Source organism: Mucilaginibacter sp. Mucisp73 (genome assembly GCF_059491465.1).
In genome coordinates this window covers 2076173-2133843 of record NZ_CP168507.1, presented here as the reverse complement: position 1 = coordinate 2133843, position 57671 = coordinate 2076173, and the positions used below count along the sequence as shown (strand labels likewise).

The window sequence follows — 57671 nt, the reverse complement described above, 5'->3', positions numbered from 1 at the left end:
AAAGTATTTAAATTTGGTGTTAGCCTTGCACCGCGTATGGAGCGATATGGCGACGGTGGCGGCACAAGCCTGTTCAACATCATGTCTATTGCACCCAACGTAGCGGCAACCAGATCTGCTGCCGAGACGCAAACGGCTGTTAACGCTTATGCAGCAACCAATCCGAGCTGGAGCTTCACTGCCTATAACCCGGTTTACAGCCAGTTTACGCGTTCCAATTTTAATAATATCAATAATCCATTGGCTGCCATGGCCCGTGATTTTAACCAATCACGATTATTCGGCACACAGGGTTCCTCCTATCTTGAAATCAAACCAATTAAAGGACTGACGTTAAGAAGCAGTATTTCCGGCTTTTATAACTCGATAAACCAGACTAATTACCAACCTAAATACTACATCGATCCGCAAGACCGCAGTGATATATCAGGAGCATCCCAAAACTCGGTGATCAACTACCGCTGGCAATTGGATAATACGATCAATTATATCGGTAGTATCAACAAGCATCATTACAATGTTTTGATAGGCCAGTCTGCCGACAATTACACGTATAATAACACTTACGTATACCGCCAGGATATTCCTTATGATGCGGAGCCTTATCACTACATTTCTGCCGGCGCAACGCTTGCCGACGGATCCGGCTCTCATCAACCCGGCGCGGGCCCCTTCGGTAAAATGAGCTCTTACTTTGCCCGCGTATCTTATGATTTTAATGAAACCTATTTCATTGCCGGCTCTTTCCGGGCAGATGGTTCATCAATGTTATCACCCGCCAATCGCTGGGGTTATTTTCCAACCGTTTCGGGTGCTTATGTGATTTCAAACGAGTCATTTATGAAGAACGTCAAATGGCTGAACTACCTCAAATTGCGCGGATCATTTGGCCGTGTGGGAGGCAATTTACCAGGCTCGCCGGGCGCATACGAAAGTACTCTGGGCTTATCAGATTATATCAATGGCGCAAACAGCCGGGTTTATGGTTATGTTCCCTCTAATGTACCAGACCCAAATATCAAATGGGAAACAACACAGGACGTGACCATCGGCTTTGATGCGGACTTCTTCAATAATAAATTATCCATAACTGCTGATAAATACTGGCGCTCGCCTAAAGATATGTTGCTTTACCTCCCGGTACAACCCTCGCTGGGCTATCCGCAGGGATATATCCCAACAGTTTATACTAACGTAGGTACCATGCGTACCAGCGGTTGGGAAGCAGCCATCAATTATAAAGACAAAATCGGTGGTGTTTCTTTCGGTGTTGGTCTTACAGTACAGCATTTCATTTCCAAAGCGGTTGACTTGAAGGGACAGATCCTGTATGACGAAATATCCAACGACGTATTTCAGTCTACCCGGAGGACCAAAACCGCTGCAGGTGATATTTTAGGCGGCTATTACGGTTATAAGGTACTCGGTGTTTTCCAAACAGCCCAGGACGTACAGAATTATAAAAGCCCTAACGGCACTGTATTGCAGCCTAATGCGAGGCCCGGCGATTTTATGTACGCGAACGTTAACGGCGATAATACCATTGACTTAAACGACCGGACGTCGATCGGAAATCCATATCCTAAATTATCATCGGGCTTAAACCTTCAGGCTTCTTACCGTGGCTTTGATTTCCGTATGGAATTTTATGGGTCCTTTGGCAATAAGGTAGCTGATGATTACCTGGTAAGGATGAACCCCATCTACGGGTATAACTTCATCAGCGGTAAAGAAAATAAATTTTGGACAGGTCCGGGCAGCACGAACAGTTATCCTGTGCTGAGTTTGAGTGATCCAAACGGCAATTTCTCTAAAAACTCCAGTTTCTTTATCAAAGATGGCACCTATGTACGCAATAAGTTATTGCAACTGGGTTACACCGTGCCTGAAAAAGCGTTGGGCGGCCGGGCAAAAGTGCGGATTTACGTATCTGCTCAAAACCTCTTCACCATTACGAAATATGACGGATTAAACCCTGAAGTACCATTTGCGGGTGTACTGAGGTATGGCATTGACAACGGACAGAACCCGATCCCCAAATTCTTCAATATCGGATTTAACGCGAATTTTTAAGACTTAGCAGTAAACAACAATGAAACACTTGAAATATATATTGCTCGTACTGGTTATTGCCGGCATGAGCGCTTGCAAAAAGACTTTCCTGGATCAAGAACCTTATGGTAACGCTATACAGGCCAATACTTTTTATAATACAGTTGATGAAGCCAGTGGCGCAACGATTGCGTGCTACAAATACATTGACTTTGACGACTGGTGGCAGACACAATGGTGGAAGCAAGTAGGCGGCGAGGCCGCCTCCGACAATGAGTGGATCGGTATCAACGGAGGGCAAGGCACGGCGGTACAGGCCGCGCATTACACATTAAATGCCGAAAATGATCGTATTGAGGCACACTGGATCGAAATCTACAAAAGCATTTATATTTTCAATGCTACCATTGAAGGCATTCAGAAATCGCAGATTGACGACGCTACCAAACAGAAGCTTATCGCCGAGATCAAGTTTCTGCGGGCTTTCCAATATTTTGAGCTGGTAAGAAACTGGGGCGGGATTCCGCTGATCACTAAGACACTGGGCCCTCAGGAAAATACCTACAGCAGGACCAGCGCCGCAGATGTGTACGATTTCATTAAACAAGATCTTAATAGTGCTATTGGCATTTTACCGAATAAATCCCAGTATAGCGCCACAGATAAGTTCCGCGTATCAAAGGGAGCAGCGCAAGCACTGTTGGCCAAGATCGACCTGTATACCGAAGATTGGGCAGGAGCTCAAAATCTGACCGGCCAGATCATCAGCTCTGGTGAATACAACCTGGAAACGTTTTTTGGTAATATATGGCAAACAACTAATCATAACGGACCTGAGTCTATTTTTGAAATACAATACCAGTATTCTACCCAATACCCAAACCTGGGCAACATTTTCCCTACAACCTCCATGCCTGGGACCGAAGGCGGATGGGGATATTTTACGCCAACCAGCGATCTTGAAAATGCCTTTAAATCTCAGGCAGACAGTGTAAGGTTAAACTGGACGATCATGCGCCAGGGCTTCCCGGTTGCAGGCGATCCGGCCAATACCTCATTCAATGCCAATCCGGCACAATGTAAATCTGCCAGGTACAACCGAAAAGTTTATGTACCTCGCGGTGAAAGAACACCGAACGGCCGCTTTTCAAAAGATCATATTTACCTGAGGCTGGCAGACGTTTACCTGATGAATGCTGAAGCTGCCGCTATGCAGCAGCAGTCGGCCCAGGCTTTACAGTCGATGCGTACGGTTAGGAACCGCGTTGGCCTCACTACCGATATGACACTTACCGGCTGGAACCTCATCAACGCTGTGCGATTGGAGCGCAGGCTCGAAATGGCCCTGGAAGGAGATCGTTTGTATGACATCAGGCGATGGAAAGATCAAAGCGGACAACCCGTGATCAACAGCATTTTAGGGCCGAACGGAAGTTTTGTTAAATACAATACGCAACAAAGCAAAGACCCATATGAAACTAAGAACCTGAACGAGCCCCAAAATAAGGGTGCTAATTTTATTGCAGGAACACATAATCTATGGCCTATCCCATCAAAGGAAATTATTGCCTCGAACGGAAAGATCACACAAAACCCGGGATATTAGCAGATAGCCGCCGGCATGCCGGCGGCTTTAAATAACTATTATGAAAATAAATTTGCGATCAGCGCTGCTGTTCATGGGAATGCTGGGGGTATCAAACTCATTCAGCTGCGCTAAAAAAACAGGAATTAAAAAAGGAGACGACGGTTGCATCGTTAATGGCGTTAATACATGCAATGCCGATCCGGCCCGCATCACTATCAATCTGGGAAATGAGCAGCAAACGATGCAAAGCTTTGGTGCCTCTGATTGCTGGACAACCAAATTCATCGGAAAGTGGAATGATGCTACCAAAAAGAATCAGATTGCTGATTACTTGTTCAGCATGGAAGCCGACCAGCAGGGCAATCCCAAAGGTATTGGCCTTACGCTTTGGCGCTTCAACATCGGCGCCGGGAGCTATGAACAAGGTGCGGATAGCGGAATACCGGATGAGTTTCGCCGGGAAGAATGCTTTCTGGATGCAAATAATAATTATAACTGGAACAAACAAGCAGGCCAGCAATGGTTCCTGTCGGCAGCGAAAGCACGCGGTGTAAAAAACTTCCTGGCATTTTCTGTTTCGCCACCGGTACAGTTCACGCAAAATAATAAAGCTTATGGTTTGGCTAACAGTCATCTGAACCTGACAGAAAGCAAGAAAAATGCTTTTGCAGATTTTCTGGTTAGCGTTTTAAAGCATTTTGAATCAAGCAGTACCCCTTTTAGTTATCTCAGCCCCTTTAATGAACCTCAGTGGAACTGGGGAGAAAATCCATCGCAGGAAGGCAGTGGTGCTACCAATGCTGAAATTGCAGACTTTATACGCCTGTTGGGCCCGAAGATGAAAGCTGCCGGCTTAGCTACCACGATCTGTCTTGGTGAAGCCAATCAATGGAATTCGCTGGATGCTAACAACAGCGATGGTCGCGGCGATCAGCTCAATCAGTTCTTTAACAAAAGCTCCGCTAATTATATAGGCGATGTCCCTTCGATGGAGCACTTACTATCAGCACACAGTTATTTTACTACCTGTCCGGGCACCGATTTGATCAGTTACCGGCAACACGCAGCAGATAAGCAAAAGACTATTGACCCAAGTCTTCATCTTTGGCAGTCAGAGTTTGGTATATTAGGCGATATTTGTGGTCAATTGAATGGGTACCCGAAAAATACCGGTATTGATTACGGCTTGTATGTGGCCAAAGTTATTCATCATGACCTTACGGTGGCCAATGTAACTTCATGGCAGTGGTGGCTTGCCGTTGATACTTATAATTATAGTGACGGGCTTGTATACATTAACGACCCATCTGGTGGATATGACCTGAACAGCATGAAAACCAATGGCCTGGTTACTGATTCAAAACAATTGTGGTGTTTGGGAAATTATTCACGGTTTATCAGGCCGGGGATGATCCGTGTAAACGCCGCATTAAGCGATGTTACCGATGCTGTACTGGCAACAGGAACACAAATGGTTTCCGCATATAAAGATCCCGCTTCAAAACAATTGGTTATTGTGCTGATAAATATGAGTACCGAAAGCAAACAATACACGGTTGATCCAGGTGGTTCACAATTGGCCGGAAATACATTTGATATGTACACCACAACAGCTCTCAAAAATCTTAAAAAATCAACAACTCCCGTCGGGACAATAACACTTGAGCCCCGCTCTGTTACTACTTTAACCGCCCACTATCAATGATGCAGTATTCTTTAAAAAAAACATTTTTCTTGCTCGCGGCACTGGTAGCAAGTTCTACCATTTCGGCGCAGGTTAAACCAATTCCGGTTGCCGGCAAATGGCAGTACAGACTCGATTCGCTTGACAAAGGTTTGGATCAGAAATGGCAGCAACAGCAATTTACTAACAGCATATGGCTGCCTGGCACCTTAGATGACGCCGGTATCGGAGCGCCTGTAAAGGTGGATACAACTGTGCTGAGTAAGGACATCATGCTGCATCTGTCCAGAAAACACAGGTACACCGGTGCTGTTTGGTACCAGCGCAGCATTAATTTAACCAGCCGGATGGCCAACGCCCTGCTGTCGCTGGAAAGGGTGATCTGGAAAACCGATTGCTGGATAGATGGCAAACCAGCCGGGACACAGGAAAGCCTGATTGCACCACAAGTTTTCAAATTGGGCCCTCTGGCAGCAGGTAAACATGTGGTCACCATTCGCGTCGACAATCGCAAGCAGCATGATATCAGCGTAAATGACTTTGCCCATGCCTACACCGACGGTACACAAATCATTTGGAACGGCGTTATCGGAAAGATGCAGCTGATCGATATAGGCAAACAAGTTATTAACCAGGTACAGGTATACTCCTCGATGGCCAATCACAGCGTAAAGGCAGCTATCAGCCTGGGCGGTTCCCATCGTGGCGATACTTATCTGCGGGCTTCCCTCCTTTCCGGAAAAAAGATCGTTAGGCAAACCAGCCCAACCGTTGTTCAGCAGGATCAGCAGGAAATTAACCTCCAGGTTCCGCAGGTGCAATCATGGGACGAATTTCATCCGCGGCTATACAGCCTTCGCACGGAAGTAATTGACAGCAAGGGACGAGTTTTGGATGCCAGGACTCAAAGTTTTGGCTTCAGGGATATTAACGCGACCGGGAACGAGCTTCGTATCAATGGTCGTCCGCTTTTTCTGCGCGGTACGCTTGAATGCAATATTTTTCCGCTGGAAGGCCATCCACCAATGAATACAGCCGGCTGGCTGAAAGTGTTTAAGACCGCTAAAGCTTACGGGCTGAACCATCTTCGCTTTCATTCATGGTGCCCGCCCGAAGCAGCATTTCAGGTAGCCGACTCGCTGGGTTTTTACCTGCATGTTGAGCTGCCATTATGGGCGCTAACCGTGGGCAAAGACCCCAAAACATTGACTTACCTGGAACAGGAAGCCGAAAATATTATCCGGAATTATGGCAACCATCCTTCATTTTGTTTTTGGAGCATGGGCAATGAACTGGAGGGCGATTTTGGATGGCTGGAGAAGCTGGTGCGTAAGTTAAAGCAGGAAGACAACCGGCATTTATACACCACAACCACCTTCAGCTTTCAAAAAGGGCATGGCAAAAATCCGGATCCTGCCGATGATTATTTTATTACCCAGTACACGGAAAAAGGATGGGTACGGGGACAGGGTATTTTTAACACCAACCCGCCCGATTTTAAGACAGATTACAGTAAAGCGCTGGAAGGGACAACAGTTCCCCTTATTATTCACGAGGTGGGCCAGTATTCTGTTTATCCGGATCTTGAAGAAATAAAAAAATATACCGGGGTTTTGCGGCCAGCTAACTTTGAGGCAGTACGGAACAACCTCCGCAAAAAAGGGATGCTTGGATTGGCTCCTGATTACCTTAAAGCAAGCGGAACACTCGCTGTTCAGCTTTACAAAGAAGAAATTGAACGCGCATTGAAAACCAAGGGTGTTGGCGGGTTTCAATTGCTTGACCTTCATGACTTTCCGGGACAGGGAACAGCGCTTGTTGGGATTTTAAATGCTTTCTGGGATAGTAAAGGACTGATTTCGCCAACTGATTTTAGCAAATTCTGCGGCCCGGTGGTGCCATTGATCCGTTTCGAAAAAGCTGCCTACAGCAATAACGAGCATTTTAATGCCGCTGCCGAAATTGCCAACTATAGCGACCGGCAAATAAATGGCGAAGTTCTTTGGTCGGCAACTTCAGCAGATAAGCACTTTAATATCCGTGGTTCGCTTGGCCGGCAGTCTATTGCTATTGGCAACGCTTCTGCGGGAAGTTTCTCGATAGATCTCAGCAAAATCGACCGGGCTTGTGAATTACAGATCACTGTGAGCATAGCCAATACCGGTTATACTAATCACTGGAAAATTTGGGTTTACCCAGATAAAAAGCCGGAATCTTTTAGTAACTTGATCTTTACTACATCTGTCGATAGTGCACTTAGTTATCTGCAAGCGGGACGAAAAGTGTTGCTTAATCCGGATACCGCCAACGTTAAAGGTATCGACGGCCGTTTCGCTCCTGTTTTCTGGAGCCCGGTCCATTTCCCGGATCAACCTGGCAGTATGGGCCTGCTCATCGACAAGAAAAGTAACGCGCTGGCTGATTTCCCTACTGATTTTTATACGGATTGGCAATGGTGGGACCTGGTGACCCGTTCCCGGTCGCTGATACTTGATAAATTGAGGGCTCCTGCAACGCCGATAGTCCGGGTGATCGATAACTTTTTCAGGAACCGTAACCTGGCAACGCTGGTTGAATTCAAGGTTGGTTCCGGGAGCTTAATTCTTTGCACAATGGATCTTCATAGCCAATTAACGGAACGGGCAGCGGCAAGGCAGCTCCGATACAGCTTGTTACATTATGCGGCCGGGGGTACATTCCGGCCGGTACAGGAGATCAGTGCGGGCGATCTGCGCAGGTTATTAGATAACTAAAACCGAACCTGGAATATCGAAAAAGGTTAATAACAAACAGGCGGTCCCCCTCCGCCTGTTTGTTATTCGTTAAATGCTCTTAGTTCCCCGAAGGCGCTCCCTGAACATCGTCATTACTGATACCCCGTTTGTTTTTCTTAACTGCTTCTTTCAGCTTGCCAAACCGGTAATTAAGGCTGGCGGTAAAACCCCGGAAATAGGAGCGATTAATATTTGTTTGGGTAAAATCGGGTCCGAATGAACTCCTGATATTATTCCTGTATTTGCTGAAAGGGTTATTCACCGTGGCCGAGAACGAAAGTTTATCCTTCACTACATCCTTATTAACTGTAAAGGATACACTGGCATAAGGATTCGATGTACCCTGGATAGAAAGATTGGGCCCATTCAGAAACACGTTGGTGCTAACCCGCCAGCCCTTCTCTAAATTATAACCGCTGTTTAATGATGCGCCATACATAAAGCCCTGATTTTTCACCAACTGGCCATTCACTATGCCCTGCACACGGCCATGTGCAATCCTACCGTTAAATGATGAGCTCCATTTTTTGGTGATGGGGTAATTGACATTGGCGTTAAAGGTGAACAGGCGGGCTTTGCCGGTGTTATCAAAAGTGCTGCGGGTAATATTCGTGGCCGGATCGAAAATTACAACGGGCATGATCAGGTCGTTAAAATAATTATAGCCAAGCATCAGGTTTAAGGAGGCCTTTTTCGTTCTACTATAACCCAATTGAATACTATTGGAAACTGCGGGCCTGAGGTTGGGGTTTCCCGACGATTCGAAGTTTGGGTTTGAGCGGTCAACAAAGGGGTTTAGCTGGTATATACCCGGGCGCTGTATCCTTTGCGAAAACCCGAAGTTCAGCGTACTGGAGTTTTTAAACCGCTTATTAATACTTACCGAAGGCACTATATTAAAGAAATTTTTGTTCAGCTGCGATGAGGTTGAAATAAAGTCAGCATCAATCAGCGTCTCCTCTACCCTGGCGCCTGCCTTAAAGCTCCAGTTTTGCAGAGTATAGGTATAGCTGTTGTATGCACCCAGTACATTTTGGTTATTATCGAATTTATTGCTTCGCGATGGGTCGGCCTCGAAATTACCAGTTGCCGCATTAAATCCGAGGTATTGAAAGTCACTTTTGTTATCACGAATAATTGCTTTCACCCCCATTTCAATATTCAACTTCTTTACAGGCTGAACGTAATCTACCTGGATAGTCTGTTCGGAAGATTCACCTTCATTGTGTTGCAGGTAATCGGGCGTCGTATAGTTCACACGGTTAGATGCCGTCAGCGCCGCATCTTGCCTGTTGTTGAATGTATAGTACTGGTACGAAAAGGTGAGTAGCCTTTGCTTATTGCTTTTAAAACCCAGCTGGTAATTTAAACCCACATTCAGGCCCCTGCCGCCTGCCTTATTGTTATTGTACAGGTCGTACCCCTCAACCATGTTGCCGGCTTCGTTCAAAACAGAACTTTGCGTGTTGATGCCGTTCTGGTTATTTCCGTTAATATTGAATTGTCCCGAAATAAGGTTAAGACTATCAATTTCGTAACTGATCCCAACTTCCGCATAGCCATTTTTGCCATCCCATTTTGCCGTGTTATTCTGGTTAAGGCTCGTGGGGTTGCTCCCGGTAGTAAGCCTCGAAATGGAACTAAGCACTTCGGGCGAATTGGAGATATTCCCGCCAAAATAGCCTGATAGTTCCAGCTTGCCCTGTTTAGACGAAAATGACCCGCCCAATCGTGGGCCGCCTACCGGGAATACGTGACTAAGATTTAGCGTGCCATTGTACCCGTTACTTATTTTTTTATTGGTCACAATATTGATGATCCCTGCCATTCCCTCGGCATCATACTTCGACGAAGGGTTGGTAATTACTTCGATGCTTTGAATGGTTGATGCAGGCATGCTTTTGAGGATATTCTTCGGATCGCGCTCCATCATACTTGATGGTTTACCGTTAACAAATATCCGGTAGCCGCTATTTCCCTTCAAAAGGATGTTATCGTCACCGTCTACTGTTAACAAAGGCACTTTGCGCATCATCTCCAGTACATTGCTGCTTTTGCTGTCAGGGTCAGCCTTTAAGTCGTAAATGAGCTTATCAACCTCCTGTTTAATGATGGGCCTGTCGGCTGTAATAGCCACCGTTTTAAGCTGTGTAGTTTGTGTGCCCAGGTCAATGCTCCCCAGATTTATAGAGAATTTATTATTACCTGAAAAATCAACAGGAAGTATTTTCGTCTTAAAACCAACACTGATCATCGAGAGAAGGTATTGTCCTGATGGCAGCTTTTCAAACCGGAACGTGCCGTCGGTTTTAGTCACCGTGGTGCGGACCAACTGCTTTGCTTCGTTACGCAGGTTTACGGTTACATAGGCGAGCGGTTGTTTCGATAGCGAATCCGTTGCGGTGCCGTTTACCGCGAATAACGCCTGCCCCGCTTGCCCGAAGGCCGGGGCCATAACGATTGAAAATAAGATGAGGAGTAAGAGCTTTAGTTTCATGCTGATGTGATAGGTGAACTGTTTGACCATTAATCTTTTTGAGCCGATCTTAACCAGACTACAAATCATATAATACCATGCAATACATAGTAATATAACCATATGACTACCCCCCGAATGAATTTGTTACACCTATTTGAAATAAAAAATTTTAATAATACTGCCGGCCATCGGGCTGACGTACCGGTATATATATGCCTGCCTTAAAATGGGTGCATTCGCCAGGCTTGATTAAATCAAATCTGTAAGCTAAACTCATAGTTATCAGTGCACTGGTTTGGCCGTGTAGATCTCATTATTGATTGGGATTGCTTATGAAGTTCAGGATCCAACTAACATTTTGGGCGTAACGGAAGCGATCAGTTCTGTTTTATGCATAAAAATGCCCCCAAATAGTGCTTAACTTTTTGGGGGCAGTAAATTTAAAACAGGCCCTTCACCGGCCAGTTACTATTGTCTTTTATGGTAATGAGAATGCAACACCCGTAATGAAGGTATTATTCCCCTTTCAAACTTTTCACCGGATTTGTTAATGCAGCCTTGATTGCCTGGTAGCTTACTGTCAAAACAGAAATCAGCAATGTCAGCGCGGCGGCGATTACAAATACCCAGATATTAATAGAAATCCGGTAACTGTATCCTTTCAACCATTGGAACATTAAATACCACGCTATTGGCGCAGCGATGCAAAATGAGATTACGACCAGCTTCAGAAAATCCCTGGAAAGCAGTGTGGTCACGCTGGCAACCGATGCGCCAAGCACTTTTCTGATACCAATTTCTTTGATGCGGTTTTGCGCCATGTAAGCCGCCAGGCCAAAAAGTCCGAGACAGGATATAACGATTGTCAATCCGGCAAACAGGCTGGCCAAAGTCCCGATGCGCTGCTCATCGCCAAACTTCTTGGCGTACTCCTGATCAACAAAACTATATTCAAACGGGTAATCCGGGTTGTATTTCTTAAATACAGCTTCAGCGCGGCGCAGGTTTTCTTTTGTCGAATTAGCGTTATTAAGCTTGTAGTGAATGATATTGAACCAGGAACTGGGGCCTTCAATCAGCATATGTTGTACAGGTTCATAAGGCGAACTGATAATAAAGTCTTTGATAACTCCAACAATATGCCAGGTTTTGATGTCTTTACCCTCGCCCTGGGTAACTAATTTACCAACAGGATCTTTCAGGTTCATGATCTTTACCGAAGCCTCATTTACCAGCATGGCTGTCGAATCCGTCGGATAGTTTACCGGGTCAATATCCCTGCCTGCAACAAGCTTAAGGCCCATGGTTTTAATAAGGTTTCCGTCCGAAGTGTAAATAATAAAATCAACCTTGTTCTTGGGCTGTGAACCTGGCCAGTTAAAACCCCAGCTATCGCTGTATCGCTGGGTTATGGGCGAATTTGTTCTGGACACCGAAGTTGCTGCACCACTGGAAAGCAATTCATTTCTGATGGATTGATAGTGCTTCGCGATCTCGCCGGACATAAATGTGTAAACAAGGTTATCTTTCTTATACCCCGTATCCCTGTCCTGGGCATATTGTAATTGCTGGCGGATAATGATGGTACAAATGATTAATACCACCGCAAAAGTAAACTGAATGACCACCAGCAATTTACGCGGTGTAACCAAAGCATTTGCCGCCTTAAAAGTACCTTTCAGTACAGCTACAGGCTTAAATGACGACAGGTACAATGCAGGGTAACTTCCCGAAATAACACCGGTAACCAGTATAAATCCAATTGCGGTGAGCCAAAAATAGGGATTACTATATGGTACATATAATTGCTTTTGGGTAAGCTGGTTGAAACCCGACATACTGATCTGTACGATGACGATGGCAAAAACACCGGCAATGAGTGCAATCAAAACAGATTCACCTAAAAACTGCCAGATTAACGAGCCCCTTAATGCGCCTACAGTTTTACGGATGCCTACTTCCCTTGCACGTGTCTCGCTCCTGGCCGTACTTAAATTCATGAAATTTATACAAGCAATAACGAGGATCAGTACAGCGATCAGTGAAAATACCCTGACACGTTCAATTCTCCCACCAACTATCACCCCATCCTTAAACTGCGAATATAGGTGCCATTTGGTTGCGGGGTGCAAAAACTGCTGAATATCCTTGGTATCGGAATGGTTCTTGGTAAAGTTCAGCACAGCGGCATCAGCATGAGCTTCCGTTACGCCTGGTTTTAAAAGAACAAATGTTTGAATGGAGTTATTGCCCCAGTATTCATCATCCTGCCCTATCTTTTTTAGATACGACCAGGGAATCAGGTATTCAAAATCAAACCGGGTATTATTCGGGAGATTTTTCATCACACCCGTAACTTTAAAATAAGCGTTACTATCTATTTTAACTGTTTTGCCGAGTGCATTTTCCTCTCCGAAAAGTTTCTTTGAAAACTTTTCAGTGATAACTATGCTATGAAGATCGTTCAAAGCGGTTTTGGGGTCTCCATTGATTAATGGAAAACTGAACATGGAAAGAAAATCCGGATCAGTAAAATCGCCTGTTGCAGTCAAACGTTTATCGCCAATGCTAAACAAAAAACTGGCATCAGTTACCCTGGCTACTTTTTCCAGTTGCGGCAGTTCCGCTTTCATCACCTTACCCATGATTTTAGGCGTGGTTTCCCAGCTCCATAATTTACCGTCAAATTTAGAGCGGTTATATACAGAATAAAGCCGATCCCGTTTTTCATGGAACTGATCATAGCTAACCTCATTCTGGATCCATAACAAAATCAGCGCAGCGCTGGCCATGCCGATGGTCAATCCGAGGATATTGATCAGGGAGAATGTTTTTTGACGTAAGAGGTTACGCCAGGTAATCTTTAAGTAGTTTTTTAACATATGATCAGGCTTTAATAACCATAAGACGCCGGCATTAAGATTTTAGTTGCACTGCTTTTCTTTTTTTCTGCCAAACAAAAATCGCGGTATTGCACAACACCGTAATACATTGTTTATACTTTTACATCAGAAATTGTAAACCGGCCTATGTTTAATTAAATAATATGTCCCCATTAATTTCCAATTAAAACAGGATATTTACCAATACAGTAATAATTGATGCCGGTAACAAATCGAACTATGTATTGATAAAAGTCCGATGTACCAATTACGCTTATTGTAAAAAACTAATACCAATGACAACTTTAACAGAATTTAAAGCATCATTAAATTTGGAACAACCTGTTAACGGACTCTCTGCACAGCTAAAAAGCCTTTGGTTTGATGGTAAAGGCGACTGGCATCAGGCACATGCACAGGTTGATCATCTGACAGATCAGGCATCGGCGTGGGTACATGCCTATTTGCACCGTAAAGAAGGTGATATTGGAAATGCTGATTACTGGTATAACAAAGCGCGGCAAGTACGCCCCAACCTTTCTTTGGAAGAGGAATGGGAGCAATTGGTATTGCAATTCCTTTGATCAGATAAACCTTACCATATCCCTTTTACAGGCACAGTAAGACAATTATAATTGCTTTTGAGTGTATTAAAAGCCTTATTAATGATGCGCTCTTCATCAATGAAAATTCCGGCCCTTATGAAAGGCGCTCTTATTGGGGATATTTCGCGGATCAGGTGAAGGCATTGAGGTTTCATCCCCTCTCGACAGGCTCAGCAAAGACGGCTGTTCATTAGGTACAGCCGTCAATTTTCCCAATAAAGAATTGAGATTATAACAGCGGCGTACCACCACATGGATCACTTCGCCCTCAACCTGTAAATGCCCATCTACCAGGAGCAGTTGCGACTGAACGATCTCTTTGCGGTATTTGTCAAAAAACTTACCCCAAACCACAAGATTGGCAAAGCCGGTTTCATCTTTGATGGTTACGAATACCACGCCTTTGGCCGTCCCCGGTCGCTGCCGCACGGTGATCATTCCGGCAACACGAATTTTTTCGCCATTCTTCAACGATTGGATCCGGTTGAGCGGCATAACCTGCAGCTGGTTCAAATCTTCCCGCACAAAACTTACCGGGTGCGCTTTAATGGATAAGCCGGTAGAAGCGAAATCCTGTACCACGTGCTCACCCGCGGTCATTAGCGGTAATTCAATTTGCTCACCTGCGCTGGCCGAAGGCAAACTTTCCAGCAAGGCCACGGGGCGGTCACCTAAAGCGGCTACTTCCCAAAGCGCCTGCCTGCGGTCGAGGCCGATAGAGCGGAATGCATCCGCATCAGCCAGTTTCTCCAAAGCTGCCTGCGAAATCCCGACATTTGACAAATCGATAATATGTTGATAAGGTGCATTCTCAACCAGGATATTCATTTCTTCTTCTTTTAAACCTTTCACCAACCGGAAACCTAAGCGTAATATCTTATATTTTCCGGCCTGTTCTTCCAGCGAATGATCCCAGGTCGAGTAGTTAATATCCACTCCACGAACAAAAACGCCATGCCCGCGCGCATCATCCACGATCTCAGCGGGCTGATAAAAGCCCATCGGCTGGCTATTGAGCAAAGCGGCGGCAAAAGCATCCGGATAATAATATTTCAGCCAGGAAGATATATAAACCAGCAACGCAAAAGAAGCGGCATGGCTTTCGGGGAAACCATAACCCTCAAAACCTTGTAACTGCTTAAACACCCGCCTCGAAAAATCTTCCTCATAACCACGCGCCACCATACCCTCCACCAGTTTCTTTTCGTACAGGTATAACTTGCCATTCGCCTTAAAAGTCGCCATGCTCCGGCGCAGTTCATCAGCCTCCGCCGGTGTAAAGCCTGCGGCAATAATAGCGATCTCCATCGCTTGTTCCTGAAAAAGCGGAACACCTAAAGTCCGGCCTAAAATATCTTCCAGTTCCGTTGATGGATACACTACCTGTTCTTCGCCATTACGCCTGCGCAGATAAGGATGCACCATATCACCCTGTATTGGACCGGGCCGCACGATAGCCACCTCGATCACGAGGTCATAAAAACATTGGGGCCTCAGTCTTGGCAGCATAGACATTTGCGCCCGGCTCTCAATCTGGAATACCCCAAGTGTATCCGCATGACCTATCATTTCATAAACTTTGGGGTCGTCCTGCGGGATATTGGCTAAGGTAAGCTTTCGGCCATAATGTTGTTTTATCAGGTCAAATGCTTTGCGGATCATGGTCAGCATACCCAATCCTAAAACATCCACTTTCAAAATGCCCAACGCTTCCAGGTCATCTTTGTTCCATTCCAGTTGGGTTCGGTTCTCCATGCGGGCATTGAGCACAGGGCACAGGTCGGATAGTTTGTTATCGGTAATAACAAAGCCGCCGGTATGCTGTCCCAACTGCCGCGGGAAACCCATCAGCAGTGTCGTCAGCTCCAGTACTTTGTATATCAATGGATCGCCCGGGTTAAGCCCCTGTTCCTGCAAGCGCTTTTCGTCAAAACCTTCTTCACTGAAATCCCATATCGTACCACCGATACGTTTAATCGTATCTTCAGATAAGCCCATCGCTTTGCCCACATCCCGAATTGCTCCTTTATGCCGCTCCTGCGTAACGGTAGCTACAATAGCCGCGTGTTCCCGGCCATAATCCTCATAAATATACTGGATGATTTCCTCGCGGCGTTCATGCTCGAAATCAACATCGATATCAGGCCATTCCTCGCGTGCATCTGACATAAAACGGGAAAAAAGCAAACGTGACTTCATCGGGTCGACCGCCGTAATGCGCAAACAATAACATACCGTTGAGTTGGCCGCAGAACCCCTGCCCTGGTGCAAGATTTCGAGTTCCTCTGCTTTCCGGGTGTATTTATATACGCGGAGAAAATAAGGCGCCAACCTGCGCTTTTCGATAAAGGCCAGTTCAAAATCTATCTGCTTACCTATTTTAGGCGGTATATGCTCACCATAACGTTCATGTGCACCTTCCCATGTGTATTTTTTTAACCTTTCCTGTGGCGTTAATCCGTCAAAGATCTTTTCTTCCGGCTCAATGTATTTTAATTCGTCCAGCGAAAAAGTACAGGCTTCGGCAATAGCAAGCGCATTTTCAATGGCTTCCGGATATTGCCTGAAGATCCGGTGTATTTCTTCAATAGGTTTCAGGTAGCGTTCCGCATTCTGATGCAGCCGGTACCCTGCGTTATGGATAGTGCATTTCTCCCGGATACAGGTCAATACATCCTGTAGTTCCCTCCTGTTCGGTTCATGATAATGCACATCACCGGCAGCAACCAAAGGTATACCCATGCCGGCCAACCTGTGCAGCCGTTTGGCATCATCGCCACTGTAAGAACGTAGGGCAGCCATGTATAAGGCATTCCCGAAAGCTTGTTTATATTCTGCTACTGCTGTTTTAAACTCATCTGCAAAATCAAACCGCGCGTTGAGCTCATCGGGCGGAATGATGATAAACAGGATACCTTCCCGGTGTTCATAAACATCTGCTTTATATAAATGGCATTCACCTTTTTCAGCGCGCAGATTACCCCTGGTGAGCAAGGCCGAAAGCCGGCCGTAAGCAGCAAGATCAGTAGGATAAGCCAGCAGTCCCGGCCCATCCAGTAAGTCCAGGCGACAAGCAGGAATAAATTGTACTGGCAGTTTTTTTGCGGCAATATGCGCCCGGACAATACCGGCCAGGCTATTCCGGTCGGTAACCGCTATGGCCGTATAACCATGAACCACTGCCTGCTCAACCAGTTCCTCCGGGTGAGATCCACCGCGCAGGAAGCTGAAATTGGAGGTACAATATAATTCCGCGTATTTCATCATCAGGCAAAAAATCCGTGTAAATACCATTGGGCACCTCCGCTATCATAATGCCCCGAACGGAACAGCCAATAACGGCCCCCATGCTCATCCTCCACCATATAATAGTCGCGGTGCTCACCTTTGTCCAGCCACCATTCCCGTTCAATACGTTCCGGGCCGTCTGCTTTATCCACAACATGGCGCTTACCCTTATAGATAAATATTTTTGGCGGATAATCCGGCAATAAAGCCATAACTTCAATGGCTTCCGGTTTGCTGAGCAAGCGTATTGGTCTTGGCTTGTCAGCCCGCCAGCCGGCCAGCGAGATATCTTTGAGTGAAAGAGCGGGCCGGATGGAACGTTCGGGCCAGTAATGCTCGGCAGGCAGGTAGCGCATAATTCTTTCGGGGCCGATCTTTCCGGCAATCCGGTCAAGCAGCTCAGCCAGTGCGGTATCCTGCAAGCCCGGATCTCCTATCCATAGCTTTTCCTGCAAGGGGTCGATATCTTCCACTTTTTGTGCTTCCAGCAGAAACAGCTCAATACCCAAAGCAGGTTCAATCTTGCTGATCTGTAAACCAAAGAGCTTGAATAAATGGGAAACACTATGTGAGCCGCGCGTGGTCGTTATCCCCGCTTGTACCATTTTGCCGTCAATCCGGAAACATTTCAGCACGGCCTTACGCACACCTTTTCCTTCAGCTTGCAAGCGGCTACATAGGCCTTGCAATAGTTTTTCAATGCCAATTTCTATGGCTTTATCCGTTCGTACCGGCTCCAGGCAGGGTAGCCGCTCAACATAAGGTACGGGCGGGATAATCGGGGTCAGGTATTCATCAGTAGTACCCAAAGCCTGGGCAAGCCTTAACAAAAAGCCTTCACCAAAACGCCTGCGCAGCACAGTACGCGGCATGATCATAAAATTTTTAACATACCGGAAGCCGAGTTTATACAGTTTGTCCAGTATTTCCGGTTCCAACCGGAGGGCGGCCGGAGAAAGACCGGCAATGGCCTCCGCTTGCCCGCCGCTTTCAATAATGGGCCTGATCTTACCATACCGGGCAATAGCCCAGGCTGCGCCAACAGTATCGGCAATAGCGGCCCGTGCATCGTAGCCCATACCCCTTAATTTAAGTACAATGGTTTTTAAATATCCTTTTTCATCACCCCATAGATGTGCACAGCCGGAAATATCAAGGGTCAAACCATCGGGCAGGTCAATAGCCACAACCGGTGTATAGCGAATGCACCACAAACCCAAATGCCGGAGCAGCTTACTTTCCTGACCTAACGGAAAATCAATAACCTGTAAATTGGTGGTAATCGCTTTGGCATCTGCTGCCGGCATTCCTGTACGAACACCTTGTGCTTCGGCTTCGGGATTAGCTGCCCTGACGATCATACGGTTATGTTCGGGCACAACCAGCACAAAGGGCTGATCTTTTAATTCCGGCTGCCGGAGTGTCAGCCAGTCTGTCACCAGGTGACGAAACCAAATAGCCATATACCTGTGCTGCATAACTCACCCCGCTTTCCGTTTAAATGGTTTAGCTGTTTGCTCTTTTTCTACCTGTTTGAATTTACCTTCTGCCCATTCTATGATCCAGGTACCCGGATGCCCGTTACGGACACGTAATAGTTCTACCTCCCAGCGCGGAAAACCAAGACCAGGCAAATCGTCAACCGGCTCGCTCGGCAAAGGGTTCACCTGCCACCGGGCAGCGCAAGCCGTTGAACCGATCTTTTTAACGGCATTACGCAGCACAAACCCGGTAACATGACTTTGCTCAACAGCCAGCTGAAGCCTGCGCGATTGTTTAAAATCCAGCTCCCGCGCTTCTGCCACAACCGCGGCAAGCCCTGCGCATTTCAGCGCTTCTTCCATCACCCATAAGGCTTCCTGATCTTTGGTCACCCGGATAAAGATCAAACGGCTGGGTTCTATACCAAAGCCGCTTAACGCCGGTGGGAAGATGTTTCCGGTGAGGCTGATCCATAAACAGGCCCCGCCATTTTGCATAAACACCGAGAGCAGGCCGCTAATCAATCCGCTGGAAGCAGTAGCCTGTTCGGTGGTACTGCAAACCAGTTCATGCACTGCACCTAAAGGAAAAACGCCGTTGGGGAAAGCCGTTTCCACTGCCCCCAAGCCTACCAATCCCTGCGTACCTGCAGGCGGCGGCCTATAGCCCTCCCATTGCAAAATATTCTTTTGCAGACTGTTAATCAGCGCTTTTCGGTCGTGTACCGTTTCCATCGTGTTTGTACCAAATAGGGAGTACAAATTTAATGCTAAAAATATTAGTATTTTATATATCTTTGAGAAAAAATTTCAAATGCAGGAATTGTTGGTCAAAACGTATTTAAAAAGCGAGGCTAAAGCCTGGCTTAAATACCGCGGTGGTTCACGGGAAGTGGTGAAAATTGTACCGGATACAGCGCAAAAGCACGCTGTACAATGCTATGAGATCTATACGGCTTATGATCAGCCGCCCGTTTACATGGGCCGTATTTTATTTGACGCGAAGGGCTACTGGATATACGACGGCGATGTACTGCAACCAGAAGAGCAGGAACAATTGGCCCATTTTATAACAACTTATGTGGAACGGATTTAGTGATGGAACAATTGACATTATTTGCCGAAACCGGGCAAAGTAAAGGATTACCTAAGGATTTGCTGGAATACCAGCCCGGTTTAATTGATCCGGCAACGGGTGACTGGCTGTTAGAAAAACTGATCAGGGAAACACCCTGGAAACAAACAACACAAAAACTTTGGGATAAGGAATACCTGACACCGAGGCTCACCTGCTGGTATGGAGACACCGACCGGATCGCAGGAACACTTCCCTGGACACCGGAACTGCAAACTATCCGGGGCATGGTAGAACCTTTAGCGGGTATTACCTTCAATAGCGTATTACTGAACTACTATCGTGATGGAAATGATTCCGTAACCTGGCATAGTGACAAAGAAAGCATTATGGGCAGTCAGCCAATTATTGTTTCGGTAAGCCTCGGGCAGGTACGCAGTTTTGATATTCGCAATAAAGTTAATCACAAAGAACATTACTCCGTCAGGCTCGGGCATGGTTCATTCCTGTTGATGAAATCAGGATTGCAGGAGTATTGGGAACACCGGATTGCCAAGTCTAACAAGTTAATGAAGGCGAGGGTAAACCTGACCTTTCGTTTGGTGATTTAGCCCGTTGATATTTGCTCAAACTCATATTTATTCTTTACGAAAAAGTGCAGATAGCGGCCTTTCACCCGTGAGGACTTCAGTTCCTTATAAACACTTTCAGGAACGTTCTTATACAGGCAGGCTTCAATTTGACGATTATAACGGTCACCTTTCTTTCCAAATATCCTGTAATTTTTATCCCTATTAAATGTTCAATTAGTTATAGAACCGCATTTGAGCAGTTTGATATCTTCACATATCTTCATCGCAACGGCAAATAAGATTCATATCTTTAGCCAATGAGCCACGATGCTTTCTTCCAAAAAATAAAAACGTACGCTGAACTCTCACCGCAGGCCGAAGCGGCATGGGCGGCTTTGCTCCGCGAAAATACCTATAACAAGGGCGATTATTTTGTTACCGAAGGCCAGGTACCTAAAAAAGTGGCTTTTGTTGTGAATGGATTAATGTATCAATACTACGCTGCCGAAAACGGCGACATGGTGGTTAAATATTTCTTCCCCGAAAACCGGATTGCCGGTTCCATGACAGCAACGCTCACACAGTCGGCGGGTAATTTTACCATAAAAGCCCTTGAGGATACCGATGTGCTCGAATACAATTTTATGGAATTTAAGAAACTCGTTACCATTTATCCCGATATTGCCGCTTTTTATATCCGCTACATGGAACAGCATTGGATAATTGAAAAGGAACCTTATGAAGTGTCGTTGCGATATGAATCGGCTAAAACCAATTACGATAATTTCCTCCGCAAATATCCTGGTTTAGTGAAAAGGCTAAAGAAACAGCACATTGCCGCCTATCTCGGCATTACCCCTACGCAGCTAAGCCGGATATTTTTTGCGAATAAGTGAAGATTTTTCGCTTTTCTCAACATATGTAAATTTTTAAAAAAAATGGTTGCCGCAACTTTGTGCCATCAATAACAATTAAAAAATTTAAAATCATGGCAACAAAAATTTTCATCAACCTGCATGTTAAAGACCTGGAGCGGTCAAAGGCATTTTTCAGCGGTCTTGGCTACAGCTTTAACCCACAATTTACCGACGACAAGGCGGCCTGCATGGTGGTAAGCGAGCATATTTATGTAATGATGCTTGTAGAAAGCTATTTTAAAACCTTCACCAAAAAAGAAGTAAGCGACGCACACCTGGCAACTGAAGTATTGCTGGCGCTTGATGCAGCCTCGCGCGAGGAAGTGCAGCAAACCATAACAAAAGCAACCGGGCTTGGAGGCTCCATTTATGCCGAACCTCAAGATTACGGCTGGATGTACCAGCACAGCTTTGCAGATCCGGATGGACACCAATGGGAGATTGTTTATATGGACGCAGCAAATATGCCCAATTGAGGTTGAGGCCTAATCCTCTCTGTGGTAAAATTAGCCACAGAGAGGATTTTTTGAATTTAGCTTAAAATAAGTTTATATAACCAAAATGCTTTATGATAACCGCAATACTTTAAATACCAGCTCCCTATAACTGTTCCCTATCGGAACTTCCGTAGTTCCGAATTCTATTACATTACCTTTAATACTGGTGATCTTGTCCAGATTAATGATATAGGAACGATGTACCCGCATAAATCGTTTAGCCGGCAATCTTTCTTCCAGGATTTTCAGATGCATACCTGCAAGTAGCCGTTTACCGTTACACAGATAAACAGAGCAAAAGTCACGTTCCGCCTGCACATAACTGATCTCATCAAAATTCACTTTTACCAGGCGGGTATCCTGCCTGAGAAAGATATACGGCGGCGGATCCAATTCTGGTTGATGCGAGACCAACCGCTCCTGCGCCCGCCGCACAGCCTGGTTAAACCGTTCAAAAGTGATCGGCTTCATCAGATAGTCCACAGAATTCAGTTCAAAACCCTCGACAGCATAACTGGAATAAGCAGTGGTAAAAATAACCAGCGGCGGATTAGGTAATGAACGAAAAAACTCTATTCCGGTAATTACGGGCATTTTGATGTCCAGGAAAATCAGATCGACAGCATGTTCATAAAGCGCCTCGTAAGCCTCATTCGCATTGCGGCAGCTTTTTATCAAAGCAATTTCCGGCAGGCGTTCGATATACGTTTCCAATATACTTCTTGCAATGGGTTCATCTTCAACGATGAGGCAACTCAGTTTTTTCATGTCAGCTCAATAGATAAGATGGTGTTATAAACACCGTCAGCAAAATTATCTTCGTACCAATACTTGCCGGGGTAATACATTTCTAAACGTTTTTTAAGGTTACCCAGCCCTATACCTCCGTTTTGCTGCATCCGTTCCCGATGGTCCACTACATTGTCAGATGTAAAACGCAAACGGCCGTCAGTGACATCCAGAAAGAAATGAATACGGGCTCCCGGTTCATCAGGAGAAAACTTGAACGCGTTTTCAACCAGCGGCATGAGTAAAAGCGGCGGTATTTCATATGTTATGGAATCCACAGCGATGTTTACTATGACCCCGGTATCATTCAGGCGCACTTTTTCCAGCTCTATGTAATTTTGTATCAGCTTGATCTCGCTTTGCAAAGGCATAAACGCTTCATTGGATTCATAAAGCATATAGCGCAGCATCTCAGACAAGCGAGCGACCAATCCGGCAGACCGTTCCTGGTCACCTTGCAGTATCAAGCCGTAAATGTTATTCATCGAATTGAATAAGAAGTGTGGATTGAGCTGCGCTTTCAGAAAGTTAAATTCCAGTTCCAGGTTGTCTTTTGCAAGCTGTAAAGCTTTTAGTTGCGATCGCCAGGCGTTAACCGCCAGTTTCAGGCATAACGGAATACTCAGCGTCAGCAAAAGGCCAAATGGGGTGCCCAGGCTAAGCAGGCGCTTCAGCACAATGTTAATGAGACCGGATTGTACCAGGGCAAAATATTGCGGCTGACCTTTCTGCAAACTGAGCAAGCAGCCGGAACAGGTCCTGAGCAAAGCCTGCTCCGCTACCGCCTCGATCAATGTGTAGCCGCATAACAAACCAAAAAAGGAGAAAGTAAAGTAAAAATATTGCCTACGCTGCAATAGCTTCCATAGCGGACCTGTCATCAGATAAAATACAGCCGCGATAAGCAAAGTGCTGTTTAGGTCCAGCAGGAAAACAATACTAAAAGATAAGCCGCTATAAACGTTGAAGGTAATCAGCGTGAGGTATAGCCTAACTATAAGCAGTACAAGCCAGAATAAAAGGTGCACCATTTTGCGGTACCCGGGCCGGGAGGTGTATAGAGCAAAGCTTTGAAACATTGTTATTTAAAGTTGGCTTATCTTTGTCAATTACACAACATAAATCGACAAAGAGGTATTTTAAGGCAACGAGCAGGGTTGCCCGGCAACAAAAGATCAATTATGCTATCGTGATTGAACCGATCGTTTATAATAATAAGCGATGGCCAAACCGGCAAATAACGCGGCACCGACAAAAACGGACAAGCCTATAACTTCAGATAACGCTTCCCTGCCCGCCGCGATCCTTTGGGTAAAGATGCCAGCATCACCTTTGCCTCCCCAGCACCACTGTCCCATATTCCACGCTGTATGCAGGCCAAGCGGGAGTCCAATTCCTTTACTTTTAAGAGCCGCATAGCCAAATAGCAAGGCCCCGGTTCCTGAGCCGATCAACGCCATCCACCAGTTCATTCCTCCCCAGATGTGCTCAAAAACAAACAAGGCGGCAATAAACAATTGCGCTGAGCCTGCTCCGAAGCGGTCAGCAAGACTACGTAAAGCATAAGACCTGAACACAAGTTCTTCGCGGCAAGAGATCAACGTAAAAAGCAGCATATGCAGACCGATAACATGCGGATCAAAGGCGTTAAATTGAAGCTTCACGTAACCCATAATCATCAGTATGCCCGGTTGCAGGCATGACATCAGCAGCCCGGCGAGAAATCCGGTAATTATACGGCCCGGGCTTCCGTTGTAAGGAACAGTACCTGCTTCGGTTAGCGGTATGGCCCGCAGCCTGCAAAATATGATCACCAATAAAAAGGTAAAAAGCGCGGCGGTTGCCATTGCGATATGCGAGGCATATTTCTCTCCCAAACCTTTAGCCCAAAGATCGGATAAGATAAATACGCATACTGTCAAAACGTAGAACAGTAAAGTTTGCAAGATAACCTTCATGGTGCTAAATGGATTGAGGAGATGAAGTTAAGGGTACCGTGCTTATCCTCATTCTTTGTTTAAGTAACCACAAGACTGCCATTGTACATAAGACAACACCCAAATATGGGCCGATTATGTATAGCGAACTATAATGTTTAGGATCACCATCCACCGTGATAATCGTCCTCCCTGCAGCGCCTGCTGTTCGGGGGATCAACGCCTGAGCATAGTTCCATCCCACGTGCAAACCTATTGGCAGCGCTAAGTTGCGGGTATATAGATAAGCCATCCCGAACAAAACCGATCCCAACCCTGTCGTCAACATAGCCATCAAAATAGTTTGCATGTCCATTGTACTGTTTACATGCATCAAACCAAAAGGTATCGCAATGATGAGCTGTGCTTTCCAGGCTCCATAGTGACTGTTCAGCGTCTGGAAAGGATATCCGCGAAAAGCAAATTCCTGCACAAACACCGACCACAGGTTTGCCAAAAAGCACATCAGCAGGAACATGATGTCAGGCGACGAGTTGAAATGCCATTTGTCGCCGGTGAGATAAACGGTTATCATCGCCGTGACGATTAACATTAAAATGCCGCCCACGGTTCCGCATAGTAACTGAAGCCAATTACTGCTACACACCGGAATAAAATTTAGCGTCTTTAGTGTTTTCCCTTCTGCCCATAGCAACAGCCAGCTTATTAGCAATGAAACGGCCATATAAAAGGACAGATCATTTAACGCGGGAACAGCGTCTGCGACGAACCTGGCGGCGGTAAGCAAAACAAAATAAAGAAATACTTTTAGCCATGCCGGGAGATTACAAATGATGGTTTTCATGTTTTTTTTTAGGCAAATAGCATGAAAAGTCACCTATAAGGAAAAAATATCGACCAAGTAGTTCTTTTTTTCGGCAAATGCTACATTCCTGGCAATGAACGACACCTGGATTTTTTTCTAAATTGATTTACCGGCTGGTGATACAATTAGTAAAAGCAACTTAGCATAAGTGCTGATAATTGTCGGATAAGTTATGCTATTACACTTTATATGACCGAATACCTAAGAAATAAGCCCGGATACTACACTCCCGGGCCTTATTCCTTAAAAACTGTTGACCGGGCGAATGAACTTACATAACATCAGATCGAACATTCCATGGATCATTCTTACAAACAACCAATTTTACGGCTGCTTTTTATTAACCGTCCACTCAGCCATCTGGAAGTCACGACTGCCATTATTAGTCTTAATGCTTATCCTATAAAACTTATAAGCCACATTGTTATTAAAGTGATATAGGATGCGCTGAAAGCGGTTGGCAAAAACTTCGTTGTTCTTGCTGTGCAGGTTTATCCAGCGTATACCGTCCTCAGAACCCTGGAGGATCCATCCTTTTGGGTCACGATCGGGTGAGTCATTTGCCGATGTCATAGTATATGCTCCTGCAACGGCAGGTGTTTTAAGCTCATATTTCATCACCAGGTCGCCGGAGAACCCCGATTGGAAAAACTTGGTATTCGGATCGCCGTCAACCACTTTTAATGACCCCTCGTTTGCATTTGGGCCGCCCCCATTGTCGCGTGATACCGTCAATGTACCGCCTATGGTAGCAAAGTAACTTTCACCAACCTTGGTGCGGTCAAAATTAGGGTCGGCAACGTTCAATATTATTTCCCGGGCAGCTGAGTACCCCTGTGAATTTCTGGCCGTTAATGTTACGTGATATAAGCCATCAAAGGCATACCTGTGCTTCGGTGCTTTTTCTGCCGATGTGCTATCGTCGCCAAATTGCCACAGGATATCTTTATAATTGATGGATGTACTGGTGAACTGATAGCTTAAAAAATCAACGCTATCTGTCCGGGCTACTGTGAAACCTGCGATGGGTTTGGGCTCATCCGGTTCGGGTTGGGGTGCTGGCTTGTCTTTTTTACACCCGGCAAACAACAGGACTACTGTTGAAAATACCGAGATAATATGCAATGTTTTTTTCATGTCCTTAATTTTCATTGATCAATTAGCGTAGCTGGCTTAAGGGGCGGGGAATAACTGGCTTTGTGGTACTATTCTTCTGCCATTGATGCCGGCCGACGGAACTTCAAAAGTTAAACGGGCTCGCTGGCCACCCACGTTTTCGCGATGATCGGCTTCTATTTTATAGCGTTTACCGCGTTCCAAGAAAATTTTAGCAGTACGGCTATCCTTATCCCACTCGGTAGTGAAATCATTAATAATGGCCTTGCCGTCTATATATAATCTTGATCCGTCGTCCCATTCGTTCTGCCAGAACACGTATTCACCCCGAACGGGTGCAAGGAACTCGCCAGTCCACCTGGTGGAGAAATTATCATGGCTTATACTTGGTATAGCGGCTTGCCAAACCCCGTCATTAGGCCAATCAATAGTAGGTTCTATTTGTATAAGATCTGGCTTTCTGCCATCAAAATCAAGCAGTTGGTTGTTTGAAAAGTACTCCGCTTTTAAGCCTGTTCCGTTTCCGGTGATGTAAGAGTTATTATCAAGGTTAACCTCTGGCTCCACCAAAACGATCAAGTTGCTTTTTGTTGGATGCAAGATGTGTTTTGACGGATTAACCAAACTCACCACAAAACCAAAACGTTTATTGGCAACTATATTGGCATCAAAAACAGGCCATCCTATTGATAAGCGCACCACCGCTGTACTGGCGTTGGAATTTACCCTAATCAGGGTATCAATAGAAAATTGATCGGGGTTAAGTGCTATAGTGTTATCAGGCAGCACTTTTTTACTTACCAAAGTTGTAATGGTATCCATGTTTAATTTTACATGAACATTAAACGCACCGGCTGGTACACCTGCCAGGTTTATGGTTAATGGAATAGTAATACCTGCCGGTGATGTTGTATAGTTTTTTTGATAATCAACATCCATAATGCCACCGCCATTCAAAAGCGACACATAATGAATATCACTTTCTTTAATAAGCTTTTTGGTATCAAGCACCACCAGGATATTTGATTGCGATCCTTTGATTTGATTGCCCTTGCCGGGATCGGTAAGTTTAAATGCAAAAGCTACGTTTTTACCATAATTAGCCTCAATGGCCGATAACCTGACGCTGGCAACGGCAGTGGCGGTATCTGACCCAAATGCTACGTTGATTACGCCGGGATAATCAATTGCACCGGCAGGTAATATTACCGTATTTTTAAGGGTGCCATTTGCTACCAGTTTGGTTACCGTATCATTATTAAATGTTATACCTACCTGGAATGCTTTGGTTGCCGGTCCTGATAAGGATATTTTAAATGGAACTTTAACTATTTCGTTACCGGCAGTTGCATCACCAGTATTGGCTCCTGCGCCGGAAACGTTTCTGTCGGTGTTTTGAATTGGCTTCAGTTCATCAAGATCATTTTGCTTGCAGGCTCCCGCTATCAGGACAATTAACCCGATAAACAAGATATATCTGTATTTTTTCATCATCAAATAATTTAGTTTATAATGGTTAGCTTTTTACTGGTCAAGCCAAACGCGGCCATCAAGCCCCCAGGCCTGCCTGTTAGGTATTCTGAACCAGTTTATTATTTGTGCCGGGATATCTGCCGTTTGCGGAACAAATATGGCCAGTGCCCCTGCCGGCGGCGGGCAGATCAGATCATTAAAATCTTCCCATTGGTAAGGGCCTTTTAATTGAAAGTCGCGGGCTTGCGGGCCAATATCCCTGATCTTGTCGCCCTGGCCATCTGTGCCCGGCCAGTATGCTGCCAAAAAGGTATAATAAGGATGACCTTCGCTAATGGATGTTTCGCAGGCATAATTTCCAATCACGGCATCGGGTACGTCGACCTTGAAAAATCTGATGTCGGTTACATACACATCAGGTGTACCATGCCCGTTACCGTTTAAATAGCCCAACTTCAACGGGCTGTGGTTGCTTAAACTTCCCGATGCAGTTATCTCCAATTCATTATTGAAAACCCCGTCGGTGTAGGTTCTGATATATCGCTTGCCTGCGCGTATCTCACATTTAACCGAAAGGTTTTGCCATCTGCCTTTTTGAAGGTCGCCGCCACGGCATTGATGATAATCACCATCCTTAGTGCCCCGGTATTCAAAATACCAGTACGCGTCTTCGAGGTAAATTACCCAGCCAACTCCCGGGTGACCTGCTGACCACTCGGGTCTTTTACCCAGGATACTTGGCCAAAAGAATTTATCCTCATTCTTCTTAACTTTTAGCTCGATGGTGAACTTGGTAGTATCATCGATGTTAAAGATATCAGCTGTATCTATCTCGGCTCTCACCCCCGTATCTTTCAAACGTACTGTGCGCCCCAAATACCTGTTGCCGGTAAATGGTTTACCTATTATTCTTTGTTTATATTTTGGATTGTAATAGATAGTAAATGTATTGGCGGCGGTGTTACTGAAAACTGTATTATCGTTCTCGGTAACCGGGATATTGAATTTACCACCACCGCTCGACGCAATCACTACCAGCCAATCTTCATTGGCATAATTTTTCCTTTTTTTCAGGGCATTAACAATCTCACCTACATAACCGTCAAATTTTTCGATAGAAGCTTTGTACTGCGACGATGAATTGTCGAATCCGTATTTGGCACCTGCTTCTTTAATATCATTAAAATGGCCAACTATCAATTGTGCCGTGTCGGTATTCAGGTCATTAACTACAGCCGTTTTAATTTGCTCATCAGTACTATACAACTCGCTTACGGCAGCACCCTGTGTTAACTTATTTTTAAAAATAGCCGAGGAAGAAAAAGAAACGATTTTGGCATTTGGTCTTTCTTCTTTTATCCTTTCAAAAAACACAGGATAAGTGGCCAGGTTATTGCCGGCAAAATCATCCGACAAGATCTTGTGCTTTTCTTTTTTTACGCCGGTTAGCATATTGGCCCAGTTGCTTACATCGCGGGGCGAGTCCGGATCGCTCAATGCAACCCAACTGTAAATTGAACTGGGCAGTAATGCTTTAATATTAGGCACATTGGCGCTATTTACTGATGAGCCCCGTGCCCCGTCAACAATCAGGTACAAAACCTTACGTTCGCCGGATGTTGCTTTGGCCGTATCAGTATAATTTTTATCGGGCAGCGTACGTACAAAATCCTTATTACATGATATTGTCGCGACAGCCAATGCACAAATAATTGAAAAAATGATCTGTTTGTATTTTTTCCTGTTCTGCATTTCTTTATAGATTATAAGTTCAATTAAAATTTATTCGATGGTAACGCGTATAATATTGCTAACCTGAATGTTATCAAAACGGTCAAAACCACCAATCAGCAATAATGCCCGCTTACCATCAGTCGATTTGGTTTCAATGATATCAGACAATGTACCCGAAAATGGTCCGGTAGTATTGTAATTCCCGGCAAGTTCACCTTTGGTATTTAGTACCATGAAACCATTGCGGGTAACGTTATTATACTTTTTAAAGCTGCCGCTAACTACTACCAGTCCATCATTAAGCTGGCGGGCAAAACCAGGATAGCCTCCCTCAAATGTTTTAGCTACGAAAGTTTGATCAAGACTACCATCCAGGTTAACCAGCGCCATGCTGACGGCCGGTTTGCCATCGTATGTTCTGAAGATCCCTGTTATCAGGTATTTTTTGGTTACAGGATTGTACGTTAAAGATGAGATGCTATTATCGGTACCTGTTCCGGTTTTAAATGAATCATCAATGGTGCCATTGGGGCTCAAACGAACCAGCCGGCCCGCTGTTTTTTGGTCAAACGTGGTAAAACTTCCAAACAACACCAGTTTTTCCAGTTGATCAGCGTCGGTATGCATGTACGAGTCAACAGGGCCATTTGCCGAAGGCAGGCCTTTGTTTGTCGCTATGTTAAAACGATAGGTTTTGTCAAGTGTTCCATCCAGGTTAAAACGGGCTATTTGCCGGATCTCCGTACTGTCAAGAATCACCGTATCGCGGGTAAAATCATGATTATGTTCGGTATAAACCCGTCTTACATAATATCTGAAACTCCCTGTTGCCAGTATTTTGTTCTGATGCTTGTATATTTTAGATATATAGTCGTTAGTACCGCCGTTAAACTTCGGAAAATATTTGGTTGTATCTGTTTGGGATGGGCGCCTGTAGGTTTTTACGCCAATAGTATCAATACTGCCATCAACATTTAATGTGGTAATATTACTGATGTTTTCTGTGCGCTGATTGTAGCCGCTAAATCCTCCGGCTATCACATATTTTCCGCCGAGTTCTATTACTCTCGATAATGATCCGTTTGCTGCCTTACCCGTGCGGAAAGTGCGGTCAAATTCACCATCAGCCGATGTTCTTACAATGCGGTTAAGCGGGGTAATGATCCCTTTATTATCATAATTGGTAAACCAACCCAGCACCAGGTTCCGGCCATCGGCAAGAGGATACACCTGGTTTACATTGCCATTTGCTCCGGCAGTTGCCCGGAAAGAAGGATCGATATTAATTAATCCGGATACCTTAAATAGCGGCCCAAGTACTAACTGATCGTCAATTGCTATTGACGTAATACCTGTGCTGCCAAATGGTGGAACTTTTACCTTAATAGTTGATTCTGTTACCTCGGTAACCTGACCGGGTTCGCCATTAAACATGAACTTTATTTTGCCTTTATAAGGAATAAGTCCGGTGGCTTTGAATGTTACCTCGGTACCAACCGTCCCATTTGCCGGTGCAGGTATTGCGTCACGGCTAAGGATTACCCCCAACGGTGGCTTTCCTTCCCCGTAGGGGTCAGAATAAACTGTTTTATCCTTTTTGCAAGCTGCTATTATGAGCACCAGCAGGATAAACGTGATGATATAGTTAAATCTTCTCATATTCAATTTATTATCATTGAAAGAATATTGTTAATAATGTTTTACTCAGAATGGTGAAGGCCTGCAAAGTATATTTCCTCATAAAAGTCGTACCGGTTAAACCCAAAATAGGCTCCGTCATATTGCAGGGTATGTACTATCCCGTTCGTAGGTTTGATATCAGACGATGAAACCTTATTCCCGAAAACCACGTTTTGCGCATTATTGATGTCATAGATATAACTGATTACCAATGTACGCGGACCAATGTATTTGATGTTATTCGCGTCGTCATATATCACACCAATGTTCACCACATCGCCGCTGTATGAATAATAAAGCGCTCCGGGATACTGATTTTGCAGGTTAAAATCTATTTGCGGATAATCTTTAAGCCGGTTGATCCCCTTGAACATATACCGTTGCAGATATTTTTTCCATATGGCAGAGTCGATGTCCGACAGCTTTTTCACGGTATCACGACCGGCCTCGTACAAAAATTGATTTAAAGAGCCCCTGGTTTTGTAATCACCTATCGTTCTTTTTATAACATCATCGTCTGGTGCAAAAAAGGTAAAATCACTTTTACGGAATGTTTCTTCCATACCGGCCAGTTTTACGATCTGGGCAATGGTATCAAACGGTACTGCTTTATCCTGCAGGTATTGAAGCATATCGGCAGGGTAATCGGCCTTAGCTTTACCTCCGTCTTTATAATACTCATCGCGTTTACAGCCGGTAAGCACCAGTAAAAACCCGGCAAAAACAATAATTATATTTTTCATATTTCTTATCATTACTTTTTAGGAATAGGTTAATTACCTCCGTTAACCCAATACATGTTTAGTGACATAAATGGGTTATTGGCCAACGCGCTGCTACTGATTGGCCATGTCCAGGCACCGCGGTTAAATTTGTCCAGCGTCAATACGTTATATGACCACTCGCTGTTCATAATCCTGCGGGTACGCACCAGGTCAAAGTAATGGTGCCCCTCGCCCATCAGTTCCCGCGATCTCTCCAGGAAAATAAAATCCTTAAGGTCTTGTCCGCCGCCACCGGTATAGCGCGAAGCTTCGGCCCTGTCCCTCACTTTATTCACCAATGCAATAGCCTGGTCATCCTGACCAAGTTCGGCCAGTGCTTCCGCGCAGAGCAGTATTTCACCTGCGTACCTGAATATCATGAAGGTGTTGTCAGGATTGGCGTCCTCTTCGCCGGTTGCAAATGAGTTTTGAGCAAATTTGAGCATCATGAACTTTCCGTTATCGGCGTAGATGTCTGAGTTAAACCAGGTTGTAGCGCGCTTGTCAGCCGTACCCGAATATAGTTTCTGCATATACTCGGCCCTGAAATAGGCGAAGCTTATACGGTGCGTATATTCCGGCCTTTTATATGGATAATGCAGAAACATATCGCCAATAGGGGCAACATTGGTGTTCTGATCGCCATAGTTTATACTGCGATAAAACTCAAACAAACTCTCGTCCGACCGGCCTTTGATAACCGTAGCCCATTCATTGATGGGTAGCAGCCTGTAAGCATTGCTCTTAATCAGTTCCTGCCCATAATCGGCAGTTTCCTGGTAGTACTTGGTTGCATTGGGTTTGTCGAAACCGGCATTCCACATGTTCATGTTCATGATAAGCGCGATAACGCTGCCCCGGCTTGCACGTACCCCTTTTAAAGCCGGGTCAGAATAAGTCCAAGGCAAACCGTCCTTATATTTTTTAAGGTCAGCGATACACTTGTTTAAAACAGATACCATGTTTTCGCGCGGTAAAGCTGTTGAATGGTAAGCATCGGTATAATAAGGTACGTCGCCATAAAGCCTTACCATAAAGAAGTATGCAAGCCCGCGTATAAAAGCCGCTTCGCCCTCAAACTGCTTTTTTTCGCTGTCTGATACGCCGGGCACACCTGCTTCCAGTTTCGAGATGAGGATGTTGGCACTTTGTATTACCTGGTAATAACCTGTCCAGTCGGTGATGCGATAAAAATTGTAAAAATTCCAGGGCGGATTTCCGTTGATAAGCCCAAGCAGGTCATTCCGGCCTAACACCTCTACATATGCCCGTGCCGGCCCATTATCTGCCTGAGGTTCAGATAAAACCTCTCCCGAACGGTATTCGCCCGTAGCACCAATAAAATGCGTTTCATTGATCTTGCCAAAAAATGTTCTTGACATATCATAAATATTGGCCACAACGTCATCTTTCGATTGGTAAAAGTTATTCCCTGTTAGTTTATCAATGGGTTGTACGTTCAGAAACTTTTTACAGGCTGGTAAACACAAGCTTGCTGCCGCTGCTAAAATGTATATAACACTTTTTTTCATGATCTTGAGTTTTATTTACTTGTATTGAGTTCAATATTTAAACCTAAATTATATGTGCGCGGTACCGGGTACCCGCTTGATATATCCCGGCCCAGAGAGGTCACGTTTTCGGGGTTGGGGCCATTATATCCCGAAAATGTGATCAAGTTATTGGTTGAGAAATAAACCCTAACGTTATTGAACCCAAACCTTCGTACAAACTTTTTGTCAAACATGTAGGATAGTGTAACTGTGTTGATCTTCAGGTATGAGCCTTCTTCCTGCCACAAATTTTGATCGGAACGAAGTGGCTTTATCTGATTGAACCTCGAAAACGCATAGGGATTAGGATACTTGGATTGATCACCCGGTTTTCGCCATATATCCAGATCGTCCAATGGAACTGCTGCCAGCAGGGCATAAGGATCTTTCATGATCGACAACCTGTCTGATAACGCGTTATTTAATATCGTTCTCTTGGCGGTATAGGAGGCATAAATATTTAATCCAAAATTTTTGTAGTTGATATTTGTCGATATACCACCGGTAATTAAAGGTTGTGAGTTACCGGTTATCTCATAATCCCGGTCATCGAGGATGTAATCGCCGTTAACATCTTTAAACCTCGGGTCGCCGCCTTTAAAGGCAAGCCCACCGGTTTGATATTTTTTACCGGTTACAGGGTCTACCGGTACATCACCATCGGTTGAATAAACGCCCTGGTTAACCAGCAGGTAGTTTGACAATGTATTTTTACCTACCCTGAAAACAATGTGCTGATAGTTATTATAATCAAATTTGATGTATTGTCCGTTGTATTCGGCTGGTAACCTCAGCAAGTAATCGCGGTTAATGGCGCCGTTAAATGATACCGTCCAGTTAAAATCCTTGGCGGTTAAAGGCCTTACCGTTACCATCAGCTCATACCCATAATCGGCAATGGATACGTCATTGCTGGATTTTTTCTGAAAACCTGTACTATTAGGTAAAAACCTATCAAACAACAAGTTATCAACCTTTTTATAATAAGTGTCAAAAGTCAGGTCGACTTTACCCTGCAAAATCGTCATGTCAAACCCAAGGTTGTACTGCGTAGTTGTAGTAGGCTTTAATGCCGGGTTAGGCACAAATTCATAATTAATACCAATGGTTGGATTATTGTTGAAATTACCATTAAGGTTATATAAGCCGTAAATACTTTGCAAACTGCCTGTTGGTACGATATTTTGTCCCCAGGTTAACCTTAAACCTCCTGAAGTGAGCCAATCCCAATTTTTAAACCAGTTTTCCTTGTAGTAATTCCACCTGAAACCGGCTGCAGGATTTTTGGAATACGGATTCTCTAAGCCGTTTGAGGATGTACCATCTAAGCGGTATGATAACTCCAGTACATACTTCTTTTTATAATCGTAGTTAAAGGAGCCTGCGAATGAAGCGATGGTGGCATTTTTAAAGTTTGACAATACACCTCCGCCTCTTGAGTTATATGGGTCGGACCCTACTGGCCCCTGCAATTGATCATTAGGTATACGGTTTTGCCTGATGATACCGCTTTGGCCGCCTTGTTTATATATTTCATTAAACGTATTAATGAATATGGTGTGGTCGGCGCTGAATGTTTTGGCATAAGTAAGTGCGTTACGGTTGTATAATGTGAAATTACGGCCCTCATAATCATATACCTGCGCAAACTGAGCATTTGCAGCTGCGGGCGTGAAGGTTGATTCGGCATCTGAGGTATAATCATAACTGATGCTTGAGGATAGCGCCAATCCCGGTATAAACTCATAACGACCATCAATATTGGTACGGATATTTCTTGTACTGTTACTGTTTTGGGTTTGTAAAGCTGATGTTACGCCATCTGGTGAAAGATAAAACGAAGGAGGCGGCAGCAGCGTAGATGCCTGACCGTTTGAGGCCACTCCTTGTTGCAGTAAGCCCACACCATTGCCCTTAGCCTGGCTTCCCAACGAGCCGAACAATGAACCAAAGAACCTGAATTTATCATTCGGCTTAAACTCCATATTCATATTCAGGTTATACCTGTCGAAACCGGTGTTTTTGATCACGCCTTTTTCCGAATAAAGCCCCATGTTCACTTTGTAGTTAAAGCGGTCGTTGCCACCGTCTAAGGCTACGTTATGGCTTTGGTTATGTGTTGTGCCATAAAAAATGGACTGCCAGTTTGTTGAGTTATTCCAATATGCGTTCAAACTATCAGCCAGGAAACCGGTTTGCCCCAATTTCCTTAACTCATCAATAATTGTTGCATTGGATAATATCTGCTGAATTTTTGCCCGGCGTTCGGAATTACCACCCAGTGTTGCGCGCAGCTGTGGGACGGCGTTAACGAAGAAGTTGCCCGTATACCTTACCCGGGGTACTTTAGAATTTCCACGCTTGGTAGTTATAATGATTACGCCATAAGCACCCCTTGATCCGTACATGGAAGTTGCCTGCGCATCCTTCATGATCTGTATACTTTGGATATCCTCCACCGGGATCAATGATAACGGACTTACCCCCGGCCCCTGCGTTTGAAAACCAAACTCAGCAGCCTTATCCGCATCTAAAGGTACCCCATCAATAATATACAGGGGGGATGTAGGTTGCAGGAACGATTCACTGCCACTGCCCGATACACTCAGGGCTGATAAACCACGCACCTGAACGGAGCCCCTGAAACCTGGAGCACCAGTATTGTTCTGAACGTTTAAACCAGCTACTTTTCCTTGCAGCAGGTTTTCGACGTTTGATGCCGGCACATCCTGGATGTCCTTTTGGGTTAAGGTAACCGCAGCGCCTGGTGATGATTCTTTATTCCTGTTTTGGTAGGCCACAATAATTACTTCATTAAGGCCTTTTTTGTCTTCAGTCAGCGTTACAGTTATGTTTTTTTGCCCGGGTTCAAGTTTTACTTTTTCCGTAACAAAACCTACAAACGTAAAAGTAAGTGTGCTGTTAGCCGGTACAGAAACGGTAAACTTTCCCTTATAATCAGTTTGTATCAGGCCTTTACTGCCCATATAGATATTTACACCGGGTAAAATTTTATTGGTAGCTTTTTCAACTACCGTACCGGTAACCGTTATATTTTGTGCTTGTGCATGAACATCTGCACAGAATAAGATCGTGCAAACAGCAAGCACTATATAAAATAGTATGTGTTTTCTCATGGTGATAAGTTTTAATTCGGTTATTCGTCTTCAAACTTTGGATTGTCCTTCAAAAAATGGAACACTATCTCCCAGTCGCCTTTTTTGTATATAGCGAAATCTATCCCGAAGCTTGCCACTACCCTACTGCCGCCAAAACCAATTCGCGAATATTTAAATTCGGCATGGTCCCTGGTTCCTCCTGGGGCATATACAGTTGGTATTTCCACTAAAGGAATAGGATAGGCAACATCGTATTGTACATATGTTGCAGTTTTTTGCATGTTAAAGCCATGTACTATTTTATCCCAGGTAGTTTCGTTAAACAGGGCCGGATTCATCTCTACTGAGTCTTTGTTCAGAAACTTGAACCTTAACGAATTTCCCGTGCCACCGGTAAACGGACGGATATAAACCACCACATCCTTTTTATCGTCATTACTCTGCAGCGGAATGTCGGTTACCTGGCCTATTACCCCGTTTAAAAATGGCCTGATGTAGTTTCGGCTGGCCGGATTATAAGGCGTTTTGGGATGAGGCGCAGGCAGGCCGGAGTAAATGTTAAAGTCGTCAGAAGGTTCATAAGGGCGCTCGCGGAATGGGCGTACCTGCAGGTCGCGAATTATAGTACTGCCACCCGTGTTGGTTATCTTTATGTCAAAATAGCGCGTATCCTGCGGAAAATTGGTACTATCAGACGGCCTGGGCTTGATCAGCTCATTATTGGAAGAAGCCCACATAATAAACTCGCCCGATGAGCGCACTTCAAATAAAGGGTGATCTTCCAGCTTGCGTTTTGCCTCTATCTCGGCCAGGCTCTTTTCAAGCCCGTTATAGGGCGCTGTCCATACATAGGTTGGTCTTTTTTGAAAAAGATCTGTTACAGGCTTACCGTCACCAAAACGCGCGTTGATGATCTCAAACTTTAACGGTTGGGTTGAGTTATCTCCATTAAACCCGCCCATCAAAGTGGTTCGACCTAAAATCGGTTCAAAAACTTTATTGCTGTAGTTTACATTCGAACTCAGATAATCTTTTTCATCGGGAATGCCATACATCTTTTTGCAACTACTGAGCGCGACTGCAGCAAATAGTAGAGCTACAGATCCCATTTTTATGAATGTTTGCATCTCTTTTCGTTTTTTTAATGTATTGATATTTTGATCTTCCATGCCTTATTTTACTTTATTGATGGTCCATTCGGCCAGTTGGAAAAGGCCCCCGTCACGCAGCTCGGAAATATCCACCCGGTAGAATTTATAAGCGGTGGTGTTAGGGCACCTGAAAACTTTGGTCTGGTATCGCTCCTCAAAGAAGAAGTTGCTCCGGCGATCTAACTCCGTCCAGGTTTTGCCGTCATTTGAGCCCTCATAAGTCCAGGCCCTGGGGTCGCGTTCAGGTGCATCATTGGCAGATGTGAGCGTATATACCCCTGATACGGCAGGTTCATTTAGCTCAAACTGCATCCATAACCGTCCCTGAAGTTCGGCCAGGAACTTGGTATGATCGTCGCCGTCAATTACTTTTTTAGAGCCTTCGCCATTATCCGGACCGCCATTGTTATCTCTCAAAACGGTAAGCTTGCCACCTATCAGGGTCATTAGGTTTGGCGGTGGCGGAACAAAGGTTAATCGGGATACAAATTCATCAAAACCGAAAATGTGATCGGGACTTACCACATGAACAATACCATTTTTGGTGCTGATATTATTGGAGCCGGTAGTAGTGGTTGACCAGTTTCTGATAAACTTGCTGCGTTTGGTATTGCTGAACTCAATAAGATCAGGGCCGCCACCGGTAAGGCCGGAAGCTGATATTTTGGAAACCTTGCCATGCATAGGATATCCGAAACGTACGCTGAAAAGATCAAGCCCGTCCTGCAGCAGCAGGGAATCGGTTGTGCGTTTACCCCTGATAATATAATATGACACCATGGTGTCCAACTGTACGCCATCAATTTTTGCCAAAAACAGCGGATCTTTGTCGCTTTGCCTTCTTAATGTATTCAGGTTATTAATTGCCAGCTGAAAACTTGGATTAGTAACCGCAAAAAGGGTAACATTGCTGTCCATGAGCGTTTGCTGAAGTCCCATCCTGTTCACTACCACCAGTAATGAATCATATACACCGGGCTTGCTTTTTAAATACTCATAAGTATTACCCGCAAATTTTGAGTTGGTGCCTGTAGCATTATGGTAGCCGCCATCCTTTTTGCAGGCAGTTTGCAACAAGGCTGCAATCAACACCGGCGTTAAGGCACTCATATATTTTTTTAACTTTTTCATATATGATCAGTTTATTTCCAGAATGGGTTTTGAGTTAACAGGTTATTTTGGGCGATGAGCTTACGCGAAACAGGCCAGTAGATCCCCTGCGAATTGATGAGTTTCATGAATACCGGGTTGTTTTGCTTGATCTTGTTGTATCGTACCAGGTCATACCAGCGGTGACCCTCTCCCATCAATTCGCGATGGCGCTCCTTAAATATCAAATCAATAATGTCCTGGTTGCTGTCTATCGTAAGATCTCCCATCCCCCGGCGGGTCATGATATTAAAAACTTCATTTTCAGCCCCATTCACATCCCCTAAAACAGCCAGTGCCTCGGCCCGGAGTAATACGATATCCTCTATCCTTGTAAAGATCAAAGCACTGGTGAAGTATCGGAAGTTAGGATCAGAAACGCCCCCCAGTATCACTTTTATTTTACTAAAAATGGGGTACTTGCCATTGATATTGGTGAAGTACCTTTCGGTACGGGGCTGGCCAAGCGTATCTATACTAAAGCGCTCATCCTTTGGCAAGTCAAATATTTTCAGGATAGTATCTTTAGGCATGTAGATATCCGGCACTTTTTTATTCACCACAGGTTCGGCCAGGGTTAACTCTTCCAGGTGGCCTGTTACCGATCCGTCAATATGCCCCCAGTCAGAGTTAAAACCAAACATTTGGCTGGTGTTTTTATTGAAAAAGAATCCGTTTGATTTGGTCAGATCTTCTGTGCTTTGAAAATTGATGCCGCTTTTACCATAATTATCTTCAACAAACTTGGTATAGGTAGCTACATCGGTATAGTTACCTTGCCAGGCAGCCAAATGAGCCAGGACCGCATAAGCTGAGTTCTTCGTGGCTAAAGCACCTCCCCAGCGGGTAGCATCTTCATTATAATAATTGCCGGGCTGCTGCACATCGTTGTTACTGTATACAAACGGCAGATCGGCTGCGGCCTTAAGCATTTCCTGCTGCGCCCATACTAATATTTTGCTGCCGCTTTCGCGGGGTTGATTTTCAAACTTGCCATCGTGGGATGAGGTAATGAATGGTACATCTCCCCAAATCCTTACCATATAGAAATAGGTAAAGGCCCTTAAAAAACGCACCTGGGCAACATCAACTATCAAATAGTTTTCTGTGTAGCGCTTGTCGGCGGCTTTTACATCGCCAATACGTTCAAGGAAAATATTCGCAGCATTAATTATGGCGTAAAATCTCGTCCAGTCGCTCAAGGCCTCAACAGTTGGATATGAGGCGTTGAGCTGATTACTTGCAATTGCTTTCAGGTCCTGCCGGTTCGGACTAATAAATTCGCCTGTACGTACATCGCCATAAAGCCAGTGACCATCGTTGTCAGATAAGGCTGCACGGGTAAGTGCATACACTCCTAATAAGCCGGCACGTGCATCTTCAAGCTTATTCCACATGTTTTTTTCGCCCACAACCCTTGTTGAATCAATATCCAGTGTTTTATTGCAGCTTGTTATTGCCGCAGTAAACAGGATCAGGACGATACATAATGTCTTTTTCATTTTTACAACATGATTTTTGTGATCGTTTTTCATATCATAATTCCATTTTTACACCAAGGGTATATGTTCGTGGTATAGGCAGGCCATAACCGGTATCATAGCCATCATAATTCACTAATTCAGGGTCCTGACCGGTATAAGGGGTTATGGTGAACACATTATTTGCCGTGGCATATACATAAAACCTGGTTAGCTTGATTTTCTTTAAGCGCATTGCTTTGGTTAGGTCATACCCAATGGAAACGGTTCTTAATTTCAGGAATGAAGCATTTTCAAGAAAAAGGTCCTGATCAACGCGATATGGGATAACGGTACTCCATGGGTTATACAGTGGGTATTTGCCGTAGTCTCCGCGTTTTTCCCAAAATGTGATTTCTTTAACAGAGTTTACATCGCTGTTACCTTCCCGGTTAATAAAATCAAAGCGGTTGGCCATTTCCTGGTGTATCAGGTCGCGCCCCAGGTTGAAATAGAGATTGACATTTAAATTCCAGTTGCCGTATCTGAAATTATTATCATAACCACCTGAAATTTTTGGTAAAGCATGTCCCTTTAATACTTTATCGTTATTATCAATTACGTTGTCGCCATTGATATCACGCCATCTGGGATCGCCGGCATGCAGGGCGATGCCATTGTACTTAAGTGGTTGCCCATTTACAACTGGTATTTCGCTTTCCGATTTATAAATGCCATCATTTACCAGTAACCAATACTGATCAACCGGGCTGCCTACTTTTAAAAGCCTGTTATCAATAATGATCTGATTTAAGCCCCTTGGTAATGCTTTGAGCTTATTGATGTTATGATTTAGATTCAAAGAAGATGTCCATCCAAATTTTGTGTTCCGCATGATATTGGCAGATACAGATACATCTATACCGGTATTGTTTACAGCCATACCGCTCTCAATCGACTGCTTATACCCATACTCCGCAAAAGCGGGAATACCTATCAGCAAATTCTTTTCCTGTTTCAGGTACCAATCAACCGAAAGGTGCAAACGGTTATTAAGAAAACCGGCATCTGTGCCTATATTAAGCTGATTAGAATATGACCATGGTATGCCATAACCTATCCAACCGGTAGAGTAAGGCCTGGTAAGCACACCAAAAGCGTTATAGCCAGGCACGGTTAAGTTACCGGTATACCCTACCGATGCTGTATACTGAGGCCCCTGCGCATAGTTGTCAAAGGCATTAAGACGGCCGATCCTCCCTGCGCTTGCACGCAAAATAAGGTCGTTTATAATAGTGCTATTATCTAATACCTCCTTCTTAATGTTCCAGGCTGCAGATAATACCGGCGAATAGAACCACCGGCTGGTAGGCTGAGCATTTGAGGACCCATCAGCACGTACCGTTGCGGACAGGAAGTATTTTTCTTTGAATGAATAATCCGTTTTTGCATAAAACGAAACCAGGTTATGCTTGATCTTATCCAGAAAACGATAGGTCAATTCGCGGGGGAAGGCTGTTGAATTGAGATAGTTAGGGTTATCAGACCCGTCCGGGTTTTTCGGGTTTGAATCCAGGAGGTTTATCTTAATATAGTCATTCACTCCTTTGTAGGCATAGGCGTTGCTATACTTATAAATGTCCCATTGCGTTGATTGCCCCAGTTCAAAATGGAAATCGTTCACTTTATTTACCGTCAGATCATAGGTTGCCCTGTTATCTGCCATTATCCTTTGGCTAAAACCAAAGTAATTGGAAGCATAGCTGTTGCCCTGCAAAAGGGTACGCGCATAAAATACATCGCGGTAGCCTTCATTATAATCTAAATTGAAGGTGGTTACGAATTTAAATTTCCCGAGATCGATACCTATTTTGGCATAGCCGTCAACAATATTTGTTTTGTTGTTATCGAAGCCTTTTTTGTACTGCGCCAGGTAGTCGGCATAAAATTCTTTGTTTGGTGGTAGCGGGGCGCTGAGATCTGGAAAATAGTTGATCTGGGCAAATCTGTCGCGTAGATATCTGTTTCGTTGCCTCTCAATCCGGTTGGCGTTTACCATAGCCGAAAAAAGAAGCCATTTGATAGGTTTCATATTAATGTTGAACATGGCGCTATATCGGTTTAGCACTGTTCCATCAGCAACACCATTATTCTTCAGATCCCCCAATGAGAAACGGAAGTTAGCACGATCTGTACCCCCGGAAATACCGAAGTTAATACCATAAACTGCAGCATTACGATAGTAAAGATCGCTCCAGTCTGATTTCCCGCTATAAACATTGTTTAATGAATCGCTTAGGTAGATAGGATAGTTCTCATCATCAGAGTATCTGCCATTGGTAGTATAAAGGTCGTAAAAACGCTGTCTGAAAGCATTTTCATACTTACCGTTTATAGTGGTTACATGCGGCCGCTGTGCCAAACCTATATACGAATCAAAAGTGATGCTTTTGGCAGCGATAGGAGTTTTAGAGGTTAATACAATAACTCCATTAACAGCGCGGGGCCCATAAACCGCCGTGGCCGACAGATCTTTTAACACTTCAACCGAGGCTATATTATTCATATCAATACCAGCAAATGGGTTGGTGGCTGTTCCCATCCTGTTATAGTTATATAGCTGTATATCATATGCAAACGGGTGTTCTGTTACAAGCGGAATACCATCCAGTACAACCAGTGGCTGCGATTGGTAAACATCCCTTGGAGAAAGAAGCGGCATGGGCGCCCCTCTCATAAACATATTTTGAACGGTACCGGGTTCGCCCGAAGGTTCCTGTATATACAGCCCTGCAAATTGCCCTTTTAACAATTGCTGCAGGGAAACAGCCGGAAATTTGGATAGGTCATAAGGCTTTTTGATTACACTATCTGCAAGCTTATTATATAGGGTATGCTTGATAATAATATTTATACTATCTTTTAATAATGAATCTTTTGCCGTTGTATCCTTACGGATATAGGTTTTATAAAAGACAGAACGTTTTACTTTGCTTTTTTTACCCTCATTCCCCTTAGCTAAGCCTGTAAGTGCATTTGTGGTTATTGCTGCGAAAACCACAAAGCACAGCCATAAGTATCGCATAATGAATGGATCTTTTAGATTGTAAAATAATTTTTGATTTAACGGGCCATGTGCTTTTATGCCTGCAAACGAGTTATGCAGATGACATGCACCTTTAGATTAAGTAGAATGTAATTCTTTTTCCATAGCGCTGATTTACAAGCGAAAAGAACAGAAATCAAAAATAACCGGCAGGAATATTTTTGATAGCGGCGCATAGTTATACACCCTCGGGTTTGCCATCAAAAATGACCATACCCAAGCGTTCTTTTCACTTTTGGTGATTAGGTTAATTAATAAAATTTTTGATACCTAAAATCTCAACAAGAGATTTTTTCGAAGGATCAAGCCTGTCAGATGATGGGCTTCTGAAAGATGTGGTACAGGTAAATCATGTTTTTCATGTCAGTGATATTGGTTAATTTAATGATTACATAAATCTCAAAACAAGCAGTTCAGGTAGCTTAAACGATTAAGTAATAAAGTATTTTTCACAATTGGTTTTAACAAATATAATTAAGAAAAACGTTTTACCAAGTAATATCAAAAAAATAATAAACTTTTATTATTTCAAATAGCAACAATCGATCCCTATTGAAAAAATGACAAAAAAAGTAACAAAAATTTTAAGTTTTTTTACAAACTATCAATAATGCAGCCGGTAAAATCCTGATAAAATGTTAAAAAATCATGCTCCAGCCAATTAAAATCAGCCATAAAATGTAAGAATTACATTTTTAGTTAGGTACTGCAACCCACACTTCATATTCTGGCCCCCGGCAATCGGTCTTTTCCTTTCTTTATTTCCATGTTGCTTGTTCACTTTCTGCGAGTTAAGTCTATCAGGATATAAGCTAAACACCGCTTCCCGGCGTCGCCATCATTCACCTTTGGAAATATTAAAACGCGGGGAGATTAGGCCGGACAGACGGACATCCACCGGTAAACCAATCATGTATACATTGATAAGATTTAAAAATTTATAGCTACAGGAATAGCATGCCAAAAAATTAAATAAAAACCGGGTAAAAGATAAAATTATTGTAATGGGGTTATAGCATCTTATTTTGTTACTCTTGGGCCCGAAGGCAAAAAATACAACCAGCCAAAACCGATTAAGAAAAGAATTGATGAGGCGATAAAAGATGGGAAGGCTATATCTGTATTTTTTTCCAACGCGTTATTTAGCGCGGTGTACAATAGCCATACCTGGATACTCACATTTAATATCAGGATCATGATCAATGCCAGCATGAGTGTGTTGGTTTTATTAGGATGTGCCTGATTTTGGGCTTCGCGGAAATTACTCATAACTTAATTATAATGTTTGTAAAGGCTAATGACCTTATGATCTGGATTGACGATTCGGATCTGGTTTGTCGTTATCAGGTTTAAAATCTTTGACGTATACTTCTTCCCCTTTAATCACTACAGTTAAACGGGGTAACGGCCGGGGCGGTGGGCCGGCAAGCACTTCGCCGGTAAAAGCGTCGAACAAACCATTATGACAAGGGCATTCAATTTTTCCGCTGCCGGGTTTATAAAAAACCGCGCAGGATAAATGGGTGCATTTTTGTTCGTAAGCCCTAAACTCATCATTTTCCATACGAATAAGGATATAAGGAATAGTACTGCCATTGATCACAAAGGAGCGGGTCCCTCCTACCGGAAGTTCATGCTTCTTACAAACAAAGTGTTCACCCACGATTTTATCCGGTGGAAAAAAATTAGCTTTTACGGCAACATACCCGCTTCCAACGGCCAACCCACCAGATACGAGGCATAAAAATTTTGCAAAATCACGTCGGCTTACCTGGGTAGATTCAAGCTGATAGACCGGAAAATCTTCTTTCCAGTGATTATCCTTTTTATCTGTGGCCATAAATAATGTCAGTCTATAATTAATGAAGTACTTCCTTTGGGCATCATGATGTTTACTTTGGTGCTCACACTTTCTTTTCCGAAAATAAAATTGTTAACAGGAGTACTGTTTGGGCGCATCTTTGCAATTTCTTCTCTTGTACCATAATACAGTGCCTGTGTTGGGCAAACGGTGGCACACATCGGTTTTTTTCCGGCGCTGGTTCTGTCGTAACACATATTACATTTCATCATCAGGTCATAAGCCTCATCTTTTTTAGGGACGCCGAAAGGGCATGCCATTACGCAGTTTGAACAGCCTATACACCGTGCTGTATTGGCGGTGTGCACTACGCCAAACTCATCTTTCGTTATAGCATCTGCCGGACAAACGTTAGCGCAAACAGGATCGTCACAATGCATACAAACCTGTACGGTGGTTTGTACGGTAACGGCGCGATCAATATAATTGACATGGATCATAGATTCGTGACCGTTTGTTTCACACTCTGAACAAGCCATTTCACAGGCTTTGCATCCAATACATCTTTGCATATCTACAAAGAATTCCTGTTCTGTTCTGTAATTGGTTACGGGCATATCTTATAATTTCGGGTTACAATTTATTAAATACTCGCATACGCGCCTGACGCCGTTGATGGCGGCGATATAACACCCAAGGGCTTTAGGTTACAGGCGCAAACTTTAAACTCCGGGATTTTTGATACCGGATCAAGTGTTGCCGGGGTAAACTGATTTGCCGACTTTTTGCCAGGCCAATGGTAAGGCAAAAAAACAGTGTCGGTGCGGATAGTCTCTACAATATTTGCAGGAAACTCATCTGTACCTCGGCGGGTAGATACCTGCACCAGTTCATTTTGTTTAATTCCATATTTCCGGGCAAGTTCCGGGTGTATTTCTAATTTAGGTTCAGGATACAAATCAACCAGTTTACCTATCCTGCGGGTTTGCGTTCCGCTCAGGTATTGTGATACAACCCTGCCGGTTGTTAATATTACCGGGTATTCTTCATCTGTAATTTCACCGGGATCCCGGTAAGTCACCGGGTTAAAGTGGGCTTTACCGTCGGGAGTCGCAAATTTTTTGTCTTCCCATAAGCGCGGTGTACCCGGATGATCCAAAGTAGGGCAAGGCCAGAAAACGCCCATTGTGTCTTCAATTTTTTGGTAAGTAATACCATAATAATCCGCAGTGCCGCCTTTTGAAGCAACCCTTAACTCATTGAATAACTCTTCGCTGTTACGATAAGTGAATTTATCTTCGGCACCAAGTCTTTTTGCCAATTCCAATATGATGGATGTATCACTGCGTGCATGTCCCGGCGGGTTCACGGCTTTTCGGATCCGAACTACACGGCCTTCGGCGGTAGTAACCGTTCCTTCCTCTTCTTCCTGTAACGATCCCGCCAGAATAATATCAGCATGACGGGCGGTTTCATTCATAAAAAAATCAATGCAAACATAAAACTCCAGTTTCTCCAGCGCTTCGCGCACATAATTATTATTAGGCAGAGAAACCAACGGATTAAAACAAATAGATAGCAGCCCTTTTACTTCGCCCCGGTGAATGGCCTCAATAAGTTCGTAGGCGGTGTAACCTTTGCCGGGCATATCTTTTTCATCAATCCCCCAAACCCCGGCTATATACTTTCGGTGTTCAGGATTGGTAATATCACGATTTCCCGGCAGCTGATCACATTTGTGGCCATGCTCTCTCCCCCCCTGTCCGTTTCCCTGGCCTGTAATAGTACCATAGCCGCAATATGGCTTACCAATACGGCCGGTTGCCAGGACAATATTGATACAGCCAAGCACATTATCTACACCTTTTGAATGATGTTCAATACCTCTGGCGTGTAACAAAAAGCTTGTTTTTGCTTTGCCCCACCATTGTGCTGCCAGTTCAATTTTCGCTTTTTCAATACCGGTAATTTCTTCGGCCCATTCCAGCGTGTAATCCTTAACAGCTGCCAATGCCTTATCAAAATCTGTGGTATGGTTGTCAATAAAATCATGATCGAGCATATCATGATCGGCCAGGTATTTAAGTATTGCGCCGTACAAAGCGGAGTCGGTTCCGGGCCTGACCGGTAAATGCAGATCGGCGGTCCTGGCCAGTGGAATTACCCTGGGGTCAACCACGATTAATTTTGCCCCATGGTCCCGCGCACGCCAAACCCAGTGTGTTAAAGTCGGAAAGGTTTCGCTGATGTTAGCGCCCGCTACAATAATCACTTCTGCCTTCTCCAGGTCGGCATACGTATTTGAGGTACGGTCGAGTCCGAAAGCTTTTTTATTTCCGGCTCCCGCGCTAACCATACATAAACGACCATTATAATCTAAATTGGCGGTTTTTAATGCTACCCGCGCAAACTTGCCCATCAGGTAGCTTTTTTCATTGGTAAGCGAAACTCCCGACAGCACAGAAAAAGCGTTCTTTCCGTATTTTTCCTGTATCCGTTTTATTTCAGCCACGGTTTTATCCATCGCTTCATCCCACGAAACCGGAGTAAAGCCTACGCCTTCATTGCGTTGTAAGGGCTGTAAAATCCTGTCTGGATGATTGTTCTGCATATATCGTTGTACGCCTTTTGGGCATAAACGTCCCTGGTTAAAAGGAAACTCTTCCCAGGGATCAAAACCAACCACTTTATCATTTTTAACCAATAGCTTTATACCACACTGCATTCCGCAGAAACAGCAGTGTGTTTTTACCGCTTTATCCGGCTCATCACGGCCGGCAAAACCTTCGCGGGGAGGATAATTTAAATGCGGGCCAAACTGTTCTATAAGCTTTTCGGGCGAAACTGGTAAATGGGCCATAAATTTGTATTCTATGTTAAATTACTACTGCGTCAATTAACCGAAAAGGTTACCTCCATTTTGCTGCCTGGCCTTAAGATGAGCCATTGCCAACCTTGAGCGCTTCCCCTCGGGGCTCAGATCAAGGTGCGATGTACCATCCTCAAGTGTAAAGTCAAAGCCTAATTCTTTGGTTATAATTTTCAAGTCGTTTATATGCAACTGGGTAGCAAATTCCTTGTGGGTATGAGGGCATACCGCCATACCCCTTTTTATGCCTTCCTTTTTGTAAATATGAGCGCCTATTTGGGCCGGCCGTTGTATAATATGAAAAAACTTACCAAACGGAATCCAGATAAGAAACATAATAACTGTTATAGCATGGGTTACGGCCATATAATCATATGCAATGCCTTTCATATATTCATAACCATAGCTCAAGCCCAGGCCGGTAACAGCGATAGCTAAAAGCAGTATTAACGGCAGCAAATCACCCTCAAAAGTTTGCGTGGCAACTAAACCGGCATTAGTGAGGCGACGACGCATAAATATCAATACGCCGGCAATAACTAACCACGAGCACCAGTAAAGGGCCTTAAAAATCACAAAAGCCACAAATGAACCAAGTGCAAATTCAAACATTTTGAATCCGAAGAAATGGGCTTCATACATGTGCACACTTGAGGGGTTTATACTCGTGGCGGGGTTCATGGTAAAATTTATCCAGCCAAAGGTTAACGGAAAAGTAACGCAGAAAGCCATTGTGCAACCTGTTGCCATTAAAAAATGGCCTATCCACCGGCTCCGTCCGCGGGGATAAATAAACTTTTGGAAGCCAATATTTTGTATAAACTCTTTTGCAAATGAAATAACATGTAAAAATATCTTCCCGGTAAAAAAAAACTGAAAGGTGCGCTTAAAATACATCCAGGTAGGTGGCCGTTGCAACCATACGGTATATCGGTAAACTATTCCGAAAAAAGCGAACACAGTTCCGAATAAATAAATAATTAATGCGGGGTCGAAATTTTGAAGCTTACGTGAGCCATAAAAAACGAACGAGATTAACAATAAGGAAACTCCTGTAGCTATAAATAGGGCCTTTTTATTAAGAGACATATCCATCTGCTAATTGTATTACGAAGTATGATAATTGCCGGTTTCACTAAGCCGGATTAGATTTTCACCAAAAATATACAGCTATTTCTGATGCGGGTTTTCCAGGTTTCTGTTTGTTATTATAATATGCCGTGGCTATTATAAAACATTTAAAAATACAAAAAAAACAGTTTCTTGTATCGGTTTTAATTACATTAGACTATATTCTCCAATAATTACCTTTTATTAATGCCTCTTTATCTCCTGTTATCATAAACTTATTACGAAAATATGGAAGCTCAGCATACAGCACTACCACCTAAACCAGGCGAACCGATTACGGGCCACTCACTCCAAACTTTTTTTCCGGGTTACTTTGCTTTGGTAATGGCAACCGGGATAGTTTCGGTTGGTGCCTTTTTGTATAATATGAAACAGGTTGCCAACATCTTGTTATGTGCTAACGTTATTTTTTATATTGTGCTTTGGGCTGTGCTCATATTCCGGGCAATTAAATACCCTACAGATGTATGGAAAGATATAAGCAGTTCCTCGCGTGGAGTTACTTTTTTAACCATTGTTGCCGCGAATAATGTTTTAGGGAACCAGTTTGGCTTAATGACCTCCTATAAAGATGTAGCCATTTTTTTATGGGAATTTGGCATCGTACTCTGGGTGATGATTACTTACACCTTTTTTATTGTGATCACCGCCAAAGAACCTAAACAAGGAGTGGAAGCGAGTTTAAGCGGTGCCTGGCTGCTCATTGTCGTAGCCACCGAATCTGTAGCTGTGCTGGGGGCTATTATTGCCGGTGAAATGGTTCATAAGGATGTTATTATTTTTATATCGTTTTGCGCTTTCCTCATTGGTGCAATGCACTATATGGTATTTATATCGTTAATTATATACCGCTGGCTTTTTATAAGCATGAAAGCGGAATTGCTAACCCCTCCATATTGGATAAATATGGGTGCCGTAGCCATCACCACGCTGGCGGGTTCTCGTTTATTGATGTACTCACACAATCATGAATGGATAAGCGGCATTAGCTATTTTTTACCCGGGCTCACGGTTTTTTTCTGGGCGTTTGCCACCTGGTGGATCCCGATCCTGTTTTTACTACCTATATGGCGGCATATCATACAAAAGGTTCCTGTGAAATATGATCCCCAATATTGGTCGCTCGTTTTTCCGGCCGGTATGTACGCCGTCGCTACCTTTAATTTTTCCAAGGCGCTTGATCTCCCGTTTATCCTGCCCATTTCCAATATCTTTATTTATTTTTCAATTACTGCATGGGTGATTGTTTTTGCAGGAATGTTAAGAGAGTTCATCCGTTTTTTGTATTCAGAAAAGAGCCTTTAAATATTTCAAAAACTTAAGTATAAAGGCCTTGCTTTATTCTAAACTCAAAAGCAACGGAAAAGTAAACAATCAATAATAGTTAAAATCTGTTTTGGAAAAAGCGGCTAAGATTGTCCGGAGTTTTTTATTTAAAGGTCATTGTAATGTTTTGGCATAATTAACCGTATTGGTAATCAAATTGTATTTTTTTTATTAAACTTAAAAAAAGGTTTTGAAATTTCAAAAAAAAGCCGATAATTGCCATCGAAATATCAGAAAACCCGAGCTATTGATTAAAGATTCGCATCTGGATACGATGCACCGGTCAATATTAACAGAAAGATATTTTAATATTACCATTTGGTTAATTTATTAGTTTCCTAAACCTTTCTTTTTGATGAGCATCCGTATAACTATCCGATCCTTATATATTGTAATTTTACTATCCTTCACTGCTGCGTTAAAAGGCTATAGTCAAACCATGCCAGTTGGAAGCTATGCTGAGGAGCTATTACGCAGGGATCAGGTAGCAGGAAATACAAACAGTACATCATCACTTGTTATCAGGCCATTAGCTTCAACTATTGCTGATCCTGCGCTTCAGCCATTAATTTCGAGCCATGAGTATATAAAATTCAATTTCATGGGCATGCCATCGGGTTTACGCATCCTTCCGTTTAACTGGTTAAATGAATACAACGTGAACCGTCCCTATGGCTACAATAATTCCTCATTATATCCAAATGCAGGCTATCAAAGCATGCTTAGTGGCGGCTTTTGGTTAAAAGCCGGAATTCTCAACGTACAGATAAAACCTGAGCTGGTTTACGCGCAAAATAAAAACTTTTCAACTTTTGCAGATATACAGGCCCGAAACAATTCGCCGGCACTCATGGGTGCTTATTTTGGCCAAATCAATGGTATTGATGCACCCGAACGATTTGGTACATCTTCTTTAAAACATCTTTATCCCGGGCAATCAAAAATCACTTTGACGTATAAAAGCATTGAAGCCGGCGTATCTACAGAAAACTTGTGGTGGGGACCAGGAATAAGAAATTCAATCATGATGAGCAATTCGGCCCCTGGCTTTTTCCATTGGACCTTTAATTCAACCAAACCCGTTAAAACACTGGTTGGCTCATTTGAGTGGCAGATCATAGGAGGCAACCTAAAACAATCGGGCTTTGCACCAGACGATGTAAGCAAACTTATATACGGCAGCAATTTATATAGCCCCAAACCTAAAGTTACAAGGTATATTTCGGCCTATAGTGTCAACTGGCAGCCTAAATGGCTAAAGGGCTTATACCTTGGCCTTTCTGCTTATGACTATCTTGACAAAGACTCTCTTTATCATAATAAAAACATTATCCGTAAAGTAATTCCGGTTATTACCGGCTCTTCACTTAAGGCGAATGACATCAACAACGGACAAAACGGCGACCAACAGGATTTTGCTTACGCACTCAACATCAGGCAGCTGCTACCTTTATACAAAGCTGAAATTTACTTTGAATGGGCTCGTAACGACCGCACCGGAAGTATTTCTGACTTTTTACAGGAACCCGAGCATTCATCAGCATATACCTTTGGCGGACGCAAACTGTTTGAACTTAGCCGGGGCGGCTTTATACAAATTAAATCGGAAATAACACAGTTGCAAAGAGCGCCAACCTATTTGCTGCGCGACGAACCTTCATGGTATATCCATTCGCAAAGCCCGAGAGACGGTTATACCAATTATGGCAGATACATAGGTGCTGGAATCGGGCCGGGTGGAAACAGTTTTATTTTTGATATAAGTTACCTCAAAAATTACAACTCATATGGCCTTATGCTGGAAAGACAGTTACATAACAACGATCTGTATTACCAGGCTTTTACTGAAGCCAGAGTAAGCAATCTTCACTGGGTAGAACTTGCAGGTACATTTTATGCTAATCATAAATTTAAAAACTACCTGCTCTCGGCCGAAGCTACGCCTGTTTACACATTGAACTATGAATATAGAAATGGTTCGAGCTTTAATTTACATGCCAGGATTAACTTTACTTATTTTTTTAATTAATGGACAATTTTAGCCCATATTTTTAGTTTATCGATCAACACACCAGTTATACTACAAATTAAAAAAATCACTTTACCCCCTGAAATGGGAAATTGGTTTACTTTTGCAGAAAATATTATCATTTATTGGAGTGTTATTTTATACTCTGATGACTTTCACATATGAACAGACTTCGCTTTCTTATATTTTTAATTGCTGTACTCAGTTTCGGAGCAGTTACTAATATTACCGCCCAAACCAACTTACAAAACATTTCCTCAATTAATGTCGACGATATTTCAGATCAGCAACTGATTCAGCTGTTACAGCAAGCTCAAAAATCAGGATTAACCGACGCTGAGTTACTACAGCAAGCTCAAAGCCGGGGAATGTCAGCCGCGCAGGTTCAAAAGTTAGAACTTCGTATAAAAAAATTAAGGACCAAAAGCAACGAATCATCCAATACCAAACCCGATTCGACACTTACACAGCAAGGAAGGCAACTTAATTATAAACCAGATACTACTGATACTCTTTACACCAATAAAGATTTATTTGAAAGCTTAAAGCCCAAAATTTTTGGCGCCGATATTTTTAAAAATAAAAGCAGTTCATTTGAACCCAACCTTAAACTGGCTACCCCTTTAAATTATATTGTTGGGCCTAATGACCAGCTTAACATAAATGTCTACGGCAGCTCGTTGGTGAACTGGAAACTGGAAGTATCGCCCGAAGGAAATATAAACATTCCGGGGGTTGGGATTTTAAATGTTGGCAGTAAAACTATTGAACAAGCTACGGCCTTGATAAAAAGCAGGCTTGCAGCTAACAACTATGCGGTTGGCCGCGGTACAAGCGTACAGGTTACCCTCGGTAATATCCGGAGTATCCAGGTAATTATCATAGGGCAGGTAGCTAAACCAGGCACTTATACCCTACCCTCGCTCGCTACCGTTTTTAATGCATTATATATGGCAGGCGGCCCCAACGATAATGGCAGCTTAAGGCAGATAGAGGTGATCAGGAATAACCGCATTATCAGGCACCTGGATGTTTATGATTTTTTGTTAAAAGGCGACCAGAAAAACAACATTACCCTACAGGATCAGGACATTGTACGCGTACCAACGTACCGGACCAGGGTGCAGCTTGTTGGTGAGATTAAAATACCTGCCTTGTTTGAAGTTTTGCCGGGAGAAAGCCTGGATAACATTATAACTTATGCCGGTGGTTTTACTGATAGCGCATATACTGCCAGGATCAAAGTATCGCAGGTAAGTGATCAGCAGCGCAAAATAACGGATGTGTTGGAAGCCGATTATAAAAACTACATTCCGTTAAGGGGCGATAAGTATACTATTGAACCTATTATATACAGGTTTGAAAACAGGGTAGTAATAAAAGGAGCAGTTTTCCGGCCTGGCGATTATGAACTGCAAAGCGGGTTAACACTGCTGCAATTAATTGACAAAGCCGCGGGATTAAAAGAAGACGCTTTTACCGAACGCGGTACAATTACCCGCCTAAAGCCGGATAACAGTACCGAAATAATAGGATTTAATGTTAAGGACGTTATCAATAAATCTGTAAATATCCCCTTGCAGCGTGAAGATATTGTTAACATCTCATCCATATTTGATTTAAGGGATAAATACACCGTTACTATTAATGGTAATGTAAGGAAGCCAGGGAAGTTTGCTTTTTCAGAAAACATGAAAGTAGAAGACCTGATTTTAAAAGCCGGCGGTTTTGCTGAAGGCGCAAGTACAAACCGTATTGAAGTAGCTCGGAGGATAACCGATGCCGATCCTTCATCTAAAAACAGTTCAGTATCGCAGGTTTTTAGCGTTAATATTGACGGTAAACTAAAACCGGCAGACGCTAACTTTGTGCTTACCCCCTTTGATATTGTTTCGGTATATAGCCTGCCCGGATATGAAAAGCAAAAAACAGTAAAGGTTGAGGGCGAAGTTTTATACCCTGGCTCCTACACCATCAAAAGTAAAAACGAAAAAATATCCGACCTGATTGCCAGGGCTGGTGGGCTTACCGCCTCGGCCGATGCAGCTGGCGGTTCGTTAAAACGCGATAATTTTGCAATACTGGGTATAGATAAAAACAAAGCAGATACTGCATCAGTAAATGCAGAGCGCTCGGCCCGGATCAACAGATTAAAACAATCATACAAAGATTCGACGAAAACCACCACCGATACCGTACAACAAAGAAATAATTATGTTGGTATTGAGTTGGATAAAATTTTAAAGTCTCCCGGATCAAAAACAGATTTGCTTTTGGAAAATGGCGATGTTATCAGGGTGCCAAAGCAACAGCAGATTGTTCGTGTTAACGGCCAGGTACTTTACCCAAGCGCCGTGGTATTTGACAAATCAAAATCATTTAATGATTTTGTTTCAAATGCTGGTGGTTACGGTCCCGATGCGTTAAGACGTGGTGCCTATGTGGTTTATCCAAACGGAACTGTAAAAGGCACACGTAAATTCCTGTTTTTTAATAACCATCCTTCGGTGAAACCGGGTAGCGAAATATATGTTCCTAAGAAATCTGAGGGTAAAGGCAATACTGCCCAAACAATTTTAGGATTTACTACAGGGCTGGCTTCATTAGGTGCTATTATTTTGGGGATCTTAAGTTTGAATAAATAATTAATATCAACAGAAATTTTTCGGCTTAATTATGTTAATTAATGGAAACTAACCCACATAATAGTACAGTTTCAAGTCAATCAGCGAACGATATTTCACTTGCCGATCTTGTTAAAAAAATTAAAAGCTTTACGCAATATCTTCGCAGTAAATTATTACTGATAGTTTTGACCGGGTTACTGGGCTTAATCTCAGGCCTTGTATATAGCATATTCAAAAAGCCCGAGTACCGGGCGGTTTATACCTTTGTACTTGAGGAAGAAGAAAAGGGTGGACTTGGCCAATATGCAGGTTTGGCGTCATTGGCAGGCATTGATGTAAGCGGTGGTGGCGGCGGCATTTTTCATGGCGATAACATCCTTGAACTTTACAAATCACGTAACATGATTAGTAAAACTTTGTTAAGCACGGCCATATTTAACGGCAAACCACAAAAACTTATCGACAGATATATTGAATTTAATAACCTTAGGAAAAAATGGGAAGATAAGTCCACATTGAAAAATATCAGCTTCAATGGAAATCCCGATTCATTTAACCGATTGCAGGATAGTATTATCATTGATTTAACTAAAACTATAAACAAAAGCGCACTTAACGTTGACAAACCAGACAAAAAACTTAGTATTATAGAAGTTGACGTATTTTCAAAAGATGAGTTATTTGCAAAAGAATTTGCCAATAATATAGTTAATACAGTAAACAGTTTTTATGTGTTAACAAAAACTAAAAAGCAGCTTCAAAATGTAACTATACTTCAAAAGCAGGCGGATAGTGTCAAATCGATACTTAACAGCTCTATTGTAGGTGTTGCTTCCGCGGCAGATGCTTCACCAAATGCAAACCCGGCATTATCAATTTTAAGGGTCCCTTCGCAACGCAGGCAGATTGATGTTCAAACAAGCACCGCCGTTTATGCTGAAATAGTAAAAAATCTTGAATTATCTAAAATTCAACTCAGAAAGGAAACGCCGCTTATTCAAGCCATCGATACACCGGTATTGCCTTTAATGGTAAACAAACTGGGTAAAATCAAAGCCTCAATATTGGGTTTTATGGCCGGTGTTTTTTTGGCCTGCATGGGAGCTACTGTAAGGAAAATTTCCACTAAAATAATAAATTAACAGATGGTTGATAATTTTAATGCCCCCCAAATAATAAAACTTCCTCAGATATTGGATGAGAGAGGTAACCTTTCGTTTTTGGAGGAACACAACCATATCCCGTTTAAAATCGAACGGGTTTATTGGATATACGACGTGCCGGGTGGTGAAGAACGGGGCGGGCATGCCTATAAAGAAAACAGAGAATTTATCATCGCCTTATCCGGAAGCTTTGATGTGATATTAGATAATGGAAAAGAAATAAAAAGCTACTCATTAAACAGGTCATACTATGGTTTATATGTACCTGAAGGAATTTGGAGGCATATGGAAAATTTTTCGACTAATTCATTGGCTTTTATAGCCGCGTCCACGGCTTATCAGGAAGATGACTATATAAGAGATTACGAGGTATTTAAGCAAAATAAATCATGAGAGCTTCGGTATACAATTGTAATGTAATTGAATTGAAAAAAATTCATAATAGAGCAGGAAATATTACATCTATTCATGGCTTATCAGAAATACCGTTTGATATTCAAAGGGTTTATTACCTATATGATGTTCCTGGGGGCGAAATACGCGGCGGGCATGCCCATTATGGATTGCAACAACTAATTGTAGCAGCCAGCGGAAGCTTTGACGTGGTGATTGATGATGGCCATATGAAAAAAACAATTACGCTTAACAGGCCTAATTTTGGATTATATATAACGCCCGGCATCTGGCGCGATCTTGTCAATTTTTCGTCTGGAGCGGTACTATTGGTTTTAGCATCCAATAAATATGATGAAAAAGATTATATAAGGGATTACCAAGAATACTTAAATCAAAAAAATGGCCTTTAATATTCATCGCTTGGCTGATGTTCAGTCCAATAATATAGGTAACAATACTTCAATATGGCAGTTTTGTGTGATACTGAAAGACGCCGTAATTGGTTCAAATGTTAATATTAATTGTAATTGTTTTTTAGA

42 protein-coding genes (2 of these 42 running past the window's edge) are annotated in these 57671 nt (G+C 43.5%); 16 read left to right on the top strand and 26 right to left on the bottom strand.

All coding sequences use genetic code 11. The annotated features are described in order from the left end of the window. The 4 genes in view from ACEN82_RS09110 to ACEN82_RS09095 are tightly spaced (at most 40 nt apart) and all read left to right on the top strand, a layout consistent with a single transcriptional unit that may run on beyond the window. Positions 1-2073: the 3' portion of a SusC/RagA family TonB-linked outer membrane protein gene (locus ACEN82_RS09110; RefSeq protein WP_413318697.1), read on the top strand. Its footprint begins 1044 nt before the window's first position; only the last 2073 of its 3117 coding nucleotides appear in the window; its start codon lies beyond the left edge, outside the window; it ends in the stop codon at positions 2071-2073. Positions 2074-2092: 19 nt separating this feature from the next. Continuing rightward, entirely contained in the window at positions 2093-3658 is a 1566-nt protein-coding gene (locus tag ACEN82_RS09105) for a RagB/SusD family nutrient uptake outer membrane protein (RefSeq protein ID WP_413318699.1), read from the top strand. 40 nt (positions 3659-3698) lie between these two features. After that, positions 3699-5345, top strand: coding sequence for a glycoside hydrolase (locus ACEN82_RS09100; RefSeq protein WP_413318701.1), 1647 nt, complete (start codon positions 3699-3701; stop codon positions 5343-5345). After that, a complete protein-coding gene (locus tag ACEN82_RS09095) occupies positions 5342-8077 on the top strand; it encodes a DUF8487 domain-containing protein (protein WP_413318703.1) in 2736 nt (911 codons plus the stop codon). Before ACEN82_RS09100 ends, ACEN82_RS09095 begins: the two co-directional genes overlap by 4 nt. A gap of 79 nt (positions 8078-8156) precedes the next feature. On the opposite strand, the gene ACEN82_RS09090 is transcribed toward ACEN82_RS09095, so the two are convergent. Both ACEN82_RS09090 and ACEN82_RS09085 read right to left on the bottom strand, forming a co-directional pair. Next, positions 8157-10595, bottom strand: a complete 2439-nt coding sequence (locus ACEN82_RS09090) for an outer membrane beta-barrel protein (protein WP_413318705.1) — start codon at positions 10593-10595, stop codon at positions 8157-8159. Positions 10596-11092: 497 nt separating this feature from the next. Beyond that, entirely contained in the window at positions 11093-13459 is a 2367-nt protein-coding gene (locus ACEN82_RS09085) for an ABC transporter permease (protein WP_413318707.1), read from the bottom strand. A 296-nt stretch (positions 13460-13755) separates the two neighbouring features. Here ACEN82_RS09085 and ACEN82_RS09080 point away from each other — a divergent pair, with 296 nt between their 5' ends. Next, on the top strand, positions 13756-14043 hold the full coding sequence (locus ACEN82_RS09080; protein ID WP_413318709.1) for a hypothetical protein: 288 nt from the start codon (positions 13756-13758) through the stop codon (positions 14041-14043). A gap of 96 nt (positions 14044-14139) precedes the next feature. Here the strand turns inward: ACEN82_RS09080 and ACEN82_RS09075 are convergent, their stop codons facing one another. Genes ACEN82_RS09075 through ACEN82_RS09065 form a run of 3 tightly spaced genes read right to left on the bottom strand, consistent with a single transcriptional unit; the run spans position 14140 to position 19568 of the window. Further along, positions 14140-17331, bottom strand: a complete 3192-nt coding sequence (locus ACEN82_RS09075) for an error-prone DNA polymerase (RefSeq protein ID WP_495644101.1) — start codon at positions 17329-17331, stop codon at positions 14140-14142. Then, complete coding sequence (locus tag ACEN82_RS09070; protein WP_413318711.1) at positions 17331-18815, bottom strand: Y-family DNA polymerase; 1485 nt, start codon at positions 18813-18815, stop codon at positions 17331-17333. Before ACEN82_RS09070 ends, ACEN82_RS09075 begins: the two co-directional genes overlap by 1 nt. An 18-nt stretch (positions 18816-18833) precedes the next feature. Further along, positions 18834-19568: an ImuA family protein gene (locus ACEN82_RS09065; protein ID WP_090527476.1), complete on the bottom strand. Its 735-nt coding sequence runs from the start codon at positions 19566-19568 to the stop codon at positions 18834-18836. Positions 19569-19647: 79 nt separating this feature from the next. Here ACEN82_RS09065 and ACEN82_RS09060 point away from each other — a divergent pair, with 79 nt between their 5' ends. Both ACEN82_RS09060 and ACEN82_RS09055 read left to right on the top strand, forming a co-directional pair. Further along, complete coding sequence (locus ACEN82_RS09060; RefSeq protein WP_413318713.1) at positions 19648-19929, top strand: hypothetical protein; 282 nt, start codon at positions 19648-19650, stop codon at positions 19927-19929. Between the two features lie 2 nt (positions 19930-19931). Next, positions 19932-20519, top strand: a complete 588-nt coding sequence (locus ACEN82_RS09055; RefSeq protein ID WP_188832485.1) for an alpha-ketoglutarate-dependent dioxygenase AlkB family protein — start codon at positions 19932-19934, stop codon at positions 20517-20519. Here ACEN82_RS09055 and ACEN82_RS09050 read toward each other — a convergent pair. After that, on the bottom strand, positions 20516-20635 hold the full coding sequence (locus ACEN82_RS09050) for a KTSC domain-containing protein (protein ID WP_495644144.1): 120 nt from the start codon (positions 20633-20635) through the stop codon (positions 20516-20518). The two genes, ACEN82_RS09055 and ACEN82_RS09050, sit on opposite strands and share 4 nt — an antisense overlap. A 162-nt stretch (positions 20636-20797) precedes the next feature. Between ACEN82_RS09050 and ACEN82_RS09045 the strand changes: the two genes are divergently transcribed. Together ACEN82_RS09045 and ACEN82_RS09040 are read left to right on the top strand one after the other, a co-directional pair. After that, complete coding sequence (locus tag ACEN82_RS09045; protein WP_090527466.1) at positions 20798-21376, top strand: Crp/Fnr family transcriptional regulator; 579 nt, start codon at positions 20798-20800, stop codon at positions 21374-21376. Positions 21377-21468: 92 nt separating this feature from the next. Continuing rightward, the gene (locus ACEN82_RS09040; protein ID WP_413318716.1) at positions 21469-21873 is read left to right on the top strand and encodes a VOC family protein; all 405 of its coding nucleotides are present in this window, start codon (positions 21469-21471) and stop codon (positions 21871-21873) included. A gap of 90 nt (positions 21874-21963) precedes the next feature. Here the strand turns inward: ACEN82_RS09040 and ACEN82_RS09035 are convergent, their stop codons facing one another. The 20 genes from ACEN82_RS09035 to ACEN82_RS08940 all read right to left on the bottom strand — a co-directional run bounded on the left by ACEN82_RS09035 (position 21964) and on the right by ACEN82_RS08940 (position 49549). Beyond that, positions 21964-22662, bottom strand: a complete 699-nt coding sequence (locus ACEN82_RS09035; RefSeq protein WP_274988242.1) for a LytR/AlgR family response regulator transcription factor — start codon at positions 22660-22662, stop codon at positions 21964-21966. After that, a complete protein-coding gene (locus tag ACEN82_RS09030) occupies positions 22659-23762 on the bottom strand; it encodes a sensor histidine kinase (RefSeq protein ID WP_413318718.1) in 1104 nt (367 codons plus the stop codon). Before ACEN82_RS09030 ends, ACEN82_RS09035 begins: the two co-directional genes overlap by 4 nt. 105 nt (positions 23763-23867) lie before the next feature. Beyond that, the gene (locus ACEN82_RS09025) at positions 23868-24641 is read right to left on the bottom strand and encodes a CPBP family intramembrane glutamic endopeptidase (protein WP_413318720.1); all 774 of its coding nucleotides are present in this window, start codon (positions 24639-24641) and stop codon (positions 23868-23870) included. A gap of 4 nt (positions 24642-24645) precedes the next feature. Further along, on the bottom strand, positions 24646-25464 hold the full coding sequence (locus tag ACEN82_RS09020; RefSeq protein ID WP_188832489.1) for a CPBP family intramembrane glutamic endopeptidase: 819 nt from the start codon (positions 25462-25464) through the stop codon (positions 24646-24648). 345 nt (positions 25465-25809) lie between these two features. Next, positions 25810-26622: a PKD domain-containing protein gene (locus ACEN82_RS09015; RefSeq protein WP_413318722.1), complete on the bottom strand. Its 813-nt coding sequence runs from the start codon at positions 26620-26622 to the stop codon at positions 25810-25812. 36 nt (positions 26623-26658) lie between these two features. Then, a complete protein-coding gene (locus ACEN82_RS09010; protein WP_413318724.1) occupies positions 26659-28092 on the bottom strand; it encodes a PA14 domain-containing protein in 1434 nt (477 codons plus the stop codon). Between the two features lie 33 nt (positions 28093-28125). Further along, entirely contained in the window at positions 28126-29826 is a 1701-nt protein-coding gene (locus tag ACEN82_RS09005; RefSeq protein ID WP_413318726.1) for an alkaline phosphatase family protein, read from the bottom strand. Positions 29827-29856: 30 nt separating this feature from the next. Beyond that, on the bottom strand, positions 29857-31467 hold the full coding sequence (locus ACEN82_RS09000) for a DUF5008 domain-containing protein (RefSeq protein WP_413318728.1): 1611 nt from the start codon (positions 31465-31467) through the stop codon (positions 29857-29859). 41 nt (positions 31468-31508) lie between these two features. Then, positions 31509-32231: a fasciclin domain-containing protein gene (locus ACEN82_RS08995; RefSeq protein ID WP_167516112.1), complete on the bottom strand. Its 723-nt coding sequence runs from the start codon at positions 32229-32231 to the stop codon at positions 31509-31511. Positions 32232-32260: 29 nt separating this feature from the next. Then, entirely contained in the window at positions 32261-33784 is a 1524-nt protein-coding gene (locus ACEN82_RS08990; protein WP_413318730.1) for a RagB/SusD family nutrient uptake outer membrane protein, read from the bottom strand. Positions 33785-33795: 11 nt separating this feature from the next. Next, complete coding sequence (locus ACEN82_RS08985; protein WP_413318732.1) at positions 33796-36942, bottom strand: SusC/RagA family TonB-linked outer membrane protein; 3147 nt, start codon at positions 36940-36942, stop codon at positions 33796-33798. Between the two features lie 20 nt (positions 36943-36962). Next, positions 36963-38093 (bottom strand): DUF5007 domain-containing protein, encoded by a 1131-nt coding sequence (locus ACEN82_RS08980; protein ID WP_495644100.1) that lies wholly within the window; start codon positions 38091-38093, stop codon positions 36963-36965. A gap of 3 nt (positions 38094-38096) precedes the next feature. Further along, positions 38097-39206, bottom strand: coding sequence for a fasciclin domain-containing protein (locus ACEN82_RS08975; RefSeq protein WP_495644099.1), 1110 nt, complete (start codon positions 39204-39206; stop codon positions 38097-38099). A gap of 11 nt (positions 39207-39217) precedes the next feature. After that, a complete protein-coding gene (locus tag ACEN82_RS08970) occupies positions 39218-40726 on the bottom strand; it encodes a RagB/SusD family nutrient uptake outer membrane protein (protein WP_413318736.1) in 1509 nt (502 codons plus the stop codon). Between the two features lie 34 nt (positions 40727-40760). Further along, positions 40761-43769 (bottom strand): SusC/RagA family TonB-linked outer membrane protein, encoded by a 3009-nt coding sequence (locus tag ACEN82_RS08965; protein ID WP_413318738.1) that lies wholly within the window; start codon positions 43767-43769, stop codon positions 40761-40763. A gap of 1041 nt (positions 43770-44810) precedes the next feature. Continuing rightward, on the bottom strand, positions 44811-45059 hold the full coding sequence (locus ACEN82_RS08960; protein ID WP_090527418.1) for a DUF6755 family protein: 249 nt from the start codon (positions 45057-45059) through the stop codon (positions 44811-44813). A 34-nt stretch (positions 45060-45093) separates the two neighbouring features. Beyond that, the gene (locus tag ACEN82_RS08955; protein WP_413318740.1) at positions 45094-45630 is read right to left on the bottom strand and encodes a Rieske (2Fe-2S) protein; all 537 of its coding nucleotides are present in this window, start codon (positions 45628-45630) and stop codon (positions 45094-45096) included. Positions 45631-45638: 8 nt separating this feature from the next. Then, positions 45639-46208 carry a 4Fe-4S dicluster domain-containing protein gene (locus tag ACEN82_RS08950; protein WP_090527412.1) on the bottom strand — a complete coding sequence of 190 codons (570 nt, stop codon included), beginning with the start codon at positions 46206-46208 and terminating at the stop codon, positions 45639-45641. A gap of 26 nt (positions 46209-46234) precedes the next feature. Then, positions 46235-48451, bottom strand: coding sequence for a molybdopterin oxidoreductase family protein (locus ACEN82_RS08945; protein WP_413318742.1), 2217 nt, complete (start codon positions 48449-48451; stop codon positions 46235-46237). 36 nt (positions 48452-48487) lie between these two features. Continuing rightward, positions 48488-49549, bottom strand: coding sequence for an MFS transporter (locus tag ACEN82_RS08940; protein WP_413318744.1), 1062 nt, complete (start codon positions 49547-49549; stop codon positions 48488-48490). 270 nt (positions 49550-49819) lie between these two features. Here ACEN82_RS08940 and ACEN82_RS08935 point away from each other — a divergent pair, with 270 nt between their 5' ends. The 7 genes from ACEN82_RS08935 to ACEN82_RS08905 form a co-directional block, all read left to right on the top strand. Beyond that, positions 49820-50896, top strand: coding sequence for a tellurite resistance/C4-dicarboxylate transporter family protein (locus tag ACEN82_RS08935; RefSeq protein ID WP_354483596.1), 1077 nt, complete (start codon positions 49820-49822; stop codon positions 50894-50896). 376 nt (positions 50897-51272) lie between these two features. After that, positions 51273-52946 carry a capsule assembly Wzi family protein gene (locus ACEN82_RS08930; RefSeq protein WP_413323081.1) on the top strand — a complete coding sequence of 558 codons (1674 nt, stop codon included), beginning with the start codon at positions 51273-51275 and terminating at the stop codon, positions 52944-52946. A gap of 161 nt (positions 52947-53107) precedes the next feature. Beyond that, positions 53108-55591, top strand: coding sequence for an SLBB domain-containing protein (locus ACEN82_RS08925; protein ID WP_413323080.1), 2484 nt, complete (start codon positions 53108-53110; stop codon positions 55589-55591). A gap of 41 nt (positions 55592-55632) precedes the next feature. Beyond that, positions 55633-56715, top strand: coding sequence for a lipopolysaccharide biosynthesis protein (locus tag ACEN82_RS08920; RefSeq protein ID WP_413323079.1), 1083 nt, complete (start codon positions 55633-55635; stop codon positions 56713-56715). A gap of 3 nt (positions 56716-56718) precedes the next feature. After that, entirely contained in the window at positions 56719-57129 is a 411-nt protein-coding gene (locus ACEN82_RS08915) for a sugar 3,4-ketoisomerase (protein ID WP_188832497.1), read from the top strand. Beyond that, positions 57126-57542 carry a sugar 3,4-ketoisomerase gene (locus ACEN82_RS08910; protein ID WP_188832498.1) on the top strand — a complete coding sequence of 139 codons (417 nt, stop codon included), beginning with the start codon at positions 57126-57128 and terminating at the stop codon, positions 57540-57542. The genes ACEN82_RS08915 and ACEN82_RS08910 overlap by 4 nt, the downstream gene beginning before the upstream one ends. Beyond that, positions 57532-57671: the 5' end (the start) of an acyltransferase gene (locus ACEN82_RS08905; protein WP_413323078.1), read on the top strand. 412 nt of this gene lie beyond the right edge of the window; the window shows 140 of its 552 coding nt (coding positions 1-140); its start codon is at positions 57532-57534; its stop codon lies off the right edge, out of view. Before ACEN82_RS08910 ends, ACEN82_RS08905 begins: the two co-directional genes overlap by 11 nt.

Excerpts from the sequence above, each read along its gene's own strand:
- ACEN82_RS09045 (WP_090527466.1), top strand. The coding sequence starts at position 20,798 with ATGAGCCACGATGCTTTCTTCCAAAAAATAAAAACGTACGCTGAACTC.
- ACEN82_RS08955 (WP_413318740.1), bottom strand. The coding sequence starts at position 45,630 with ATGGCCACAGATAAAAAGGATAATCACTGGAAAGAAGATTTTCCGGTC.
- ACEN82_RS09080 (WP_413318709.1), top strand. The coding sequence starts at position 13,756 with ATGACAACTTTAACAGAATTTAAAGCATCATTAAATTTGGAACAACCT.
- ACEN82_RS09065 (WP_090527476.1), bottom strand. The coding sequence starts at position 19,568 with ATGGAAACGGTACACGACCGAAAAGCGCTGATTAACAGTCTGCAAAAG.
- ACEN82_RS09040 (WP_413318716.1), top strand. The coding sequence starts at position 21,469 with ATGGCAACAAAAATTTTCATCAACCTGCATGTTAAAGACCTGGAGCGG.
- ACEN82_RS08920 (WP_413323079.1), top strand. The coding sequence starts at position 55,633 with ATGGAAACTAACCCACATAATAGTACAGTTTCAAGTCAATCAGCGAAC.
- ACEN82_RS08995 (WP_167516112.1), bottom strand. The coding sequence starts at position 32,231 with ATGAAAAATATAATTATTGTTTTTGCCGGGTTTTTACTGGTGCTTACC.
- ACEN82_RS08945 (WP_413318742.1), bottom strand. The coding sequence starts at position 48,451 with ATGGCCCATTTACCAGTTTCGCCCGAAAAGCTTATAGAACAGTTTGGC.
- ACEN82_RS09015 (WP_413318722.1), bottom strand. The coding sequence starts at position 26,622 with ATGAAAAAAACATTGCATATTATCTCGGTATTTTCAACAGTAGTCCTG.
- ACEN82_RS09060 (WP_413318713.1), top strand. The coding sequence starts at position 19,648 with ATGCAGGAATTGTTGGTCAAAACGTATTTAAAAAGCGAGGCTAAAGCC.
- ACEN82_RS09030 (WP_413318718.1), bottom strand. The coding sequence starts at position 23,762 with ATGTTTCAAAGCTTTGCTCTATACACCTCCCGGCCCGGGTACCGCAAA.
- ACEN82_RS08915 (WP_188832497.1), top strand. The coding sequence starts at position 56,719 with ATGGTTGATAATTTTAATGCCCCCCAAATAATAAAACTTCCTCAGATA.
- ACEN82_RS09025 (WP_413318720.1), bottom strand. The coding sequence starts at position 24,641 with ATGAAGGTTATCTTGCAAACTTTACTGTTCTACGTTTTGACAGTATGC.
- ACEN82_RS08925 (WP_413323080.1), top strand. The coding sequence starts at position 53,108 with ATGAACAGACTTCGCTTTCTTATATTTTTAATTGCTGTACTCAGTTTC.
- ACEN82_RS09100 (WP_413318701.1), top strand. The coding sequence starts at position 3,699 with ATGAAAATAAATTTGCGATCAGCGCTGCTGTTCATGGGAATGCTGGGG.
- ACEN82_RS08965 (WP_413318738.1), bottom strand. The coding sequence starts at position 43,769 with ATGCGATACTTATGGCTGTGCTTTGTGGTTTTCGCAGCAATAACCACA.
- ACEN82_RS08980 (WP_495644100.1), bottom strand. The coding sequence starts at position 38,093 with ATGGAAGATCAAAATATCAATACATTAAAAAAACGAAAAGAGATGCAA.
- ACEN82_RS09010 (WP_413318724.1), bottom strand. The coding sequence starts at position 28,092 with ATGAAAAAATACAGATATATCTTGTTTATCGGGTTAATTGTCCTGATA.
- ACEN82_RS09035 (WP_274988242.1), bottom strand. The coding sequence starts at position 22,662 with ATGAAAAAACTGAGTTGCCTCATCGTTGAAGATGAACCCATTGCAAGA.
- ACEN82_RS09090 (WP_413318705.1), bottom strand. The coding sequence starts at position 10,595 with ATGAAACTAAAGCTCTTACTCCTCATCTTATTTTCAATCGTTATGGCC.
- ACEN82_RS09000 (WP_413318728.1), bottom strand. The coding sequence starts at position 31,467 with ATGAGAAGATTTAACTATATCATCACGTTTATCCTGCTGGTGCTCATA.
- ACEN82_RS09020 (WP_188832489.1), bottom strand. The coding sequence starts at position 25,464 with ATGAAAACCATCATTTGTAATCTCCCGGCATGGCTAAAAGTATTTCTT.
- ACEN82_RS08910 (WP_188832498.1), top strand. The coding sequence starts at position 57,126 with ATGAGAGCTTCGGTATACAATTGTAATGTAATTGAATTGAAAAAAATT.
- ACEN82_RS09070 (WP_413318711.1), bottom strand. The coding sequence starts at position 18,815 with ATGGCTATTTGGTTTCGTCACCTGGTGACAGACTGGCTGACACTCCGG.
- ACEN82_RS08940 (WP_413318744.1), bottom strand. The coding sequence starts at position 49,549 with ATGTCTCTTAATAAAAAGGCCCTATTTATAGCTACAGGAGTTTCCTTA.
- ACEN82_RS09075 (WP_495644101.1), bottom strand. The coding sequence starts at position 17,331 with ATGATGAAATACGCGGAATTATATTGTACCTCCAATTTCAGCTTCCTG.
- ACEN82_RS08935 (WP_354483596.1), top strand. The coding sequence starts at position 49,820 with ATGGAAGCTCAGCATACAGCACTACCACCTAAACCAGGCGAACCGATT.
- ACEN82_RS09085 (WP_413318707.1), bottom strand. The coding sequence starts at position 13,459 with ATGTTAAAAAACTACTTAAAGATTACCTGGCGTAACCTCTTACGTCAA.
- ACEN82_RS08975 (WP_495644099.1), bottom strand. The coding sequence starts at position 39,206 with ATGAAAAAGTTAAAAAAATATATGAGTGCCTTAACGCCGGTGTTGATT.
- ACEN82_RS08930 (WP_413323081.1), top strand. The coding sequence starts at position 51,273 with ATGAGCATCCGTATAACTATCCGATCCTTATATATTGTAATTTTACTA.
- ACEN82_RS09005 (WP_413318726.1), bottom strand. The coding sequence starts at position 29,826 with ATGCAGAACAGGAAAAAATACAAACAGATCATTTTTTCAATTATTTGT.
- ACEN82_RS08970 (WP_413318736.1), bottom strand. The coding sequence starts at position 40,726 with ATGAAAAAGACATTATGTATCGTCCTGATCCTGTTTACTGCGGCAATA.
- ACEN82_RS09105 (WP_413318699.1), top strand. The coding sequence starts at position 2,093 with ATGAAACACTTGAAATATATATTGCTCGTACTGGTTATTGCCGGCATG.
- ACEN82_RS08950 (WP_090527412.1), bottom strand. The coding sequence starts at position 46,208 with ATGCCCGTAACCAATTACAGAACAGAACAGGAATTCTTTGTAGATATG.
- ACEN82_RS08960 (WP_090527418.1), bottom strand. The coding sequence starts at position 45,059 with ATGAGTAATTTCCGCGAAGCCCAAAATCAGGCACATCCTAATAAAACC.
- ACEN82_RS09055 (WP_188832485.1), top strand. The coding sequence starts at position 19,932 with ATGGAACAATTGACATTATTTGCCGAAACCGGGCAAAGTAAAGGATTA.
- ACEN82_RS08990 (WP_413318730.1), bottom strand. The coding sequence starts at position 33,784 with ATGAAAAAAAGTGTTATATACATTTTAGCAGCGGCAGCAAGCTTGTGT.
- ACEN82_RS09095 (WP_413318703.1), top strand. The coding sequence starts at position 5,342 with ATGATGCAGTATTCTTTAAAAAAAACATTTTTCTTGCTCGCGGCACTG.
- ACEN82_RS08985 (WP_413318732.1), bottom strand. The coding sequence starts at position 36,942 with ATGAGAAAACACATACTATTTTATATAGTGCTTGCTGTTTGCACGATC.